48 protein-coding genes, 1 pseudogene and 1 riboswitch (2 of these 50 cut by a window edge) are annotated in these 57,671 nt (G+C 32.3%); of the genes and pseudogenes, 36 read left to right on the forward strand and 13 right to left on the reverse strand.

Annotated features, from left to right (window positions below):
* Positions 1–444: the 3' portion of a peptidoglycan release complex glucosaminidase SagB gene (gene sagB, locus KA926_RS09760; RefSeq protein WP_210144209.1), read on the forward strand. It extends 411 nt beyond the left edge of the window; only the last 444 of its 855 coding nucleotides appear in the window; the start codon falls outside the window, past its left edge; its stop codon occupies positions 442–444.
* A gap of 346 nt (positions 445–790) precedes the next feature.
* Here the strand turns inward: sagB and KA926_RS09765 are convergent, their stop codons facing one another.
* The gene (locus tag KA926_RS09765) at positions 791–1,720 is read right to left on the reverse strand and encodes an osmoprotectant ABC transporter substrate-binding protein (protein WP_183077046.1); all 930 of its coding nucleotides are present in this window, start codon (positions 1,718–1,720) and stop codon (positions 791–793) included.
* 161 nt (positions 1,721–1,881) lie between these two features.
* Between KA926_RS09765 and KA926_RS09770 the strand changes: the two genes are divergently transcribed.
* The 5 genes from KA926_RS09770 (at position 1,882) to ribH (ending at position 7,389) form a co-directional block, all read left to right on the forward strand.
* Positions 1,882–3,357 carry an FAD/NAD(P)-binding protein gene (locus tag KA926_RS09770; protein ID WP_107384750.1) on the forward strand — a complete coding sequence of 492 codons (1,476 nt, stop codon included), beginning with the start codon at positions 1,882–1,884 and terminating at the stop codon, positions 3,355–3,357.
* Between the two features lie 398 nt (positions 3,358–3,755).
* Positions 3,756–3,890, forward strand: a riboswitch (FMN riboswitch).
* 157 nt (positions 3,891–4,047) lie between these two features.
* Entirely contained in the window at positions 4,048–5,091 is a 1,044-nt protein-coding gene (gene ribD, locus KA926_RS09775) for a bifunctional diaminohydroxyphosphoribosylaminopyrimidine deaminase/5-amino-6-(5-phosphoribosylamino)uracil reductase RibD (RefSeq protein WP_210144210.1), read from the forward strand.
* Between the two features lie 6 nt (positions 5,092–5,097).
* Positions 5,098–5,730, forward strand: coding sequence for a riboflavin synthase (ribE, locus tag KA926_RS09780; RefSeq protein WP_107384748.1), 633 nt, complete (start codon positions 5,098–5,100; stop codon positions 5,728–5,730).
* 10 nt (positions 5,731–5,740) lie between these two features.
* Positions 5,741–6,919, forward strand: coding sequence for a 3,4-dihydroxy-2-butanone-4-phosphate synthase (gene ribB, locus KA926_RS09785; RefSeq protein WP_107384747.1), 1,179 nt, complete (start codon positions 5,741–5,743; stop codon positions 6,917–6,919).
* Positions 6,920–6,930: 11 nt separating this feature from the next.
* The gene (gene ribH, locus KA926_RS09790) at positions 6,931–7,389 is read left to right on the forward strand and encodes a 6,7-dimethyl-8-ribityllumazine synthase (protein ID WP_107384746.1); all 459 of its coding nucleotides are present in this window, start codon (positions 6,931–6,933) and stop codon (positions 7,387–7,389) included.
* Between the two features lie 279 nt (positions 7,390–7,668).
* Here ribH and KA926_RS09795 read toward each other — a convergent pair whose 3' ends face one another.
* Positions 7,669–8,670, reverse strand: a complete 1,002-nt coding sequence (locus KA926_RS09795) for a proline dehydrogenase family protein (protein WP_210144211.1) — start codon at positions 8,668–8,670, stop codon at positions 7,669–7,671.
* 267 nt (positions 8,671–8,937) lie between these two features.
* Between KA926_RS09795 and KA926_RS09800 the strand changes: the two genes are divergently transcribed.
* The 3 genes from KA926_RS09800 to KA926_RS09810 all read left to right on the forward strand — a co-directional run bounded on the left by KA926_RS09800 (position 8,938) and on the right by KA926_RS09810 (position 11,545).
* Positions 8,938–9,762: an alpha/beta fold hydrolase gene (locus KA926_RS09800; RefSeq protein ID WP_107505253.1), complete on the forward strand. Its 825-nt coding sequence runs from the start codon at positions 8,938–8,940 to the stop codon at positions 9,760–9,762.
* A 276-nt stretch (positions 9,763–10,038) separates the two neighbouring features.
* On the forward strand, positions 10,039–10,995 hold the full coding sequence (locus tag KA926_RS09805; protein WP_107384743.1) for an L-lactate dehydrogenase: 957 nt from the start codon (positions 10,039–10,041) through the stop codon (positions 10,993–10,995).
* A 148-nt stretch (positions 10,996–11,143) separates the two neighbouring features.
* Complete coding sequence (locus KA926_RS09810) at positions 11,144–11,545, forward strand: transcriptional regulator, SarA/Rot family (RefSeq protein WP_019467834.1); 402 nt, start codon at positions 11,144–11,146, stop codon at positions 11,543–11,545.
* 118 nt (positions 11,546–11,663) lie between these two features.
* Here the strand turns inward: KA926_RS09810 and mnmM are convergent, their stop codons facing one another.
* Together mnmM and mnmL are read right to left on the reverse strand one after the other, a co-directional pair.
* A complete protein-coding gene (gene mnmM / locus KA926_RS09815; RefSeq protein WP_210144212.1) occupies positions 11,664–12,224 on the reverse strand; it encodes a tRNA 5-(aminomethyl)-2-thiouridylate-methyltransferase MnmM in 561 nt (186 codons plus the stop codon).
* Positions 12,221–13,174 carry a tRNA modification radical SAM protein MnmL/YtqA gene (gene mnmL, locus KA926_RS09820; protein WP_210144213.1) on the reverse strand — a complete coding sequence of 318 codons (954 nt, stop codon included), beginning with the start codon at positions 13,172–13,174 and terminating at the stop codon, positions 12,221–12,223. The genes mnmM and mnmL overlap by 4 nt, the downstream gene beginning before the upstream one ends.
* 109 nt (positions 13,175–13,283) lie before the next feature.
* On the opposite strand from mnmL, the gene KA926_RS09825 reads away from it, so the two are divergent.
* The 3 genes from KA926_RS09825 to KA926_RS09835 all read left to right on the forward strand — a co-directional run bounded on the left by KA926_RS09825 (position 13,284) and on the right by KA926_RS09835 (position 17,663).
* Positions 13,284–14,453, forward strand: a complete 1,170-nt coding sequence (locus KA926_RS09825; protein WP_107505196.1) for an MDR family MFS transporter — start codon at positions 13,284–13,286, stop codon at positions 14,451–14,453.
* Positions 14,454–14,915: 462 nt separating this feature from the next.
* Positions 14,916–17,330 (forward strand): leucine--tRNA ligase, encoded by a 2,415-nt coding sequence (gene leuS / locus KA926_RS09830; protein WP_210144214.1) that lies wholly within the window; start codon positions 14,916–14,918, stop codon positions 17,328–17,330.
* 21 nt (positions 17,331–17,351) lie between these two features.
* The gene (locus KA926_RS09835) at positions 17,352–17,663 is read left to right on the forward strand and encodes a rhodanese-like domain-containing protein (RefSeq protein ID WP_019467829.1); all 312 of its coding nucleotides are present in this window, start codon (positions 17,352–17,354) and stop codon (positions 17,661–17,663) included.
* Between the two features lie 156 nt (positions 17,664–17,819).
* On the opposite strand, the gene KA926_RS09840 is transcribed toward KA926_RS09835, so the two are convergent.
* Both KA926_RS09840 and KA926_RS09845 read right to left on the reverse strand, forming a co-directional pair.
* Entirely contained in the window at positions 17,820–17,915 is a 96-nt protein-coding gene (locus KA926_RS09840; RefSeq protein ID WP_107385129.1) for a type I toxin-antitoxin system Fst family toxin, read from the reverse strand.
* Positions 17,916–18,090: 175 nt separating this feature from the next.
* A complete protein-coding gene (locus KA926_RS09845; RefSeq protein ID WP_210144215.1) occupies positions 18,091–19,350 on the reverse strand; it encodes a BaiN/RdsA family NAD(P)/FAD-dependent oxidoreductase in 1,260 nt (419 codons plus the stop codon).
* A gap of 129 nt (positions 19,351–19,479) precedes the next feature.
* Between KA926_RS09845 and KA926_RS09850 the strand changes: the two genes are divergently transcribed.
* The 8 genes from KA926_RS09850 to KA926_RS09885 all read left to right on the forward strand — a co-directional run bounded on the left by KA926_RS09850 (position 19,480) and on the right by KA926_RS09885 (position 28,000).
* Positions 19,480–21,117: a putative polysaccharide biosynthesis protein gene (locus KA926_RS09850; protein ID WP_210144216.1), complete on the forward strand. Its 1,638-nt coding sequence runs from the start codon at positions 19,480–19,482 to the stop codon at positions 21,115–21,117.
* Positions 21,114–21,812, forward strand: a complete 699-nt coding sequence (locus KA926_RS09855) for a pseudouridine synthase (RefSeq protein WP_210144217.1) — start codon at positions 21,114–21,116, stop codon at positions 21,810–21,812. The genes KA926_RS09850 and KA926_RS09855 overlap by 4 nt, the downstream gene beginning before the upstream one ends.
* 15 nt (positions 21,813–21,827) lie before the next feature.
* The gene (locus KA926_RS09860; RefSeq protein ID WP_107385125.1) at positions 21,828–22,226 is read left to right on the forward strand and encodes a YtxH domain-containing protein; all 399 of its coding nucleotides are present in this window, start codon (positions 21,828–21,830) and stop codon (positions 22,224–22,226) included.
* Positions 22,227–22,448: 222 nt separating this feature from the next.
* Entirely contained in the window at positions 22,449–23,858 is a 1,410-nt protein-coding gene (pepV, locus tag KA926_RS09865) for a dipeptidase PepV (RefSeq protein WP_107385166.1), read from the forward strand.
* 2 nt (positions 23,859–23,860) lie between these two features.
* Entirely contained in the window at positions 23,861–24,706 is an 846-nt protein-coding gene (dat, locus tag KA926_RS09870) for a D-amino-acid transaminase (protein ID WP_210144218.1), read from the forward strand.
* Between the two features lie 452 nt (positions 24,707–25,158).
* Positions 25,159–25,950 carry a phosphotransferase family protein gene (locus KA926_RS09875; RefSeq protein WP_064208823.1) on the forward strand — a complete coding sequence of 264 codons (792 nt, stop codon included), beginning with the start codon at positions 25,159–25,161 and terminating at the stop codon, positions 25,948–25,950.
* 15 nt (positions 25,951–25,965) lie between these two features.
* Positions 25,966–26,607, forward strand: coding sequence for a tRNA (guanosine(46)-N7)-methyltransferase TrmB (gene trmB / locus KA926_RS09880; RefSeq protein WP_210144219.1), 642 nt, complete (start codon positions 25,966–25,968; stop codon positions 26,605–26,607).
* Between the two features lie 565 nt (positions 26,608–27,172).
* On the forward strand, positions 27,173–28,000 hold the full coding sequence (locus KA926_RS09885; protein ID WP_210144220.1) for a YtnP family quorum-quenching lactonase: 828 nt from the start codon (positions 27,173–27,175) through the stop codon (positions 27,998–28,000).
* A gap of 163 nt (positions 28,001–28,163) precedes the next feature.
* On the opposite strand, the gene KA926_RS09890 is transcribed toward KA926_RS09885, so the two are convergent.
* A complete protein-coding gene (locus tag KA926_RS09890) occupies positions 28,164–28,481 on the reverse strand; it encodes a hypothetical protein (RefSeq protein WP_210144221.1) in 318 nt (105 codons plus the stop codon).
* A 115-nt stretch (positions 28,482–28,596) separates the two neighbouring features.
* On the opposite strand from KA926_RS09890, the gene KA926_RS09895 reads away from it, so the two are divergent.
* The 10 genes from KA926_RS09895 (at position 28,597) to ccpA (ending at position 41,619) form a co-directional block, all read left to right on the forward strand.
* Entirely contained in the window at positions 28,597–29,640 is a 1,044-nt protein-coding gene (locus KA926_RS09895; protein WP_419109907.1) for a M42 family metallopeptidase, read from the forward strand.
* A gap of 17 nt (positions 29,641–29,657) precedes the next feature.
* Positions 29,658–29,966 carry a thioredoxin family protein gene (locus KA926_RS09900; protein ID WP_210144223.1) on the forward strand — a complete coding sequence of 103 codons (309 nt, stop codon included), beginning with the start codon at positions 29,658–29,660 and terminating at the stop codon, positions 29,964–29,966.
* 128 nt (positions 29,967–30,094) lie between these two features.
* Positions 30,095–30,958, forward strand: coding sequence for a DUF1444 domain-containing protein (locus KA926_RS09905; protein WP_107384407.1), 864 nt, complete (start codon positions 30,095–30,097; stop codon positions 30,956–30,958).
* A 12-nt stretch (positions 30,959–30,970) separates the two neighbouring features.
* Entirely contained in the window at positions 30,971–31,570 is a 600-nt protein-coding gene (ytpR, locus tag KA926_RS09910; protein WP_210144224.1) for a YtpR family tRNA-binding protein, read from the forward strand.
* 17 nt (positions 31,571–31,587) lie between these two features.
* The gene (locus KA926_RS09915) at positions 31,588–35,256 is read left to right on the forward strand and encodes a DNA translocase FtsK (protein ID WP_210144225.1); all 3,669 of its coding nucleotides are present in this window, start codon (positions 31,588–31,590) and stop codon (positions 35,254–35,256) included.
* A gap of 23 nt (positions 35,257–35,279) precedes the next feature.
* Positions 35,280–36,593, forward strand: coding sequence for a UDP-N-acetylmuramate--L-alanine ligase (murC, locus tag KA926_RS09920; protein WP_210144226.1), 1,314 nt, complete (start codon positions 35,280–35,282; stop codon positions 36,591–36,593).
* 71 nt (positions 36,594–36,664) lie between these two features.
* On the forward strand, positions 36,665–37,156 hold the full coding sequence (locus KA926_RS09925) for a DUF948 domain-containing protein (RefSeq protein WP_107384403.1): 492 nt from the start codon (positions 36,665–36,667) through the stop codon (positions 37,154–37,156).
* A gap of 82 nt (positions 37,157–37,238) precedes the next feature.
* Positions 37,239–38,462 carry a hypothetical protein gene (locus tag KA926_RS09930; RefSeq protein WP_210144227.1) on the forward strand — a complete coding sequence of 408 codons (1,224 nt, stop codon included), beginning with the start codon at positions 37,239–37,241 and terminating at the stop codon, positions 38,460–38,462.
* 774 nt (positions 38,463–39,236) lie between these two features.
* On the forward strand, positions 39,237–40,328 hold the full coding sequence (locus tag KA926_RS09935; RefSeq protein ID WP_210144228.1) for a bifunctional 3-deoxy-7-phosphoheptulonate synthase/chorismate mutase: 1,092 nt from the start codon (positions 39,237–39,239) through the stop codon (positions 40,326–40,328).
* 301 nt (positions 40,329–40,629) lie between these two features.
* Positions 40,630–41,619: a catabolite control protein A gene (gene ccpA / locus KA926_RS09940; RefSeq protein ID WP_019467758.1), complete on the forward strand. Its 990-nt coding sequence runs from the start codon at positions 40,630–40,632 to the stop codon at positions 41,617–41,619.
* A gap of 197 nt (positions 41,620–41,816) precedes the next feature.
* Here ccpA and KA926_RS09945 read toward each other — a convergent pair whose 3' ends face one another.
* Positions 41,817–42,971: an acetoin utilization protein AcuC gene (locus KA926_RS09945; protein WP_210144229.1), complete on the reverse strand. Its 1,155-nt coding sequence runs from the start codon at positions 42,969–42,971 to the stop codon at positions 41,817–41,819.
* 17 nt (positions 42,972–42,988) lie between these two features.
* Positions 42,989–43,621, reverse strand: a complete 633-nt coding sequence (locus tag KA926_RS09950; RefSeq protein ID WP_210144230.1) for an N-acetyltransferase — start codon at positions 43,619–43,621, stop codon at positions 42,989–42,991.
* A gap of 181 nt (positions 43,622–43,802) precedes the next feature.
* Here KA926_RS09950 and acsA point away from each other — a divergent pair, with 181 nt between their 5' ends.
* Together acsA and KA926_RS09960 are read left to right on the forward strand one after the other, a co-directional pair.
* The gene (gene acsA / locus KA926_RS09955) at positions 43,803–45,512 is read left to right on the forward strand and encodes an acetate--CoA ligase (RefSeq protein ID WP_210144231.1); all 1,710 of its coding nucleotides are present in this window, start codon (positions 43,803–43,805) and stop codon (positions 45,510–45,512) included.
* A gap of 303 nt (positions 45,513–45,815) precedes the next feature.
* Entirely contained in the window at positions 45,816–47,483 is a 1,668-nt protein-coding gene (locus KA926_RS09960) for a formate--tetrahydrofolate ligase (RefSeq protein WP_210144232.1), read from the forward strand.
* A gap of 208 nt (positions 47,484–47,691) precedes the next feature.
* Here KA926_RS09960 and KA926_RS09965 read toward each other — a convergent pair whose 3' ends face one another.
* A complete protein-coding gene (locus tag KA926_RS09965) occupies positions 47,692–48,603 on the reverse strand; it encodes a biosynthetic peptidoglycan transglycosylase (RefSeq protein WP_210144233.1) in 912 nt (303 codons plus the stop codon).
* 398 nt (positions 48,604–49,001) lie between these two features.
* On the opposite strand from KA926_RS09965, the gene tyrS reads away from it, so the two are divergent.
* A complete protein-coding gene (tyrS, locus tag KA926_RS09970) occupies positions 49,002–50,264 on the forward strand; it encodes a tyrosine--tRNA ligase (protein WP_210144234.1) in 1,263 nt (420 codons plus the stop codon).
* Between the two features lie 276 nt (positions 50,265–50,540).
* Here tyrS and KA926_RS09975 read toward each other — a convergent pair whose 3' ends face one another.
* Positions 50,541–51,827: a S1C family serine protease gene (locus KA926_RS09975; protein WP_210144235.1), complete on the reverse strand. Its 1,287-nt coding sequence runs from the start codon at positions 51,825–51,827 to the stop codon at positions 50,541–50,543.
* Between the two features lie 166 nt (positions 51,828–51,993).
* On the opposite strand from KA926_RS09975, the gene KA926_RS09980 reads away from it, so the two are divergent.
* The 3 genes from KA926_RS09980 (at position 51,994) to KA926_RS09990 (ending at position 55,635) form a co-directional block, all read left to right on the forward strand.
* On the forward strand, positions 51,994–52,614 hold the full coding sequence (locus tag KA926_RS09980) for a lysophospholipid acyltransferase family protein (protein WP_210144236.1): 621 nt from the start codon (positions 51,994–51,996) through the stop codon (positions 52,612–52,614).
* Positions 52,615–52,778: 164 nt separating this feature from the next.
* A complete protein-coding gene (gene nagE / locus KA926_RS09985; protein WP_210144237.1) occupies positions 52,779–54,275 on the forward strand; it encodes an N-acetylglucosamine-specific PTS transporter subunit IIBC in 1,497 nt (498 codons plus the stop codon).
* Positions 54,276–54,513: 238 nt separating this feature from the next.
* Positions 54,514–55,635 (forward strand): HAD family hydrolase, encoded by a 1,122-nt coding sequence (locus tag KA926_RS09990; RefSeq protein ID WP_210144238.1) that lies wholly within the window; start codon positions 54,514–54,516, stop codon positions 55,633–55,635.
* A gap of 113 nt (positions 55,636–55,748) precedes the next feature.
* Here KA926_RS09990 and KA926_RS09995 read toward each other — a convergent pair.
* Positions 55,749–55,919, reverse strand: a pseudogene (locus KA926_RS09995) (IS5/IS1182 family transposase); the annotation flags it as partial.
* Positions 55,920–56,536: 617 nt separating this feature from the next.
* A protein-coding gene (serA, locus tag KA926_RS10000; RefSeq protein WP_210144239.1) for a phosphoglycerate dehydrogenase crosses the window boundary here: on the reverse strand, positions 56,537–57,671 show its 3' portion. Its footprint extends 482 nt past the window's final position; only the last 1,135 of its 1,617 coding nucleotides appear in the window; its start codon lies beyond the right edge, outside the window — the gene reads right to left on this strand; its stop codon occupies positions 56,537–56,539.

A 57,671-nucleotide genomic window follows, 5' to 3' on the forward strand; every position in this document is an offset into this window, starting at 1 on the left:
GCGAAAGAAAAGCATGTAAACGAAGTATACTTAATATCACATGCATTACTTGAAACAGGCTCAGCTAAAAGTGAGTTATCTAGTGGTGTTGAAATTGATGGTAAGAAATATTATAACTTTTTTGGAGTTGGCGCACTAGATGAAGATCCAGTGAAAACCGGTGCCGAATATGCTAAAAAACACGGTTGGGATACGCCAGAAAAAGCAATTACTGGTGGCGCTAATTTTATACATGAACATTTTTTATCAAATAAAGATCAGAACACATTGTATAGCATGCGCTGGAATCCTAAAAATCCTGGTGAACATCAATATGCTACAGATATTAAATGGGCTGAAAGTAACGCAAGTCTAATGTCAAACTTTTATAAAGATATGAAAACAGAAGGTAAATATTATAAATATTTTGTATATAAAGATGACAATAAACATAAAAATCAATAATTAAAGATTAATTTTGTTATTCAAACAAATGAAGGACTAATCCGTTGAAAAATGGATTAGTCCTTTTTGAATGCTTTAATTATTGATTTAGATATTGAATTAATAGCGTAGTATATTTTAAAAATATATAAGTATACTTACGCACAATGTGAATGCATTATTCATTGAGGACATAGACCACTAGAGTGCTTAACATTATTTTGCTTTGTTTTTCTGTCCAAATAATATAAAAAGTAAGATCGTCGATAATATGACTTTTAAAATGAATTTCATTTAATCACTTCCTTAACTATGTAACTATAGTAACATTAATTGATTAATATCACATAAAAAGCAATGTTTAAATTTAGTCTTCATCTTCGAAATAATTATGTTTTTCTAAAAATCTTTTGGCTACAATTGCTGGTTCTTTACCTTCTCCATCTGCTTCATAGTTGAGCTTTTGCATTTGTTCAGTACTAATTTTACCATTTAACTTAGCAATGGATTTTTTAATTTGTGGATTTTTTTGTAGTAATTCATTTGGTGCAACGGCGCTAGCATCATATGGTGGGAAAAAGTTTTTATCATCTTTAAGTACAACTAAATCATATGCTGCAATTCTTCCATCTGTTGTGTAACCAAGTGCAACATCAAGTTTGTTATTTTTTAATGCGTCATAAACAAGTCCAATTTGCATAGGTTTTAAATCATTAAATCCAAACCCATAATGTTCACGGAATGGTGCATAACCATCGCCGCCTCGCTTAATCCATGTAGTATCCGTACCAACTCTAACTTTGTCTTTTACTTTTTTTAAATCTGAAACAGTATGTAAATCATATTTTTTTGCGGTTTCTTTAGTAACCATAAAAGCAAAAGTATTTTCAAATCCATAAGAGTCGAAAAACGTTTGGTTAAATTTTTGGTTAAATAATTTTTGAGTAACAGACATTGCTTTTTTAGTATCTGTAATGGGTTGTTGTTCTAAAGCTCCAACCAAATCAGTGCCAGTATAGCGAGTGCTTGATATATCAGCATCTCCACGGAGCAATGCATTATGCTGAATTGTAGCTGAACCTAAATTGTTAATAATGGAGCCAGTAGTTTTCCCTTTTGTATCATGTTCAATTAAATCTTTGAGCATATAAGCCATGATTTGAGATTCACTCGTAGCTAAAGCAGAAATTTTAACTGAGTTTTTAGATTGACCGCCACCTAAACCAGGTAAATCACAACTTGCTAATAAAAGTGAACTTGCAATCAATAAATAGATTATTCTTTTAAAAAATTTCATATTTTAACCCCTTATATGTTTTAGAAATATTTTTTGATACAACATTTTTATATTAACATATTTATTAATTTTGTATAATGGTGGCATAATCCATTAATATGTAATATTAATTCGATACTTGATATACTAAGTATAAATTAATTAAAGTAAGGATGAGTGAAATGCGTTTAGCTATCATTGGTATGGGCACTGCAGGTGTTAGTTTGTTGAAAGAATTGGTAAAATATAAGGAATTCAAACAAATGGAAGTAGACGTTTATGATAATCCTAAAAATATGGGACAAGGCGTGCCGTTTCAAAATGACAGCGACCAATTATTAATCAATTTGCCCGCAAGTCAAATGTCCTTAAATTTGAATAATGAACGGGAATTTTATGAATGGTATCAAGAACAATCCATATTTAAATTTTCTAACCCAGAGTATCTACCTAGATTTATTTTTGGACATTATATGAAAGACTATTTGGAAACTTATCATAATCGCTATAATAATATTCATATGATCAAAGAAGAGGTTTTGGAAGTGTTTATAGAATCTAATATTGGTGATACGCATGTTAAATATGTTGTTTGTACTTCTGAAAATCTAGAGAAACGCCGACGTTATGATATCGTATTTTTAACGATTGGTACGATGTCTTATCATGACCCATATCATTTAAAAGGAACACCAGGTTACATAAAAACACCTTACCCAACATATGACACATTAAATGAGGTTGATAGTACTGATAGAATTGCTATCATTGGAACAGGACTAGCAAGTTTAGATGTAATTCGATTTGTAACGGCACATCATCCAAATTTACCTATTACTGTGACGAGTCGTAAAGGTCATTTACCTAGTGTTAGGGGAGATATGCCAGAAATTCAATTTAAATATCTTACACCAGAAAATTTTAATGAAATCAAAAAAGAATATTTTGGGAATGTACCTTTGGAGGAAGCATTAGCATTATTTAAAAAGGACTGTGAATATTATGATATTCCAGTAGAGAAATTAGTCCACAGAAGACAAGGTGATCCAATTTTAGATTTAACATATGATTTACAACATGCCGATGAGCTAGGGAAATTTCAAAGTATTTTAGAATTAACAAAAGAAAATCTTAATTGGATTTGGAATAGTTTCAGTAGACAGGATCAGAAGATATTTTTAGAAAAATACCAATCTATATTAAAAGAAAATTCAAATCCAATGCCCCCACGTACAGCAAAACTAATTATCGACCATATTGAAAATGGGCAAATTGAAATCAAAAAAGGGTTGGAAGATGTAAAACATGACGGACAGCAGTTTTGTTTTAAATATGAGGATGATTTTAAAGCGATCGATAAATTTGATATTGTTATTAATGCTACTGGTTCAAAATCACATTTATCAGATTTAGATCAAGATGATCAACTAATTCTAAATTTAGAAAATAGACAAGTTGTCCAAGCGCACCCACTTGGTGGTATTCAAATCATTCCAGAAACAAATCAAATTATAAGTCCGCGTTACGGTACTTTACAGAACATGTTTGCTTTAGGCCAAGTTACAAATGGGATTAACCAATCACGTAACGGCGTTATGATGATAGTAAAACAAGCCGTTAGTGTAGTAGAAAAATTATTAAACACTAAGCATGATTAATTTTGTAGTGTAGCATTCAAACGAACATTGCTTACATAATTAAGCCGTAAGTGAAATATGTTTTTAAGTGAATATAAATATGCATACATTATGAAGTAAGACTATCGATTTTATATAGCTGGATAAGCGGTTATTTTTATAATTCAAACTAAAAACGAAATCATTTAAATTGTTTTAACGGTTAATTATTTAGGAAATCATTTGGAAAAATATATTTTAAAAATGGTTTTGTAAAAATTGCTTATAAGCATTGCTAATCAAAGGATATAAGAAAGTGGTTGTTTATAAATAAAGCCGACTTAGATAATATGAATTGTTTTTTGTATAAATATATAGTACGATAACGATGTAACTTTCATAAAGTTACTTTGACTCAATCATCAATTACAATTTCATAAATATTCTTTCGGGGCAGGGTGAAATTCCCAACCGGCAGTAAATTAAGCCTGCGACCTGCATTTGTTTTTGACAAGTGTGGCTGATCTAGTGAAATTCTAGAGCCGACAGTATAGTCTGGATGGGAGAAAGAATGAAGTATAACAAAAAAGCACTTTTTTAGTGTTTATTTAACATACATTTTTCTGGAAATTGGAGAAGTGTATTCAAATTTAAGTAATTTATGTTATATCTAAATACATCCCACACCTGAAATCAATTTCAGGTGTTTTTTTATTATTAAGAGGTGATTATATGAGTCAATATTTAAACTATGCAATCCAATTGGCACAAATGGTTGATGGCCAGACAGGTGTAAATCCGCCAGTAGGTGCAGTTGTAGTAAATCAAGGTAGAATCGTTGGCATCGGTGCACATTTACGAAAAGGTGATAAACATGCTGAAGTGCAAGCTTTAGATATGGCTAAAGAAGCTGCAAATGGAGCAACAATTTATATATCTTTAGAACCTTGCTCACATTACGGTTCAACACCACCATGTGTAAACAAAATTATTGAATTTGGTATTTCAAAAGTTGTTTATGCTGTTAAAGATACGACATTATCGACTAAAGGTGACAATATTTTGCACAATGCTGGAATAAAAGTTGAGTTTCATCATAAGCCAGAGGCTGAAGCATTGTATAAAGACTTTTTTATTACTAAACGACAAGGCGTCCCTGAAGTTACTGTAAAAGTTTCTTGTAGTTTAGATGGTAAACAAGCTACTGATCATGGTGAAAGTAAATGGATTACTAACAAAACTGTTAAACAAGATGTATTTATGCTCAGACATAAACATGATGCAGTTATCACTGGTACTGGTACTTTAAATGCAGACAATCCGCAATATACTACAAGGATTGAAGAAGGTAAGCAACCGATACGTGTGATACTTTCAAAATCTGGCCAGGTAGATTTTACCTTAGACATATTTAAACAACCGGTGACACCAATATGGATTTTTACAGAAAATAAAAATTTAAAAAGTGAAGATACAAATATAGAAATTATATATTATTCTAATTGCACGATTGAAAATATTTTAAAACAGTTATATCAATATGGGATTGGAAGTGCTTTGGTTGAAGCAGGCCCTACGATTACTTCAGAATTTCTTCAATCTAACTATACGAATGAACTCATCTTATATTATGCCCCGAAAATAATAGGTGGTTCTGGTGATTATCAATTTTTCAAAACAGAAAATGTCTTTAATTTATCAGACGTACCTCAATTTGAAATTGTAAATTCCAAAATGCTTGAGCAAAATATTAAATTAGAATTGCGAAAGAAGTGAATAACTATGTTTACTGGTATTGTCGAAGAAATAGGCACTATAAAAAAAGTTGCAACACAACAATCCGTTGTTAATTTAACAATTGATTGTAAGACAATTTTATCTGACATGCATATTGGTGATTCTATTAGTGTAAACGGTGTATGTTTAACTGTAATACAATTTGATAATCAGTCATTTTCAGTCCAAGTAATTAAAGGCACTGAGAATAAAACCTATCTGAATCAATTAAATCAAGCTACTGAGGTAAATTTAGAACGAGCAATGAGTGGTACGGGAAGATTTGGTGGCCATTTTGTACTCGGCCACACAGATGAAGTAGCTAGAATCACTAAAATACAAAACTCAGATAATTCTAAAATTGTAACTATTAAACCATCTACTTCTATTATAAATCAAATGGTACAACAAGGTTCAATTACTGTAGATGGCGTAAGTTTGACAGTGTTTCAATTAAGAGATACAGAATTTGATATTCATCTTATACCAGAAACAAGAAGATCAACTATTTTAAATCAAAAACGTGTGGGTGATCCTGTACATATTGAGACAGACATGTTGTTTAAATATGTGGAAAAAATAGTTGGCAATAGCGAAAAAGGTTTAAGTTTAGAAAAACTAAGCGCTTTTGGATTCTAGGAGGGGTAAAATGCAATTAGATAGTATAGAATTAGCACTTGAATCACTTAAAGAAGGTAAAAGTATCATTGTAGTAGATGATGAAAATAGAGAAAATGAAGGCGATTTAGTAGCAGTTACAGAATGGATGTATGATAATACAGTTAATTTTATGGCTAAATATGGTAGAGGGTTAATTTGTGCGCCTATTAGTAAAAAAATAGCTGAAGATTTAGAACTTCATTCAATGGTTAATCATAATTCAGATGTTTATGGTACTCAATTTACTGTAAGTATCGATCATGTTAAAACAACAACAGGTATCAGTGCTGATGAAAGAATGCTCACTGCGAAGGCGTTAATCGATGATAGTACAACAGCAGAAGATTTTAATAAGCCAGGCCATCTATTTCCATTAATAGCTCAAGATGATGGTGTGTTGGCTAGACGTGGTCATACTGAAGCCTCTGTCGACTTAGCTAATCTAACTGGCGCAAAACCTGCGGCACTCATTTGTGAAATAATGAATGATGATGGCACAATGGCAAAAGGTGACGATTTAGAAGCATTTAAAAGTAAACATAATTTGGTAATGATATCTATCGAAGATTTAGAAAAATATAGAAAGCAATCTGTTTCGTCTATTGAAGCTAAAGCGAAAATAAAGATGCCTACTGAATTTGGCGATTTTGACATGTATGGTTTTAGAACGAATGATAACGAGGAAATTGTAGCAATCGCGAATGGTGAAATTAATGAAACAGAGAATGTACGCATACATTCTGCTTGTTTAACTGGAGATATATTCCATAGTCAAAGATGTGATTGCGGTGAACAGCTTGCTGCATCTATGGAATATATTAATGAACATGGAGGCGTTATCCTTTATTTGCCACAAGAAGGCAGAGGAATCGGCTTAATTAATAAATTAAGAGCCTATGAATTGATAGAACAAGGTTATGATACTGTTACAGCAAATATTGCGCTCGGTTTTGATGAAGACTTAAGAGAGTATCGATATGCTGCAGAAATTTTAAAATATTTAGGTATCAAACGTGTAAATTTATTAAGTAATAATCCTAAAAAATTTGGAAGTTTAGAAAATTACGGTATTGATATCGCTAAAAGAATTGAATTAGTGATACCTACAAATCAATATAACCAAGCGTATATGCAAACAAAAAAAGAGAAAATGGGTCATTTAATATAGGAGGAAAAAACATGAATTTTGAAGGTAAATTAATAGGATCAGATTTAAAAGTAGCGATTGTAGTAAGTAGATTTAACGATTTCATTACGAATCGTTTGTTAGACGGTGCTAAAGATACCTTAGTTAGACATGAAGTACCAGCAGAAAATATTGATGTTGCATATGTTCCTGGTGCTTTTGAAATTCCATTAGTAGCTAAAAAATTAGCTCAAAAAAGTGATTATGATGCAGTAATTACTTTAGGATGTGTGATAAGAGGTTCAACGTCACATTATGATTATGTATGTAATGAAGTTGCAAAGGGTGTTTCAAAAGCGAATGATGTTTCGGATACACCAGTTATTTTTGGAATTTTAACTACTGAGAATATCGAGCAAGCTGTAGAACGTGCAGGTACAAAAGCAGGCAACAAAGGTTCTGAAGCAGCGGTAAGTGCTATAGAAATGGCGAATTTATTGAAAGAAATTTAATGTTTGCAGTAGTTATAGAAATAGTACAATTTAAAATTTTAAAAATATGACGTAGTATGAAATATAATTATTTATGCTCAAAATAAGAGAGCTTACCTCTACGGGTGAGCTCTCTTTTAGCTTAATATTTTATGTTTTTGTTCTTATATGCATTTCTGTGGATAAGATTTACTTAGTACGTGTTTGTAATCTTTCATTCACAGTCTTGGTGTTACATTTCATTAATCTAAAATAATGTTTAAAACGATTTTAATTACATACTTTTAATTTGAAAGTTTGCTATTTTTTTAATTTTTTGTATAACAATGCACTAATTGCTCCAATAGTTGATAATGCTCCAACTACTACCCCAGCTTTTTTCAACACTTCAGGTTTCATAATTTCTAAAAACATCAGATTTAAATTTTGGGGACGCTCTGCTAATCTTCTCATAAAATAACTAAACCAATCATCACCGTATGGCACATAGATACAGAAATGATTCCCTTCTCGCGCTAGTGATTCTGCTAATTCTGAGCGGAAACCATATAACATTTGAAATTCATAGCTATCCTTTTCAATATTGTTGTCTTTAATGAATTGTTTAATATGTGTGATGATAGTATCATCATGTGTAGCAATAGAAGTGACATTTTTCGCATTTAACAGTCGCTTTTTAATTAAGCGTATGTAATTATCGTCAATTTCTTCTTTAGTTTGATAAGCGATGTTTTCATTTTCTTTGTATGCACCTTTAACCATACGTAATCGTAATTCTGGATATTTATCAACGAGTGCATCTGCTTTATATAAATATCCTTGTATAACAGTTCCCACATTTTTAAATTCGCCTTTTAATCGGTCTAAAACTTGAGTAATATCAAATAAGCTATCATATTTTTCAGTGTCTATATTAATATGCATATTACCAAATTCGTTAGCTTTAAGTAATATTTCACGTAAATTGCGATAAGCAAGATCAAGGTCAAATTCAGAACCTAATTGGCTGATTTTAATAGACATGTGACCATCTAAATTATGATTGTAGATAGCATACATCACTTCTAATATTTGATCTTTTGATTGTATTGCTTCACCTTCATTTGAAACAAATTCACCGAGACAATCTACTGTGACAGTAATTCCTTTGTTATTTAAACGTTCAATTGTGTCAACTAATTCTGGAATAGTATTCCCTGCGACTACTTTTCTAGCGCCGAACATAGGTCCTATTTCCTTAGCTGTTTTATTTAAAAAAGGATTGTTAGATAATCCTATAAAAAAATTTTTCACAATTGGCATATTAATTCCTCCCATTCTGCTAATAGCTGTTCTTTCAATAATAGTGTAGCATGAATCGAATAGTAATGAAATCGTTTACAATAAAATTTATTACACTAAATATTATATACTACACGATAACATTGACTCACGCTTTAGATACGACATTTAATGATAAAGTTGAAGTAACATATAACGGTAAGATTTATACGTTAAAAATGGAAAAAGTACATCATATTTTGATACAATGTAGTTATTGAAATTATTGTAGAAGGGGAAGTATGGAATATGTGGAAATGGGAAACAGAAAATGAAGCAAAGGGCGTCATTGTAATTGCCCATAACATGCTCGAACATACAGGTAGGTATGCATATGTTATAACAATGCTACGTAGAAATGGTTATCATGTAATCATGGGTGATTTGCCTGGTCAAGGTCAAACGACGCGTGCGAATAAAGGACAAATATCAAACTTTGAGGTATATCATGAGCATGTCCTTGAGTGGATTAGAATAGCTAATGAGTATAAACTGCCGACTTATGTTTTAGGTGTGGGCCTTGGTGGGCTTATCATTTTAAATTTACTTGAAAAAGTGGATGTGCCTATTGAAGGAATAATGTTGATTTCTCCATTGTTAGAATTTAAGAAAAGTAATAAAACTAGAAAAGATAAAATTGTATCGAATGTCGGGAAATTAACAAAAGATACAAGGTTTAAAATAGGTATTACGATTGAAGATTTAACACGAAATGAAGAAGTTATTGAAGAAGCAAAAGAGGATCAACTGATGCTGCAGAAAGTTACTTATCATTGGTATAAACAAGTCATAGAAATCATGAAAGAGACCGTTACACATTTAAAAGATATTAAACCACTTCCTTTATTATTAATGTATGGACTTGAAGATAAAGTTTCAGATGTTTCTACGATGTATTTAATTAAAGAAAAAATTGCAACAGAAGAACTGTATTTTAAAGCCTGGAAAGGATTAAATCATGAAATACATAATGAACCTGAAAGAGATGAAGTAATGCGCTATATTCTAGCATTTCTTAATAATAGTGCCAGTAACATTGGTTTTATTGTACATGATGAAAATGAACCGTCATAATTCGTTTAATAAATGATGAATATCATTTTATGGAAACAAGTAAGTTAACTTAAATCTAATTTATTCAAATTATGACTAAATAATTGCTTATAAAAAGAGTGTATAAATGTGATCTAACGTTGATTTTATTCACACTCTTTTTATTATTAAGAAATAATGTGAAAAAAATCACAATAAACATTGATTTTTAAAATAATAATTGTTATATTTATATTGTGAAAAAAATCACATTAAATTTTAGAAATATTTACTTTGAAATAAAAGGAGCGATTTAACATGAAATTTGAAAAAGGGAATAAAGTAGTTTTAATAGGTGATGGAGCAGTTGGATCAAGTTATGCATTTGCATTAGTTGCACAAGGCTTAGCTGATGAATTAGTAATTATTGATTTAGATGAAGCGAAAGTTAAAGGCGATGTTGCAGATTTAAATCATAGTGCACCATATGGTGATTCACCTGTTAAAGTAAAAGCTGGTAATTATGAAGATTGTGGTAATGCTGATTTAATTGTTATTACTGCAGGAGCTGCGCAAAAGCCAGGTGAAACTAGATTAGATTTAGTAGAAAAAAACACAAAAATATTTAAAGACATTGTCACAAAAATTATGAACACAGGATTTAATGGTATTTTTCTTATAGCAACTAATCCAGTAGATGTATTATCATATGTAACACAAAAAGTTTCAGGCTTACCGAAATCACAAGTTATTGGATCTGGTACGATACTAGATACTGCACGATTTAAATTTGAACTAGCACAAGAATTTGGTGTGTCACCTTGGAGTGTGGACGCACAAATTATTGGTGAACATGGCGATTCTGAATTAGCAGTATGGTCACAAGCTAATATTGCTGGTCAACCAATATACCATGCATTGAAAGATAACCCTGATAAACAACATAGAATAGATGAAATATTTACTAACACAAGAGATGCTGCATATGATATTATCCAATCAAAAGGTGCAACGTATTATGGTATAGCAATGGGCTTAGTTCGTATAACACAAGCTATTTTAAAAAACCAAAATGTAGTATTACCTGTTTCAAGTTACTTAGAAGGTGAGTATAATCAAAATGATATTTATATTGGAGTTCCAACATTAATTAATAGAAATGGCGCAATTAAAGTATATGAAACGCAATTAAATAGTGAAGAAAGTGAAAAGTTTGAAAATTCTGCCATAATTTTGAAAGATATGCAAAATAAAATCAAACAACTAATTGCATAATTCATAATTTAATTTTAAACTGTATATAAGATTAATTTTATTGAAAATATCAAAATTTATTCTGATATGAATAAATTTTGCTTTGAATGATTTTTTGGTAAATTAATTTTACATGTTTAACTTTATATTATGATTGGGGGATATTTCTATGGGGAAGACAATTGCTGATATGGTAGATAGTGTCCTTAGATTGGAACATGTACTTAAAGATATTGAAGATATCTTTGGAAAAGTACAGAAACAATATAAAATGTCAAAAGAAGAAATATTAATTCTTTTAACACTTTGGGAAGAAGGATCAATGACGCTTAAAGAAATGGATAATTATGTGAAAATTAAATCATATAAACGTACAAGAACATATAACGATTTAGTTGAGAAAGCATGGATTATTAAAGAAAGACCCGTTAATGACGAACGTACAGTAATTATACATTTCAATGAGGATTTAAAAGATCAAAGGGAAGAACTTTTAAATTGTTTTAAAGCGGAAATAAACGAAAAATCATCTACTATACAATCTAGTCTTAAATCTATCTTAAAATTATAGGGAATAATTATAGTTACAAAATGACAAGTTAGACTCAAAATAGTAATAGGTAGTTAATATCTATACTAAAATAAAAATGCATCTCCGCTTAAAAGGAGATGCATTTTTATTATATATATTATCTTTTTTCAATTGCACAGATAAATGGTGCATTGTTTTTTTGGTTAATAAATTGATATTGTAATATGTGCGCTTTGTTTTGGTCAAAATGTTGTAGATAATTTAATAATGCATCACGTTCGATTTTACCTTCATCATGCCCATGATATATAACTAGTACTATAATACCTTCTGTCGCTAATATATCAAATATTTCGTCTATCGCTGCTAATGTACTACTAGAGTTTGTTACAATTGATTTGTCACCCTTAGGCAAATACCCTAAATTAAAAATGGCTGCATCAATTTGTCCAATTTCGTTACTTTGTATATATTGCTTTACTTTAGCATGACTATCTTGAATTAAGCGTACATTTTTAAATACGTCTGTCTTTTTGCTTGTATTTTGAATTGCAATTTCTTGAATATCAAAAGCGTAGACTTTACCATTTGGTACTTGTTGTGCTAGAAATTCGGTATCATTACCATTACCACATGTGGCATCAATAACAATACTATCCTTGTTGATGTGTTGCTGTAGTAGCGTTTTGGAAAATGGTAAAATACGTTCTAGTTTCATGATTTAACCGTCGTTTCATAGTATTTTCCTTGATAAGAATTTCTTCGTGCTAATTCCTCATCAATTTCGTTAAGCACTTCCCATTTGTTGACACTCCACATTGGTCCAACCATCAAGTCAATCGGACCATCACCAGTAATTCGATGAACGATCATTTCTTTTGGTATAATTTCTAGCTGATCACAAACTAAATTTGTATAATCATCTTGTGACATGAATTCTAGCATACCTTTTTCGTATTGTTTTACCATTGGTGTGCCTTTAAGGAGATGCAATAAGTGTATTTTAATACCTTGGACGTCCATTTGTGCTACTTCTTTAGCTGTTTCCATCATCATGTCATAATCTTCTTCAGGAAGCCCATTAATAATATGTGTACATACATTTATATTATGTTTTCGTAGCTTGGCCACTCCTTCATAATACGTTTTCATGTCATGTGCACGATTGATCAAATCTGAAGTTTTTTGGTGTACTGTCTGTAGACCTAATTCAACCCATAAATAAGTACGTTCATTTAATTCAGCTAAATATTCTACAACATCATCCGGTAAGCAATCAGGCCGCGTTCCAATAGATAATCCGACAACGCCGGGTTCTTTTAATGCAGTTTCGTATTTTTCTCTTAATACTTCTACTGGTGCATGTGTATTAGTAAATGCTTGGAAATAAGCAATATACTGACCTTCATGCCATTTTTCATGCATTCTATCTTTGATTTGTTGAAATTGAACATCTATCGGATCTACACGATTTCCTGCAAAATCTCCACTTCCTGCTGCAGAACAAAATGTACAGCCACCATGTGCAACCGTGCCATCTCTATTTGGACAATCAAATCCTCCGTCAATTGCAACTTTAAAGATTTTTTGTCCAAATTTATTTTTTAAATGATAATTCCAAGTATGATATCGTTTATTCTCGAATGCGTAAGGGAAGAATTGTCCCATATAACATTTTCCTTTCTAAATTCATTCTAGTTAAAGATTTTAACATATTTTAATGATATAGTGTTTAGAGTAAAAACAGAAATTTAAAAAAAGAAGGGAGCTTATGGTTATGAATATGCCAAAATCAGTGTGGTGGTTGGTTATTGGTATGGCATTAAATATCACAGGCTCAAGTTTTTTATGGCCATTAAATACAATATATATGAATGAAGAATTAGATAAAAGTTTAACTATGGCCGGGTTAGTTTTGATGATTAATTCATTTGGCATGGTCATAGGGAATTTACTAGGTGGTAATCTATTTGATAAATTGGGTGGCTATCGAACAATTATGATTGGTACAGTGATCTGCTTAAGTAGTACTACCTTGTTAAATTTTTTTCACGGATGGCCATGGTATGCAGTTTGGTTGGTTTGTCTTGGCTTTGGTGGTGGCATGATTGTACCAGCAATTTACGCACTAGCCGGTGCAATTTGGCCGCAAGGTGGTAGACAAACTTTTAATGCGATATATTTAGCTCAAAATCTAGGGGTGGCGATTGGCGCAGCTTCTGGCGGTTTTGTGGCGGAATTAAGTTTTAATTATATATTTATTGCTAATTTGCTCATGTATATTGCATTTGGCATAGTTGCAATTAGTCAATTTAATATTAAATTGGACGTTAAAGTAAAATCAAATGATGCCATGAGTTTATTAGATAAAGCGTATAGACCTCAATTCATTGCATTAACATTGTTATGCGTGATGTTTAGTATTTGCTGGATTGCTTATATTCAATGGGAAAGTACAATAGCTTCATTTACACAAGAGCTAAATATCTCTATGAGCCAATACAGTTTATTATGGACTGTCAATGGTATCATGATATTAGTAGCACAACCATTAATCATTCCGATAATCAGATTATTAAAAGGTAATCTGAAACATCAAATGTATGTTGGAATAGGTATTTTTATCATATCTTTTTTTGTCACAAGTTTTGCTGAACAATTTTCTGTATTTATGGTAGGTATGATTATATTAACATTGGGAGAAATGTTTGTTTGGCCAGCTGTTCCAACTATCGCAAATCAACTTGCGCCTAATGGGAAAGAAGGTTCATTTCAAGGTTATGTAAATTCTGCAGCGACAGTAGGTAAAGCATTCGGACCACTTATTGGTGGCGTAGTTGTTGATATGTTTAACATGCAAATTATGTTTTTAAGCATGATTTCATTGTTAGTTTTATCACTCGTATTTTTAACATTCTATGATCACAAATTACCAAAAGATATTTAGCATAAAATTGTGGCAATATTGTAGTCAACAATAGTAGATTTAGTTAACTTTTAAACCCAGATAATTGTTGTTATATGATAAAAAGGACAAGTATTGTTAATTCAGCAAGTGATGCTTATTGAATTAACAATATTTTTACGTATTATTTTAATAAATTTATATATGCATTAAGATGAAGCTTGAAAATCAACTTTATACTTGAAATAAAGGGCTTTTTCAAATATCATAAGAAGAGTATAGGAGTAGTAACTTGAAAGCTTTTCCACAGAGAGCTAAGGTTGGTGGAACTTAGCGTGAAGCATCTAGTGAACTTACCAGGACTTAAAATGAATGAATGACATCTCTTACTATTAATTAAAATGAGTGCACATTAAGTGAAACAGGGTGGTACCGCGGTGAAAAATCGTCCCTATTATATAATAGTTTGAGGTGTCTTTTTATTATTGAACAGGAGGAAATGAAGTGAATTACAATCATAATGAAGTTGAAAAAAAATGGCAGGATTATTGGGAAGACTATAAAACATTTAAAACTGAAGATAATTTAGGCCAAAAAAAATTTTATGCACTTGATATGTTCCCTTACCCATCTGGAGCAGGATTGCATGTAGGACATCCTGAAGGTTATACAGCTACTGATATTATTTCAAGATACAAACGTATGCAAGGATATAATGTATTACATCCTATGGGGTGGGACGCATTTGGTTTACCAGCTGAACAATATGCGCTAGATACCGGGAATGATCCCCGTGAATTCACTAAACAAAATATCCAAACGTTTAAACGTCAAATTAAAGAGTTAGGATTTAGTTATGATTGGGATCGAGAAGTTAATACAACAGACCCAGAATATTATAAATGGACACAATGGATATTTATCCAATTATATAATAAAGGGCTTGCTTATATAGATGAAGTAGCAGTGAACTGGTGTCCTGCCTTAGGCACTGTATTGTCAAATGAAGAAGTTGTCGACGGTGTTTCTGAACGTGGCGGACACCCTGTTTATAGAAGACCGATGAAACAATGGGTACTTAGAATTACTGAATACGCTGACAGATTACTTGAAGATTTAGATGACTTAGATTGGCCTGAATCCTTAAAAGATATGCAACGAAATTGGATTGGACGTTCAGAAGGTGCATCTATAACATTTAATGTAGAAGATATTAATGATCAAATAGAAGTGTTTACAACCCGTCCTGATACTATTTATGGTGCTACATTCCTAGTGTTGAGCCCTGAACATGAACTCGTTAACAAAATTACTACCTCAGAACATCAAGAAAGTGTTGAGAAATACCAACAAGAAGCGGCGATGAAATCAGATTTAGAACGTACTGGACTAGCTAAAGAAAAATCTGGAGTTTTTACTGGAGCGTATGCAATTAATCCTTTATCTGGTGAGAAAACGCCAATTTGGATAGCAGATTATGTCTTATCTTCTTATGGTACAGGAGCAGTTATGGCTGTCCCTAGTGGAGACCAAAGAGACTATGAATTTGCAAAAACTTTTGATTTACCAATTATAGAAATCATTGAAGGTGGAGACATATCTGAAGCAGCTTATGACGGCGATGGACCTCATATTAATTCAGGAGAGTTAAATGGTCTATATAATAATGAAGCGATTGAAAAAGCAATTACATTATTAGAACAAAACAATTCTGGAACTAGAAAAGTTAATTATAAACTGAGAGATTGGTTATTTAGTCGTCAACGTTATTGGGGTGAACCTATTCCTGTAATTCATTGGGAAGATGGGACTATGACGACTGTTCCCGAAGATGAATTGCCATTACTCCTACCGGAAACTGACGAAATTAAGCCTTCAGGTACAGGTGAATCACCATTAGCTAATATAGATGCATTTGTTAATGTCGTGGATAAAGAAACTGGAATGAAAGGTCGTCGTGAAACAAATACAATGCCACAATGGGCAGGCAGTTGTTGGTATTATTTACGCTTTATTGATCCAGATAATGAACAGATGTTAGCTGACCCAGAAAAGTTAAAACATTGGTTGCCTGTAGATTTATATATTGGTGGCGTTGAACATGCAGTGTTACACTTGTTATATGCTAGATTTTGGCACAAAGTCTTGTATGATTTAGGTGTAGTACCTACCAAAGAACCATTCCAAAAATTATTTAACCAAGGTATGATTTTAGGCGAAGGTAATGAAAAAATGAGTAAATCTAAAGGTAATGTTATCAATCCAGATGATATTATCAAATCGCATGGTGCTGACACGTTAAGACTATATGAAATGTTCATGGGTCCTCTAGATGCTGCAATTGCTTGGAGTGATAAAGGATTAGATGGTTCAAGACGTTTCTTAGATAGAATTTGGAGACTTTTAATTACAGAAGACGGTTTAATCACAGAAAAAGTAGTCAATACTAATAATAAAGCTTTAGATAAAAGTTACCATCAAACTGTGAAAAAAGTTTCGGAAGACTTTGAAACATTAAACTTCAATACGGCAATTAGTCAATTGATGGTCTTCATTAATGATTGCTATAAAGTTGATGAGATTTATAAACCATATATTGAAGGGTTTATTAAAATGTTAGCACCGATTGCACCACATATAGGTGAAGAATTATGGGCGCGCTTAGGACATGAAGAAACAATTACTTATCAACCTTGGCCATCATATGATGAAACATTATTAGTCGATGATGAAGTAGAAATTGTCGTTCAAGTAAATGGCAAAGTTCGTACTAAGATCAATGTTTCTAAAGATATTTCAAAAGATGAAATGGAAACAGCAGCATTAGGTAACGAAAATATTAAAGCTGAAATAGAAGGCAAAGATATTAAAAAAGTGATTGCAGTACCTCAAAAACTTGTTAATATTGTTGCCAAATAACACAAAAGGGGCGTTTATATTATGGAAACTATTACTATAGATGAATTGAAATCAAAAATTTTAAATTCTAATCCTATTCATATCGTAGATGTGAGAACCGATGAAGAAACAGCAATGGGCGTAATACCAGAAGCGGAAACGATACCTATGGATAAAATTCCTGATAATTTAAATCACTTCAACTCAGAAGATACGTATTATATTATTTGTAAAGTTGGTGGCAGAAGTGCACAAGTCGTTCAGTATTTAGAACGTAATGGCGTTCATGCAGTCAATGTTGAAGGTGGCATGGATGCATGGGGAGATGAAGGTTTAGAAATTAAAAGTATTTAATTTTTAGACAGAGTGAAAATAAGCCGATGATTTTGCATTTTATGCAAATATAGTGTTATAATACGTTTAACAAAGATATCAATACAGATACACCAAACCCCCTCACTATTGCGAGTAGTGAGGGGGTTTTTTGGTGTTAGCTAAGTGTCGCCTATTTTACTTGTCATTACGATTGCGCAGCCAGTACGCAAATAACGTAACGATACAACCACTGATGACAGTAGTCATAATATGAACAAAGATATCAATCACAAAATACACCTCCTCCCTACGTCTATTGACGCCTGAGAGTAGGCGACTTAAGTATTATAACATTACGTGTGTCACTCGCATAGAAAGTATCAATCATTAAAATTGATAAATAGTGAATTTGTTTTAAACGTAAGTCGTGGAGCTAATAGGTGACAAATTATATAAATTGATATGTTTAACGTTGAAATTTACTTGCATTTGTTCCTGATATATGACCTGTAACTAAAGCACTGGTAATATTATAGCCACCAGTATAACCATGGATATCTAGCAGTTCGCCACACATAAATAATCCCGGAGTTAATTTTGACATCATCGTTTTGGGTTCGATTTCTTTAAGAGAAACGCCTCCTCCAGTTACGAAAGCTTTTTCAATTGATAAAGTTCCATTAACTGTAAACGTAAAGCCTTTAAATAAAGTAATCAATTTATTAAATTGTTCATTAGACATATGATGTGCTGTTAATGTTTCTGAAATATTTGCTAATTCTAACATATATAATAAATAACGTTCTTCGATTAAACCATGTAAGCTATTTTTTACATATTTATCTGGTGTATTCTTTAATAATTCACTTACTTTATCTTCTAATTGTGCAAAGCTTAGTTCTGGAAAAGCGTCTAATTGCATATCAATATCTTGGCGTTTTTGATTTTTTTGTTCCTTATATACAAATTGGCTACATCTTAAAGCGGCAGGGCCACTGATTCCGAAATGAGTGAATATCATATCCATTTGATGTGTCACACGTTTTTTACCATTTTTCTTTAATACAGATAGTGCAACATTTTTTAAGCTCAATCCTTTTAACCTTTTATTATTTATAAAAGGTTCGGATGACGTAATTGGTACTTCAGTCGGGAAAAGTTCTGTAATTGTATGTCCCAAGTGTTCAGCAAATTTGTAACCATCACCAGTTGATCCAGTCTTTGGCACACTCGTACCACCTGTAGCGATAATCAAACTATGACCTTCAACAGTTTGTTGATTATCTAAAAATACTTTGAAAGTCTGTTGTGGTGTATGTTCAATAGCATGCACTGAAGTTTCTTGTTTTACAGTTACATTATTCTCATCAATTGTACGAATTAATGCATCTACAACATCCTGTGCTTTATTAGAAACAGGGAACATACGTCCATGGTCTTCTTCTTTAAGTGCAACACCACGTGATTCAAAAAAGCGAATAATAGATTCATTATCAAATACGGAAAAAGGACTATATAAAAATTTTCCATTTCCTGGTATATTTTTAATTATCTCTTCATATGGTAAACGGTTAGTGACGTTGCAACGCCCACCACCAGAGATTTTTAATTTGCGACCGAGTCCTTTTTTCTTTTCTATGAGAAGGACTTTATCGCTATGTTGACTTGCGGCAGCAGCCGCCATTAAACCGCTAGGGCCACCGCCAATAATAATTGTTTGGTACATTTGATTGCCTCACTTTACTAAATAGTGTTATTTTATAGTTTATAGTAATATAGTTTTGAAAAAAAGTGTTTATAACGTTATGATTAAAGTTATGATTGTAAAAATTTAATTTGAGATAGGAAGATCTGAATGAGTGAAAGTAAAGAATTAGTTAGGGGTACCTTTTTAATCACCCTTAGTATATTGATTACTAAAGTCTTGGGTGTTTTATATATTATTCCTTTTTACTCCATTATTGGTGGAGAAGAAAAATTGGCACCTTTTAACTATGCATATACGCCGTATAATATTGCCATTGCAGTCGCAACTGCTGGGGTGCCATTAGCGGCGTCTAAATATGTGTCTAAATATAACGCTTTAGGTGCTTATAAAGTAAGTGAAAAGTTATATAAATCTAGCTTTATAGTTATGACTATAACAGGATTTATTGGATTTTTCATTTTATATTTATTAGCACCAAGTATCGCCACAATTACTTTAGCACATGAATCTGGTACTAAAGGTGGTTGGTCAGTAGCTGATATTACATGGATTATTAGAATAATCAGTATGGTGGTCATATTTATACCATTACTTGCTACGTGGCGTGGTGTGTTCCAAGGTTATAAATCAATGGGACCAACTGCGGTCTCAGAAGTCATAGAACAAATCGCACGTATATTATTTATTTTAGTAGGAAGTTATTTAGTACTTAATGTCTTTGGTGGAAGTGTGCTACAAGCCAACGGTATAGCAACATTTGCTGCTGCAATAGGTGCGATAGCAGGGATATTTACATTATGGTATTACTGGAGAAAGAGAAAACCTAACATTGAAAAAATGGTAGCAACGGATACTTCAGATATCACAGTTTCCTATGGAAAAATGTATAAAGAAATTATTTCTTATAGTATCCCATTTGTAATTGTTAGTTTGAATTTCCCACTGTTTAATCTAGTAGATCAGTTTACACATAACGGTGCCTTAGATTTGGCTGGTGTACCAAGCCGTTTACATGACTATTTCTTTACCATTTTAAACATGACGACAAATAAAATAGTGATGATTCCAACGTCTTTATCTGCTGGTTTTGCAGTGAGTTTAATCCCATTTATCACTAAGACGTATGAATCGGGTGAATTAAAAGAAATGCACAGACAAATCAGAACATCTTTAGGGGTTCTAATGTATATTACAGTCCCAGCAAGTCTGGGTATTATGGCCTTAGCTTTACCATTATATACTGTCTTTTATAGTTACAATGTCGATGGTAGTCAATTGTTATTTTATTATGCACCTGTGGCAATTTTAATAGGATTATTGAGTGTGACAGCATCTATGCTACAAGGCATTGATAAACAAAAATTAACAGTGTTTGTAATTTTAGCGGCAGTAGTATTAAAAGTAATACTAAACACGCCATTGATTATGGCTTTCCATACTGCCGGAGCAATTTTAAGTACGGCAATAGCATTGCTATTTGCTGTTATCTGTAATTTTTATATACTTAAAAAATATGCTAATTTTGATTTCTCAGAAACATGGCTACATTTTGGTAAAATTTTCTTATACGGCTTCTTAATGATGGTCGTAGTTGAATTATCATCATTTTTATTACAAATGGTTATTTCACCACAAACTAAATTTGGCGCTTTAGCAATTTTAATTATTAGTGTCATTATAGGTATGATTGTTTACGGTGGAATTACGATGAAGACAAAACTGGCCGATCAATTTTTAGGAGATATTCCAAATAAACTTAGACGTAAATTAGGTCTTATAAAATGAGATTAGATAAATTTTTAGCTAATATGGGTGTCGGAACGCGTACAGAAGTTAAACAGTTATTGAAAAAAGGTACGATTACAGTTAACAATAAAATAGAAAAATCTCCTAAAAAGCAAATAGACCCAGAAAATGATGTAGTTCAAAAAAACAATGAAACGATTCATTATATAGATAAAGTCTATCTAATGTTAAATAAGCCTAAAGGCTATGTATCTGCAACAGAGGATGACCAACATCAAACAGTTGTAGACTTGGTTGAACCATATCGGTTTTTAGAAGTTTTTCCAGTGGGGCGATTAGATAAAGACACTGAGGGTTTGTTATTAATTACGAATGATGGAACTTTTAATCATGAACTAATGAGTCCTGCTAAGCATGTTTCTAAAACATATGAGGTAATTTCTAAAAAAAATATTACAAATAATGATATAAAATCATTTAAAATGGGTATTGAATTGAATGAGGGTTTGGCGAAACCTGCAACTTTAGTAAAAAGTGATGAGGCATATAAATCATTTGTCACAATTTATGAAGGAAGATATCATCAAGTTAAGCGTATGTTTCATGCTATAGATAATGAAGTTCTGAAATTGAAACGTATTAGCATTGGTGAACTAAAACTGGATGAATCTTTAGAACCGGGTGAATATCGCCACTTAACTCAAATAGATTTTAAACAATTAGGATTAAAATAATAAAGAGGTGTTATTATGTCAAAATTATTAAAAGCAATTATAGGTGTTGGAGGCGCAGCTGCTGCAGTTGTTCTTTCTAAAAAAGAGAATAGAGATAAATTAAAGGATGAATATAGTAAATATAAATCAAATCCTGAGTCCTATAAGCAAAACGCAAAAGACATCGCTAGTCAAATCAGTTCAAAAGCCAATGAAACTTATAATGAAGTAAAACAAGACCCTAAAGGTTATGCTTCAAAAGTAAAACAAGATCCTAAAGGTTTCATTAACGAACAAAAAGATCGTTTTAAAGGCGAATCTGAAGAAGAAGAACATGTTGAAGAAGCGAGATTTACTGATGAAGGTGCAGCTGATCCTTCAAATAATCTTCGCGTCGTTACCGAAGAAGAACTCAAAAACAATAAAAACAAATAAGCAATGATTAATTTAGTTTTTTAACCTAGTTCATAGTTTTGAACTAGGTTTTTTTATATTAATACAGATTTTGAAAGACATGTATGTGAAAGGCTTCAATCTGTTTTTTAATTAATTATACAGTGAATTTTTTTAAAATAATAATCACATCTCACTGTAGTTTCTGTACTACTTCATGTAAAATATTAAATATATAAGTATTAAAAAGGAAGTTGATGCTAAATGTGGAAAGATAAAGTGAAAGAATACGAAACAGATATTATAAACGATTTAAATGGCTTATTATCTATTGAAAGTGTGAGAGACGATAATAAAATTTCTTCAGAAAATCCGGTTGGACCTGGACCACGTAAGGCATTAGATTATATGTATGGTATTGCTGAACGTGATGGATTTAACACGCATGATGTTGAACATATTGCAGGGCGTATTGAAGCTGGTGAAGGCGAAGATGTTATGGGAATTTTATGTCATGTTGATGTAGTGCCGGCTGGCGATGGTTGGGATTCTAATCCTTTCGATCCTGTTGTAACTGAAGATAAGATTATTGCAAGAGGGACCCTTGATGATAAAGGGCCAACAATAGCAGCATATTATGCAGTGAAAATATTGAACGATATGAAGGTCAATTGGAAAAAACGTATACATATCATTATAGGCACTGATGAAGAGTCAGATTGGCAATGTACAGAGCGTTATTTTAAAACTGAAGAAATGCCAACTTTAGGCTTTGCACCTGATGCTGAATTCCCAGCAATACATGGTGAAAAAGGTATAAGTACATTTGATGTGGTTCAAAATGACAAAGCAGAGGATAAAGATGAGCCAGAATACGAACTTATTTCTTTTGCATCCGGTCAGCGCTATAACATGGTGCCTGATGAAGCAATTGCTAAACTTGCAGTTAAAGAAAACATGACTGACGTCATTCAAAAATTTGAACAGTTTTTATCTGATAATAATATTGATGGTGAAAGTATCGTTGATAGCGGTGTATTAGTACTTAAAGTTTATGGTAAAGCTGTACATGGTATGGATCCATCTATTGGTGTGAATGCAGGGTTATACTTATTGAATTTCTTAGCCAAATTAAATTTAGATAAAACTGCTGAAAATTTCACTCAATTTAGTGAACAGTATTTATTCAACTCTCATTTCGGTGAAAAAATGGGGATGAAATTCCATACAGATGTCATGGGAGATGTAACTACAAATATTGGTATCATTTCATACGATAATCAAAATGGTGGTCGATTTGGTATTAACTTAAGATATCCACAAGGTTTTGAATTTGAAGAAGCCATGACTCGTTTTAAAGGTGAGATTCAACAACTTGGATTTTCTATTGAATTAGGTAAAAACCAAACACCTCACTATGTGGATAAAAATGATCCTTTCGTGCAAACGTTAGTGACAGCATATCGTAATCAAACTGGTGACCAAACCGAACCTTACACAATAGGTGGTGGAACTTACGCACGTAATTTAGATAAAGGTGTTGCCTTTGGAGCTATGTTTAATGACTCCGAAGATTTAATGCATCAAAAAAATGAGTATATTACGAAAAAGCAATTATTTAATGCAACTAGTATTTATTTAGAAGCTTTATATGCACTATGCGTGGAGGAATGATGATGACAAAAGTACTTATTAATGAACATTTAGTAGATGAACAAGATGCAAAAGTACCATACAATGATCGAGGTTACGTATTTGGTGACGGGATATATGAATATATTAGAACATATAATAATAATATTTTTACTGCTAAACCTCATTTTGAAAGGCTTATAAGAAGTGCTAAAGAAATAGGTTTAGAATTGAAATACAATGTGGATGAACTTACTGAATTAATTCAAGAATTATTAGCAGCGAATGGCGTTGTTAATGGCGGTGTTTATATTCAAGTTACGCGTGGAGCAGCACCTCGTGACCATGCTTTTCCAACACCATCAGTAGAAGCTAATGTGATGGCATTTACCAAAACTTATGAACGTCCATACAAGTTATTAGAAGAAGGTATTAATGCGATAACAACTGAGGATATTCGTTGGTTAAGATGTGATATTAAAAGCTTGAATTTACTTGGAAATGTGTTGGCTAAAGAGCGTGCGGTAAAATATAATGCACAAGAAGCTATTCAACACAGAGGTGACATTGTTACTGAGGGATCATCAAGCAATGTATATGCTATTAAAGCAGGCGAAATCTATACACATCCAGTAAACAATTATATATTGAATGGTATTACGCGAATGGTTATAAAAGATATTGCCGAAGAAAAAGGTATACCATTTAATGAAGGTACATTTACTGTAGACTTTTTAAGAAACGCGGATGAAATTATTGTGTCTAGTACTTCTATTGAAGTGATGCCAGTCGTTAAATTAGATGGTGAACAAGTAGGAGACGGAGAAGTCGGTCCAATAACGAAATCATTACAAGAAGGATTTAATAGTTACATTGACACAGATAGTTAATATTTTCCATAAAAGGAAATAAAATGTAACATCTATAAAAGCTAAATTATGTTATAATGCTAACTGAGCCGATTTAAAAAATTACAGAAAAATACTGTAGTAAAATGTGACTTTTTGTTTCTCATTATTGGTTGAAATAAATCTCTAAACATTATAAAATCTTCTATGAGACTTGAAATTGAGACTTGAAATTTCATAAAAAACTAAAGGAATTTTTCAAAAAAATACTGTTACGAGATCATGTATGATATGATGTTAAAGTTATTATTAATCTCGATACAGTATTTCATATTTAAATATGAAAACTTGATTCTATGGGACAAAATGATAGTCATAATTAAATGACTATGATATAGAGTTTAAAGTTTATAAGTGTATTAGAAAATGATTATATTTGGCTCTCGAAATCTGTTTTCTTGAGCCATTTTCTAATTGAAAGTGAGGTGAACGTGTTGGAGCAGTTTTATCAATTAGGATGGACACTTGATTCAGCAGGTGGTGCATCTGGAGAAGCATATATGGCTGAACAAGATGGGCAGAAATTGTTTTTAAAACGAAATTCAAACCCATTTATTGCAGCCTTGTCTGCTGAAGGTATTGTACCTAAGCTTGTATGGACGAAACGAATAGAGACTGGGGAAGTCGTAACAGCGCAACATTGGAAAAATGGCAGAGAGCTAACTTTCGATGAGATGTATGAACAACGAGTGGCTAATTTATTGAAAAAAATACATAGTTCAAAAACACTTTTGAATATGTTGAAACGTATGGAAATGTATCCTATTACGCCTGATATTTTGTTAAATAAAATAAATGCCTCATTATCTAGAGAAGTGTTAACGCATCATGTAGTGCGAAAAGCATTAACTTATTTAGAAGATCATATGCCAAGTCTTGACCCTAGATTTTTTACAGTTGTCCATGGAGATGTCAATCACAATAATTGGTTGTTGTCTGACCACGATGAATTATTTTTAGTGGATTGGGAAGGTGCAATGATTGCGGATCCAGCAATTGATTTAGGCATGCTGCTATACAATTACGTTCCTGAAAATAAATGGCCTCAGTGGTTAAATGATTACGGTACGAAAGATTCTATAGACTTGCAAAAGAGGATGAAGTGGTATACTGCTGTCCAGTCTATTGGAATGGTACAGTGGTATGAAGAACAAAAACGCTATAAAGATATGAATATGTGGCTGAAGTTCTTAAATGAAGTAATGAATAACAATGCATTTATATAAGGAGTTATCAAGAAAATGAGAATGCGTTACAAGCCATGGGCTGAAGATTATTTAAAATCGCATCCTGAGATTGTAGACACGGATGGCAGTCATGCAGGACATATTAGTGAGTGGTTTGATAAAGATCAACCAATTTATATTGAAATTGGTTCTGGCATGGGACAATTTATAACAACACTTGCTGCACAAAGACCTGAAATTAATTTTATATCTATGGAACGTGAAAAAAATGTTATGGTCAAAGTGTTAGATAAAGTGAGAGAGCAAAATCTAACAAATATTAAATTGATATGTAATGATGCGATAGAACTCAATGAATACTTTAAAGATGGAGAAATTTCACGTATTTATTTAAATTTTTCTGACCCTTGGCCGAAAAAAAGACATACTAAGCGTAGATTAACGTATCACACGTTTTTATCCTTGTATAAACAAGTGTTAAAAACAGATGGAGAAATTCATTTTAAAACAGATAATAGAGGATTATTTGCTTATAGCTTAGAAAGTATGTCCCAATTTGGTATGTATTTTACAAAAATAAATTTAAATTTACATCAAGAAGAAAAAGAGAATAATATTGAAACAGAATATGAGCGAAAGTTTTCTGACAGAGGTTCAAGAATCTATAGAATGGAAGCCAAATTCCATAATAATTAAATATTTGTTATGACTCAGTTATAACGCTCATGTTCAAAATAAAGGGCTAATCCGTAAGAAAGACGGATTAGTCCTTTTTGTATAATAACTTGTGATTTTGATCGTACATGCTTGCCTGGGGATATGGCTCGAGCCTGTAGTCTCTCGCTCATATCATTTTCCCGGGCGTCAGTACGATGCAAAATTTTTATAAGTTGTATGTTCTTGTAGAAAAAGAAAATTATATTCATACCTGTATGTATCATAAAATTAAGGAAATCTTATTTATAAAAATTATTATATGATTAAAACTGCATTTCTAATTTCACTAAATAATATAAATTTAAATAAAACATTAGTCCTTTTTGTATAATAACTTGTGATTTTGATCGTACAAGCTTGCCTGGGAATATGGCTCGAGCCTGTAGTCTTTCACACATACGAATGCATGAACGTCAATATGTTACAAAATCGCAATGAAATGACTATAGCAGGAAGACTAACAAATTTCGTTATTTTACGTGTAACAAGTATTATATTACTATATTAAGTGATTAGTAATTAAATTAAGAAATGGGGATTGGTTATGAAATTAGGAAATTTCAAGATACATTACCTTAATGGTGGTATTACGAACATTGATGGGGGAGCGATGTTTGGTGTAGTACCCAAAGTTTTATGGACAAAAAAGTATGAACTGAGTGAGGACAATCGAATTCCATTACCCACACATCCAATATTAATACAAACGGAAGAATTTAACTTCATTATTGATACTGGTATAGGTAATCAAAAGCTTACGGAAAAAGAGCGTAAAATATTTGGTGTGCATTATGAAAGTAACATAGAAGAAGAGTTAAAATTATTTAATTTGACGACGAATGATATTGATTATGTATTAATGTCACATCTACATTTTGACCATGCGTCAGGATTAACTGATAGTGAAGGACGTGCGGTTTTTAAAAATGCGATTCATATTATTCAACAAGATGAATGGCATGAGTTTATTAGTCCTAATATACGTAGTAAATCAACGTATTGGCAGAAAAATAATGGTGATTTCTCCAATAAATTATTGTTATTTGAAAATGAAATTGAAATAGTCAAGGGGATTAATATGTACCATACTGGAGGTCATAGTTACGGTCATTCAATTATTACAATTGAAAGTGAAGGAGAAAAAGCAGTGCATATGGGAGATATTTTTCCCACAGTCGCTCACAAAAATCCGCTATGGGTTACTGCCTACGATGATTATCCAATGCAGTCTATAAGAGAAAAAGAACGCATGATACCTAGATTTATTTTAGAAAATTACTGGTTCTTATATTATCACGATGTGAATTACTTTGCTGTAAAATTTAACCAAAAAGAACCCTCTGAAATCGAACATTATATTACAAGAGAATAAAGTAAAAGGTTAAAGTTTTGAACATTTGAAATAGCACTATATCTTTAACAAGAAATACAATCTATGTCTTCTTGGCTTGAGCAGTGATATAGTTTATTTCTTTTAATGTAGTCGATAATCGTTGACTACATGATACAAAAATGTTCATAACTTTAACCATTTATCATTTGCATTCAACGATGTTTATCACTTCACTGGTTTTAGCATTAGCATAAAAATCATAATAAGTGCGTTTGCCATTATGAAGGGTAGTGATACCACCTTGAAAGACTTCTAATTGATCGCCAGCATTTTGATACATTATCGTTTCGTTTAATATGTAAGAACCTACAACATTCATAAAATAAGTTTTTACATCTGAAATAATAGTTTCAGGATTACGATTTTGTAGTTGCTTTTGGCGAGTATAAAAATAAATTGATCCAACAATAGTTGTTATTAAGATTAAGCCGATGAAGAACCAACTTTTTTTATTCAACATATTACAATCTACCCCCAATAAATTCATATTTATAGTTTACCATAATGAAGATGATATAATAAATATTAAGGAGTGAAAGACATTGAGTATAGATAAAAGTAAAACATTATCAAGAATGAAAATATTAACAGAATTACATGGCGCACCAGGATTTGAAGATGACGTTAAAGCATATTTGAAAGAAGAGATGTCACCATATGTAGATGACTTTGTTTATAATCGTATGGGTGGTTTTTATGGGGTTAAACGATCTAAATCTAAAGATCCTAAAAGAATAATGGTTGCCGCTCATATGGATGAAGTAGGTTTTTTAATAACGAACATCACAGATAATGGGCTTTTACAATTCACTAATTTAGGTGGAGTAGCAACAGATATTTGGCAAGGCCAAAGGTTAAAGGTAAAATCAAGAAACAACGAAGAAATTGTCGGGGTCGTTGCAAATATACCGAAACATTTTAGAACAGGTAACGAAGGCGCACCAAAAATTGAAGACTTATTATTAGATATAGGTTGTGAAAACGAACAAGATGTCATAAATCGAGGCATTCAAATAGGTGATACTATAGTTCCAGACACACCATTCACACAATTATCAGAGCATAGGTTTGCTAGTAAAGCGTGGGATAATCGCTATGGTTGTTTAATAGGCATAGAATTATTAGAATTATTAAAAGATGTAGAGTTAGGTTTTGATTTATATGTCGGAGCAAATGTCCAAGAAGAGGTTGGTTTAAGAGGTGCAAAAGCCTCTGCTGAATTAATTGATCCAGATGTTGCTTTTATAGTAGATTGTTCACCAGCAAATGATATGAAAGGAAAGCAAAATCTTTCCGGTGAACTGGGAAAAGGGACTTTAATTCGTATAAAAGATGGAACAATGATACTAAAACCAACATTTAGAGATTTTCTGTTAGATTTAGCAAACAAATTTAAAATTCCACATCAATATTATATGTCTCCAGGTGGTACAGATGGAGGAGAAATTCACAAAGCCAACATAGGTATACCAACCGCGGTTATAGGTGTTTGTGCACGCTATATTCACAGTACAAATGCAGTATTTGATTTTCGCGATTATGATGCTGCAAGAAGTTTAATATTACAATCAGTTAAAAATTTAGATAACGAAGTAATAAATACTTTACAGTATAAATAACGTTTTGGAGTGATTAGATGGAACAATTAGAAAATGAACAACAATTTTTAGAATTAAAAAAAGGACACACAGTATTTTTATTTACTGCTGATTGGTGTCCGGATTGTAAAGTAATTGAACCAGACCTACCACAACTTGAAGCGAAGTATACAAATTATAAATTCATATCAGTGGATAGAGATAAATTTATAGATCTTTGTATTGAACATGGTATTATGGGCATTCCTAGTTTTTTAGTATTTAGTAATGGACAACAAATTGGAAGTTATATTGGCAAAGAACGTAAATCCATTGAACAGATAGATGAATTTTTAGCTTCTTTATAAAAATAAAGTGAATCAAATGTATATTAATGTGTACGCTAAAAATATACCCTTAGAACTTACTTTTTTTCTGTTCCTAAGGGTATATTTATTGTAAACTGTATTAAGACACGTAAATAGGAGTGTTAACGATGAATGTCTTTCAAATGAGAGATAAATTAAAAGATAGATTGAAACATTTAGATGTTAAATTTAGTTTTAATCGTGATGAAGAAACGCTACGTGTATCTAGAAATGATAATGGCAAAGGTGTTACTGTTAAAATTTCTACAATCGTAGCGAAATATAAAGAACAAAAAGAAAACATTGTAGATGAAATTGTATATTATGTTGAAGAAGCGATTGAACAAATGAAAGGGGAGGCTTTATCTGAAGCAGAGAACATTGAGATAATGCCTGTACTGAGATCGCCTAGTTTTGATAAAAAAGACAAAGAAGGTAATTCATTTGTTATAGATAAACATACTGCAGAAACAAATATTTATTATGCAGTAGATTTAGGAAAATCTTATCGATTAATAGATGAACAAATGTTAGAAAAATTAAATCTTACTAAACAACAAGTGAAAGAAATGGCATTATTTAATGTCAGAAAACTTGAAAACAAATATAAAACTGATGAAGTTAAAGGTAATATTTTCTATTTTGTAAATTCAAATGATGGCTACGATGCAAGTAGAATTTTAAATAATACCTTTTTGAATGACATACAAGCTCAATGTGAAGGTGAAATGTTGGTAGCAGTACCACATCAAGATGTGTTAATTATTGCCGATATACGAAATAAAACAGGTTATGATGTCATGGCACATTTAACGATGGAATTCTTCACGAAAGGTTTAGTTCCAATCACGTCATTATCATTAGCTTATGATAATGGACATTTTGAACCAATATTTATATTAGGTAAAAATAATAAGCAAAAAAGAAACCCAAATGTCATCCAAAGATTAGAAGCAACTAGAAAACAATATGAAAATAAAGATAAGAAATAAGGAGTTAAAAAAATGAATTTATTTTACAATAAAGAAGCTGTAGGAGATGTAGCTTTTTTACAAATTGAACCCACAACAGGTGAATTTACTTATGAAACAAAGAATGATGTAGTGGAAATTCGTCAAGATAATAAGGTTGTAGGTTTTAATATATTCAATGCATCAAAGGTCTCTAATATTACTGGAAAAGGTCATATAAAATTGGATGAAAATTTGCTTCATGACTTGCAGCAAGCAATTAATAATGCTGGTTTCACATTTGAATTGAACGCAGATTTATCACCAAAATTTGTTGTCGGCTATGTAGAAACTAAAGAAAAACACCCAGATGCAGATAAATTAAGTGTTTTAAATGTAGATGTAGAAACAGAAAAGCTACAAATCGTTTGTGGAGCGCCGAATGTTGAAGCAGGACAAAAGGTCGTTGTAGCAAAAGTAGGAGCTGTGATGCCAAGTGGCATGGTTATTAAAGATGCAGCATTACGTGGTGTAGATTCAAGTGGAATGATTTGTTCTATGAAAGAATTAAATTTACCAAATGCTCCACAGGAAAAAGGTATTATGGTATTGTCTGATGAATACAAAGTTGGACAGGCATTTTTTGAAGAATAGAAGGAGGTAATGTCCGAATGAGCTGGTTCGACAAATTATTTGGAGAAGAAAATGATCCTAATAAAGATTATCTAAATAAAAGAAACCAACGACGCCAAAAGAATATGCAACAAGAACATCAAGACACATTACTTCCTCAAAATAACGATGTTTATGAGAGACCCAAAGGGAAATTTAGATTTCCAATGCGTGTTTTAGAAGAAAATAGTGACGCTGAGGACGCTAATAAAGAATCCTCAGAAAATGAATTTAAAAATTCCAATCATAAGTCATCTAATCATCATACTGAGAATCACCACTATAGAAGACGGAGACAAATGGCTGATGAAACAACTACAGATAAATTTGATCAACCATCTACAGAATCTTATCCATCATCACGTAGTAAAACAAATGCGTCATTAGATAATGAAGTTCGTAAAGAAAAGAAACAACACAAAGGAAAAAGAACAAGAATTCAAACAGATGTTTTAGGCGGTACTGGACACGGAAGTGGACATAGTACAAAAAAACATGAGCCTACTACACCTCAATATCACAAAAGTGAATTTAAAGCGAGCGAAGTTCCTTCAGCTATTTTTGGAACTAAAAAACCACATCCTTTAGAAAATGGTGTGATAAAACCTAATAATCGTTTTACAGAAGATAATGAGAGTGAAATGCAAGAAGGACAAAAATTAAATTCTAACATTGACCAAAGCGTCACTGATGAACCAACGTCTGATCAAACTTCTCAAGTTGATAGCGAACAACCATCGTCTAAAAAGAGCAAAGAACAAACGCAAAATAAATCTATGCAACAAGATCATGTATCACAATCTACAACTACACCTAAAAAGAACAATACAATCAATATAGAAAATATCTATGCGTCTCAAATTGTTGAAGAAATTCGTAGAGAACGTGAGCGTAAAGTGCTTCAAAAACGTCAGTTTAAGAAAGCATTGCAACAGAAGCGACAAGAAAATCAACAAAATGACGAAGATACAATTCAAAAAGCAATTGATGAAATGTATGCACAACAAGCAAAACAATATATTGGAGAAAGTTCATTAGACGGGTCAGAAAATAATAATAGTGATACAGACTACGCAAAAAAATTGTCAGATAAAGATACAAATGAACAAAATGATGCTGATGATCAAAGTGATACGTCACAATACAAGTATCAAGAAATTAATTTAGATCATATAAGTGATGTACATAACATTGACAATAACCAATCAGATGTTGAGTCAGATGAAAGTGAGAATCAAACTGTCAATGTAGAAAATGAACCAAGTATTACAGAAACATCAACGAGTCAATCTAATGACGAGTCAAATCTTTTTCAAGATAGTAACCATGTAGAAATAGATAATGTTCTGCAACACGACGATGAAAACTCAACAGAATCTACCGATAATACTGAAATTTCGGATGCAACTTATAGAGAAATTTCAGATGTTCAAAAGGATATGTCACAAAATACGCTTGATTCGACTCAACAAGCGCACAATAATGAAGTAAAAACATCAAAAAATGAAAATGATTATTCTGTGGATGATACATCAATGTATACAAACCATCATTTTGAAAAAGAAGATGAGCAAAATGTAGGTGACACTGATGATTTAAATCAAAATACTTCACGATATCCAAATGATTCATCGGTGAATACTGAAGCGGATAGAACTGGTGAAAGTACGTTTGTTAACGACGCACAGATTTCAGAGAATAAAGCTGATGAAACACAACAAGTTCATGATAAGCCAGCAGCTAAAGTTAATAGGGATGAACAAAGGAATCAACAACATAAAAATACAACTAGATCGAAAGGGAGCAAACCTTTCAATGTAGTGATGACACCATCTGACAAAAAACGAATGCTTGATGCTAAAAAAAATCTTAACAACACGAATACTTCTGTCAACTCAAATGAGGTTAAATTACAACAATCAGATGAAAATATAGATAAATCAACACAAACGAAAAAAGATGAAACAACTGCCTCTTATCATCAACAAATGCATACCGAAAATAACGTGGAAGTAAATGCTTCTGACGATAATAAGTCAAAAATTACGGATATGCATGCGCAATCTGAAACATTGACTGAGGATGTACAGTCCAGTAAAGGTCTGAAAGATGAAGATATAGATAACGAGCATGGTGAAAAAACACAAAATCTTGAATCCACACATTTAGACAATCAATCAGTTGATGATATGATGTTTCAGAATTCAAATTCTGTGGGTCAGCCAAGCCAAAATACACAAACACCCCAAGAGAGTAAAACGACAATAAGAAAAGGTCCGAATATTAAACTTCCAAGTATTGATTTACTTGATGAACCTAAAATGCATGAAATAGATAATCAATGGATTGAAGAAAAGAAACAAGAATTAAATGAAGCGTTCTATTATTTCAATGTACCTGCGGAAGTGCAAACTGTTACGGAAGGACCAAGTGTGACTCGTTTTGAATTGTCTGTTGAAAAAGGTGTGAAAGTATCTAGAATTACTAACTTACAAGATGATATTAAAATGGCATTGGCAGCAAAAGATATACGTATTGAAGCACCTATTCCAGGTACGAGTTTAGTAGGTATTGAAGTGCCAAATCAGTCTTCAACACCTGTTAATTTACGTTCTATTATAGAAGATAATACATTTAAAAATGCTGAATCTAAATTAACAGTTGCTATGGGGCTTAGAATTAACAATGAGCCGTTGGTAATGGATATAGCAAAAACACCTCATGCATTAATTGCTGGTGCAACAGGCTCAGGTAAATCTGTATCTATTAACAGCATTTTAATGTCATTATTGTATAAAAATCATCCTGAAGAACTAAGGTTATTACTTATCGATCCTAAGATGGTTGAGTTGGCACCATATAATGGCTTGCCACATTTAGTGTCTCCTGTTATTACTGATGTTAAAGCTGCTACACAAAGTTTAAAATGGGCAGTTGAAGAAATGGAACGTCGATATAAAGTATTTGCCAAATATCACGTTAGAAATATAACTGCTTTTAATAAAAAGGCAAATTATGAAGATAGAATGCCAAAAATTGTTATAGTAATAGATGAATTAGCTGATTTAATGATGATGGCACCACAAGAGGTTGAACAATCAATTGCACGAATTGCACAAAAAGCACGCGCATGTGGGATTCATATGTTAGTTGCAACACAAAGACCATCCGTAAACGTAATTACAGGATTAATCAAAGCGAATATACCAACACGTATTGCCTTTATGGTATCTTCAAGTGTAGATTCGCGTACGATTTTAGATAGTGGTGGAGCAGAGCGCTTATTAGGTTATGGGGATATGCTCTACCTAGGAAGTGGAATGAACAAACCAATACGTGTACAAGGAACATTCGTTTCTGATGAAGAAATTGATGATGTAGTTGATTTTATTAAACAACAACGTGAACCTGATTATCTTTTTGAAGAAAAAGAATTGTTGAAAAAAGTAGAAAGTCATCCACAAGATGATTTATTCGACGACGTATGTCGATTTATGGTACAAGAAGGACATATTTCTACTTCACTGATACAAAGACATTTCCAAATCGGTTATAATCGCGCTGCGAGAATTGTAGACCAACTAGAACAGTTAGGTTATGTTTCGGAAGCAAACGGTTCTAAACCTAGAGATGTGTATATCACAGAGTCTGATTTGAATGATAATTAATATAGAGATAAAGGAGTGTTACAATGACACATTACCATTTTGTCGGCATTAAAGGTGCCGGTATGAGTTCATTAGCACAAATCATGCATGATCTTGGAAATGAAGTACAAGGATCAGATATAAAGAATTATGTTTTCACAGAAGTAGCATTAAAAAATAAAGGTATAAAAATCCTACCTTTTGGTGCAGATAATATAAAGGAAGATATGGTCATTGTTCAAGGTAATGCCTTTCCTGATACGCATGAAGAAGTAGTGCGCGCACACGATTTAAATTTAGAAGTAATTCGCTATCATGACTTTTTAGGACATGTTATTAACCAATACACTTCTGTTGCTGTAACAGGTGCACATGGTAAAACATCTACAACTGGCTTACTATCACATGTTATGAACGGAGATAAAAAGACGTCTTTCTTAATTGGAGACGGTACAGGTTTAGGTATTCCGGCTAGTGATTACTTTGCTTTTGAAGCATGTGAATACCGTAGACATTTTTTAAGTTATCATCCGGATTATACAATTATGACAAATATTGATTTTGATCATCCAGATTATTTTAAAGATGTACATGACGTTTTTAATGCTTTTCAAGAAATGGCACATAATGTAAAAAAAGCAATTATAGCTTGGGGAGACGATCCATATCTTCGTGATTTAAAAGCAGATGTACCTATTTATTACTATGGATTTTCTAAAAATGATGATATATATGCAGATAATATTCAAATTAGTGAAAAAGGCACACAATTTGATGTTTATATTAATAATAAATTTTATGATACTTTCTTATCTCCACAATTTGGAGATCATAATATTTTAAATGGACTTGCTGTAATAGCAATAAGTTATTTAGAAGGATTAAACGTTGATAATATTAAAGAAGCGTTAGAAACATTTGGTGGTGTAAAACGTAGATTTAATGAAACTAAGGCGGGTAAACAAATATTAGTGGATGATTATGCTCACCATCCGAGAGAAATTAGTGCTACAATTGAGACAGCACGAAAAAAATATCCTAATAAAGAAGTTATAGCTGTTTTCCAACCACATACTTTCAGTAGAACACAGGCTTTTTTAGAAGAATTTGCTGAATGTTTGAATCTTGCTGATAAAACATTTTTATGTGAAATTTTTGGATCAATAAGAGAAAATAATGGTGAACTAACCATTCAAGATCTTATTAAAAGAGTGGATGGTTCCACGCTTATTGATGAGCAAAGTGTAAATACGTTAGAACAGTATAAAGATGCAGTAATCTTATTTATGGGTGCAGGCGATATACAAAAAATCCAACGTGCATATATGGAAAATATCGGTGTAACTACCTCATTTTAATATGTTTATGTTAAAATGATGTGGGTATTTATATTAAATAACAACATATGTTTTTTTAGGAGGCGTTTTAAATGGAATGGATTTTACCTATAGCTGGAATAATTGCAGCGATTGCTTTTTTAGTATTATGTATAGGAATCGTTGTTGTATTACTTTCAGTTAAGAAAAATTTAGATCACGTTGCTAAAACTCTTGATGGAGTTGAAGGACAAATTCAAGGGATTACACGTGAATCTACTGACTTACTTCATAAAGCGAATCGCTTAACTGAAGATATTCAAGATAAATCAGAACGTTTAAACTCTGTCGTTGATGCTGTGAAAGGTATCGGTGATTCAGTTCAAACATTAAATGGTTCTGTTGATCGAGTAACAAACTCAATCACGCACAATATTTCTCAAAATGAAGATAAAATTTCTCAAGTTGTACAATGGTCAAACGTTGCAATGGAAGTTGCTGACAAATGGCAAAACAGAAGAAATCGTAGAGAAAGTGCAAATTATAAAACAAGTAGCGTAGCAGATGATGCAAATCATAGCTATACTACACGTGTTGACCATTAATCATTTATATACTTAAAAAACAAATGCACTTAAATGAGGTATAAACTTATTTAAGTGCATTTGTTATAGGAGGCATTCAATTATGAAGTACTATAATCGAGATGATTTCGAAAGAAATTTAGAAAGTTATGAAGTTCCAGAATATTTTACATCTGGCGCTAGAAATGTGTTTGTTTATGGATTTATAGTGGGTGCAGTGATAGGTTCGGCTGTAGGGTTGGTTTCTATTAGTAAATCACGTCAAAGTGATAAATCCGTTCCTAAAAATAATAAAGCATTCAAATCAAATGTAGTTAAAGAAACTGAAAATGATAAAGCAGAAGCAGAACGTCAAGTTGCGCACATAAAAGAAAAAGCAATTACAAACAATGAATTAGATGCACAAAAAGTTGCTATTCAACAAGAGACGGCTACACACAACTTATCTAATACGTCACTTCAAGCACAAGAAACATTAATTGAACAACAATCAAGTGCAGCATCAGATGATGGTTTAAGCAATATTGATGTACAAGCACAACCAACTGAAAGTGAAAAAAATGCTCAAAAAAATGCAATTAAGCAAGAGTCAGAAACACATCATTTATCTGATTCTACAGTTGCATCATCTTCTGACAAATCATCAAAAAATGGTACAGTATCGGCTACAAAATTAGCGAATGCTGCTGAAGAGAAAAATAAAGCTTTAAAAAATGACGCGACAGTTAAGGAAAACACAAATGCACTTGTAGCTGAAGAAAATGTAAAATCTAATTCTAAAAAGTCAGTTCCTAATTTAGTTACTAAAAGTACCGAAGCTGAATCAACAAATAGTTTAAAATCAGCAACAGTTGCAGGTAGTATTACTGCTGCAGGATTAGCATTAGCAGCGAGTCAAAAACGTGATGCAATGTCCAAAGATCCTAAAGTAGCTGAAAAGACAGTTGATTTATTAAAACCTGAAACGCTAACAGCCAAAGGTAATCAAAAGGTACCTAATTTAGTTACAAAGAAATTAGATAATGCAGTAGAAAATAATAATAAAGTAGAAAATTCTGCAGATAAACATGGTCAAGCTTCAAATAATAATGCACCTCAAGCTGCAGAGCAACGTGTTAAGCAAACACATAAAAGTGTGTCTTTTAAAGATGGTATGATTGTTCATGATAATGCTGAACAAGGTATAAGTAAGCCATCTTCTAGTGATAACAATACTGTTTCAGCTAATTCTGACCAAGAAGTGCCAACATATACAAAAAACAGATTACAAAACAAGAAGTCTGAAAAAGCGAAAAGTAAAATAGATAAAAGAACATTTAACGACTAAAAGTTGTTATCTGAATTTGGAATAAATTCTATAATCAAATGGAGTTTGTGGCATAAATCTTCATTCTCAAAGTAAGAGGGCCAATCCTTAATATGGATTGGTCCTCTTTATATTTAAAATGTTACGATTTTGATCGTACATGCTTGCCTGGGGATATGGCTCGAGCCTGTAGTCTCTCGCTCATATCATTTCCCCGGGCGTCAGCACGATGCAAAATCTCTATGAGTGATGTATTTTAATACAATAGAAAAAAGCTTCGAATTATTTAACTTATACAACTAATAGCAAGTCATATTTTTAATTAATCAAAAGATATAACTTAATATGAATTCACATGATGGATGAGTCCATTTTATATAAAATCTTACGATTTTAATCGTGCATGCTTGCCTGGGGATATGGTTCGAGCCTGTAGTCTCTCACTCATATCATTTCCCCGAGCGTCAGCACATTACAAAATCGTACAATTTATATTTTGTTATTCAAAAAATAAGCTATTTTGCATAATTTAATAAATAGCACTAAACTAAATCTACTTGCATGCAATGTAACGAGTCGTTGAAATTAAATCATATTTTATGTAATAGTGTAAAAATACGACTAGCAAATAACAGAAAATTCAGTTATCATTAAACGTATTCACTTTAAAAGTGATTTTTTACGTTTGAGACTTGAACTTATATGTAGTTATTGTTAGAATTACGTTTAACAAATATTTTATCGCTTTAAAGCAGAATAAAATATCGCTGTAAAATTTTCATAGAGGTGAATAAAATGACAGACAAATTACAAGAATACAGAGATGAAATTGTTGGAATTAATGAACAAATATTAGACCTTTTATCTAAAAGAGGGAAGATCGCACAAAAAATAGGTGAAGAAAAACGCAAGCAGGGTACAATGGTTTATGACCCTCAACGTGAAAAAGAAATGATTAACCAACTTTTAGATAAAAATGAAGGTCCGTTTAATGATAATGTGATTAAACAACTATTTAAAGAAATTTTTAAAGCCTCTACTGACTTGCAAAAATCAGAGAATGAAAAACACTTATATGTATCTAGAAAATTGAAACCAGAAGATACGATTGTTCAATTTGATAATGGAGGCATTATTGGTGATGGTAATAAATCATTTGTTTTTGGTCCATGTTCAGTTGAGTCACAAGAACAAGTAGATGCAGTTGCTGCAAATTTACAAGCTAAAGGTGAAAAATTCATTAGAGGTGGTGCATTTAAACCTCGTACATCACCTTATGATTTCCAAGGCTTAGGTGAAGAAGGACTAAAAATACTTAAAAATACAAAAGACAAATATGGTTTAAATGTTGTAAGTGAAATTGTAAATCCAGCAGATTTTGAAATTGCTGATCAATATTTAGATGTCTTCCAAATTGGTGCACGTAATATGCAAAATTTCGAATTATTAAAAGAAGCAGGGCGTTCTAATAAACCAGTATTATTAAAACGTGGATTGGCCGCTACAATTGAAGAATTTATTTTTGCAGCTGAATATATTGCGTCGCAAGGTAATGAAAATATAATTTTATGTGAACGTGGTATACGTACATATGAAAAAGCTACTAGAAATACATTAGACATTTCCGCAGTGCCGATTTTAAAACAGGGTACACATTTACCAGTTTTAGTAGATGTTACACATAGTACTGGACGTAAAGATATCATGTTACCGACTGCAAAAGCAGGTTTGGCTGTTGGTGCTGATGGCTTCATGGCAGAAGTTCACCCGGATCCATCCGTTGCATTAAGTGATAGTGGTCAACAAATGGATTTAAATGAATTTGAAAAATTCTACAATGAATTAAAACCATTAGCTGATATGTATAACAACAAACAATTAAAATAATGTATATGATATTATGATTTTATAACCTCTATTTTGCATCTTAATTATTTAGGTGCTTATAGGGGTTTTTTATATTTCTTTATAATAACTATTTATACGAATAATAAATAGTGCTTTTAAAATTTATTGTTAATGAAATAAAAAATATACTCAAATAAGATTTGATAAATTATTATGAAATTGACATAATTATGACATTCAAAACAAAATGATTTTACATTTACGAAAAATATGGTAAACTTTGAAAATGTTATGAAAACAGAGTATAATGATAAAGAAATCGCTTTCAAGGAGGAAGTTTATGACTGTAACAATTTATGATGTAGCTAGAGAAGCTAGAGTATCTATGGCTACTGTTTCGCGTGTCGTAAATGGTAACCAAAATGTAAAACCAGAAACCCGAGACAAAGTGAACGAAGTAATAAAAAAATTGAGTTATCGTCCTAACGCAGTAGCAAGAGGATTAGCGAGTAAACGTACGACGACTGTTGGGGTAATTATCCCAGATATTTCAAATGTGTATTATTCACAACTCGCACGTGGTTTAGAAGACATTGCTACGATGTATAAGTATCACTCAATCATCTCTAATTCTGATAATGATCCAAGCAAAGAGAAAGAAATTTTTAATAATTTATTAAGCAAACAAGTAGATGGCATTATCTTTTTAGGTGGTACCATATCAGAAGAAATTAAAGAATTGATTAATAAATCATCTGTACCAGTAGTTGTGTCAGGTACGAATGGTAAAGATGAAGGGATTTCATCTGTTAATATTGATTTCCAAACTGCTGCAAAAGAAATAACTGCACACCTAATCGAAAAAGGGGCAAAACGTTTTGCTTTTGTAGGTGGAGATTATTCCAAGAAGGCACAAGATGATGTGTTAGAAGGATTAAAAGAAGTTCTATCAGAAAATCAATTAACTTTAGACGAACAATTAATCTTCAATGGTAATGAAACATATAAAGATGGTTTACGTGCATTTGGTGCATTAAAATCTACTAAACCAGATGCTATTTTATCAATTAGTGATGAACAAGCAATTGGTTTAGTTCATGCAGCACAAGATGAGGGTGTAACTGTTCCGGATGATTTACAAATCGTTAGTTTTAATAACACTCGATTAGTAGAAATGGTTAGACCACAATTATCAAGTGTAATTCAGCCATTGTATGATATTGGTGCAGTGGGAATGAGATTATTAACCAAATATATGAACGAAGAAGAAATTGATGAACCTAATGTGATTTTACCGCATAGAATTGAATACAGAGGTACAACAAAATAAATTTAATAAAACACAGATGTTATGACCAAAATCCATGTTTAAAATGATTTTGCTGTACTAGTTTAGCAAGAATACACTGGTTTTAAGTTTTACCTGAGCTGAAATTCATGCATAAGCCCCACTAATCTCAATGAGCTGAGTAGTGGGGCTTTATCACGCTTTGTGTTTTTTATGTAGTAAAACTATAAAAATTAGGGTTATTCAAACCAGCTTAATACTTGAGTTGCATGCTTCATGTTGATCTCTGTAATTTCTTTACGTCTGGGTATCAATTGATAATCTAATTTTTGGTCTTTCCAAGTCTTTGGTAATTCACAAGTAGCATAAGGTGTCCACTTAGCAACCCATTTTTCAGGTAATTCACCTTGTTGTTGTTGTTCACCAATTAATGCTAAAAAAACATGCGACCATGCACGAGGTACAACTTTCCAAATATTGTAACCACCGCCACCAAACATAATCACTTTTCCATCAGTATATTTATCTGCTAAAGCTTTAATTTTATAGGGGATTTCATAAAGTGCATTTAGTGTACAACTCATATGTGTGAGTGGATCTAAATAATGAATATCTACACCATGCACACTCACAATGATATCAGGTTTGAAAGAGGCAACAACAGGTTCTAATGTTTCATTTAAGACCTCGAGATAAGACTCATCTTCTGTGTACGGTTCAAGTGGTATATTGACGGTATAACCGAAGCCTTGTTCATTGCCGCGTTCAGTATAGTTTCCCGACCCAGGGAATAAAAATTTACCTGTTTCATGTATAGAATAAATTAATGCATCGTTGTTAGTATAAAAACTCCATTGTGTTCCATCACCATGATGTGCATCTGTATCTATACACATTACTCGTAAACCATAATGCTTGATAAGGTAAGCAATGGTAATTGCCACATCATTGTATATGCAGAACCCATTGGCACGACCTGGCAAACTATGATGTAATCCACCACCTAAATGGCAACCATTGGTGAATGTACCGTCCATAATTTTATCAGCCAAATTAAGGGCACCACCCACAATGCGTGCACTGTGTTTATGCATCATTCTAAATTGCAGTGTATCGCTTCCATCTAAGCCATATTTCTTGGCTTCATTGTCATTTAAAATGCCATGTGATGCACGTCTAATAGATTGTATATAATCATAGCTATGAATCAAATTTAATTCGTCATCTGTTGCAATCCTTGGTTTAACAATGTTTTCAGGTTTTAAATAACCTAAATCATTTAATAGTTCAGTTGTCAGTTTCAATCTCATTTGATTGAAAGGATGTTGATTACTAAAACGATATTGTAAGATTTCGTTTGAATAAACAAAACCGGTTTTTTGGGTATTGCTCATATTGATTTAACTCCCCTTTAAAAGAAAAAGCGATTCTTGTATCTTAAATCATCGAATGACTGTAACTGATCAATGGAAATGCGTGCACCTATTCTTGCCATTAAACAATTAGCTGGATGGCTAGTAATTTCAGGATCATCTGTAGCAAAAATTTCTAGGCCCCCATAACCCATTAATTTTTGCATTAGTTTTTTATACGCGTAAACATCCAGACCTGCATTTTTTAAATCCCAATGCCAATAATACTCAGTGGTTAATACGATATAATCTTCATATTCATCAGCAGTCAAACTTAAACGAATGAGTTTACTGCCTAAATGTAAATGTCGATAAGGTAAACTGATTTCTATGGCACCCAGTTCTATTAAGTACTCAAGGTTACCATCCGACCAACGTTCTAATGGATCAGGATAATGATAGGTGACATAACCAATAATATGTTTATGATCTCGTATCACAAAAATTCTACCTTCTGCTAATTCACTAATTTCTTTTATAGCTATAAATTGATCGTCGGGTTGTCGAAAAGCAGAAAGTCCATCATCAAAAGTCATAAGTTCAAGATTTTCTCTAGAAACAGGACCTTCTATAATAAATGAACCTTCGTCCAAATGAAATGTTTGAAATTGATACGTTTTTACATGTTCCATTTTTTCACTCCAAACGACTGTATATGAATATCATATTCATCCTTTAATACTTTTAGTATAAGGGATTTTAGAGAAAATTAACACGATAATGTATCCGTTTACACAAATTATTTTGAAAATTGCGAATTTGTTAGTTATAATATGCATTAAGCATTCGATTTCATTAAGAGGGGGATTTAGAATGAAAGTAGAAGTATATAAAGGGGAAGAAGGAAATTTTAACCTTCAAAATTATGAGAAACAATACAACAACTTTGATTGGAAAGAGGTCGAAAAAGCATTTTCATGGTATGACACTGGTAAAGTGAATATGGCGCATGAATGTATCGATCGTCATGTGGATGAAGGTAAAGGAGAAAAAGTTGCACTTCATTATAAAGATGATCAGCGACAAGAAAGTTATACTTTCAGTGAAATGAAATCAAAATCGAATAAAGCTGCAAATGTTTTAAAGGATAAGGCAAATGTTGAAAAAGGTGATCGTGTATTTATTTTCATGCCACGAACACCTGAACTTTATTTTGCATTATTTGGTATTTTGAAAATAGGTGCAATTGTCGGTCCATTATTTGAAGCATTTATGGAAAAAGCTGTTGGAGATAGACTAGAAAATAGTGAGGCAAAAGTAATTGTTACTACTAATAGCTTATTGCCAAGAATACCTGTAGATAAGTTACCAAATTTAGAAACAATCATTGTAGTTGATAATGATGTAGATCATGCATATGTAGATTTCAATAGTGAATTTGAACAAGCAAGTGATCAATTTGATACGGAATGGTTAGATTTAGATGATGGTTTGATTTTACATTATACATCAGGATCAACTGGTCAACCTAAAGGTGTATTACATGCGCAAAAATCAATGTTGGTACATTATATTTCAGGTAAATATGTACTTGATTTTAAAGATGATGATGTGTATTGGTGTACAGCAGATCCAGGATGGGTCACTGGTACATCGTATGGTATATTTAGTCCTTGGTTAAATGGCATTACGAATTGTATTGCGGGAGGTAGATTTTCTCCTGAAGCATGGTATGGCATGATAGAAGAATTTAAAGTGACTATCTGGTATACAGCACCAACAGCGTTAAGAATGTTAATGAGTGCTGGTGACGATATCGTTGAAAAATATGACTTGTCATCATTGAAGAGCATTTTATCTGTCGGTGAACCTTTAAACCCAGAAGTCATTAAATGGGCAAAAGATGTATTTGGATTGCGTGTATTAGACACTTGGTGGATGACTGAAACAGGTGGTCATATGATTGTAAATTATCCTTCGATGGATGTGAAATTAGGCTCAATGGGTAAACCTTTACCAGGCATTGAGGCATCAATCGTAGATGACCAAGGTAATGAATTGCCCCCTAATCGCATGGGTAATTTAGCAATTAAAAAAGGTTGGCCATCCATGATGATTTCCATTTGGAATAATCCTGAAAAATATGAATCGTATTTTATCGGCGACTGGTATGTTTCTGGAGATTCTGCTTATAAAGATGAAGATGGATATTTCTGGTTCCAAGGTCGTGTTGATGATGTAATCATGACAGCAGGAGAACGCGTAGGTCCATTTGAAGTAGAATCAAAATTAGTGGAACATGAGGCAGTTGCTGAAGCAGGAGTTATTGGTAAACCTGATCCTGTACGTGGTGAAATTATCAAAGCATTTGTTGCCCTACGTCCTGAATTCGAAGAAAGTGATGAGTTGAAAGAAGAAATTCGTAAATTTGTTAAAGAAGGATTAGCTGCACATGCTGCACCACGCGAAATAGAATTTAAAGAAAAATTACCTAAAACACGTTCAGGTAAAATTATGCGTCGTGTATTAAAAGCATGGGAACTTGACTTGCCAGAAGGGGACTTAAGTACGATGGAAGATTAATTAAATACAAAGTATTTTACGATTATTCAGTAAGCAAAACTGGCTAAAAACACTCCTTTATTGATAAGTTTTAACACTGCTTAAAATTTTGAAATAAAGGAGTTTTTAGTGTAATAAAACAATATAAGTAGGAATATATATCATATCTTTACAAAAGACGCTTATTATTTTGAAAGCGTTATCTCTATTAATCGACAACACAACATTATTTAGTTATTATGAATGTGTAAGGAATTTTGACTCACTGATTGAAATTTGATTTTTAAAAGTGATTAAAATTTATATAAGAAGGGGCGAATTAATTTGGCACATTTATCAGACTTAGATATTGCTAATCAATCAACATTACAACCAATTGGAGATATTGCTGAAAAAGTGGGTATTCCTGCAGATGCTTTAGAACCATATGGACACTATAAGGCTAAGATAGATATCAACCAAGTTAAACAAAAAGAGAACAAAGGGAAAGTTGTGTTGGTAACAGCAATGAGCCCAACACCAGCTGGTGAAGGGAAATCAACAGTTACAGTGGGATTGTCAGACGCATTTAACCAATTGAAGCAAAGTGTCATGGTTGCTTTACGTGAACCTGCTTTAGGACCAACATTTGGTATTAAAGGTGGAGCGACAGGTGGTGGTTATGCTCAAGTGTTACCAATGGAAGATATTAACTTGCATTTTAATGGTGACTTTCATGCGATTACTACAGCGAACAATGCTTTATCAGCATTTATTGATAATCACATTCATCAAGGAAATGACTTAGGTATAGATCAAAGAAGAATTGAGTGGAAACGCGTTTTAGACATGAATGATCGTGCCCTAAGAAATGTGATTGTAGGATTAGGTGGCCCAACACAAGGTGTACCTCGCGAAGATGGCTTCAATATTACAGTGGCTTCAGAAATTATGGCGATTTTATGTTTAGCTAACGATATTCAAGATTTGAAATCTAAAATCAGTAAAATTACAGTAGGTTATACAAGAGAACGTAAACCAGTCACTGTTGCGGATTTAAAAGTTGAAGGTGCTTTAGCGATGATACTTAAAGACGCAATCAAACCGAATTTAGTACAAACGATAGAAGGAACACCTGCATTAGTACATGGTGGTCCATTTGCAAATATTGCACATGGTTGTAACTCAATTCTTGCTACACAAACTGCTAGAGAATTAGCTGATATTGTCGTAACAGAAGCAGGATTTGGCTCAGATTTAGGTGCTGAGAAATTTATTGATATCAAAGCGCGTGAAGCGGGATTTGAACCATCAGCAGTTGTAGTAGTAGCTACAATTCGGGCGATTAAAATGCATGGTGGCGTTGCAAAAGACAACCTTAAAGAAGAAAACGTTGATGCATTAAAAGCAGGAATTGTAAACTTAGAACGCCATGTAAATAATGTGAAAAAATATGGATTAGAACCAGTGATTGCATTAAATGCATTTATACATGATACAGATGCAGAAACTAAATTTGTTCAAGAATGGGCAAAAGAAAATGGTGTTCGACTAGCTTTAACAGAAGTTTGGGAAAAAGGCGGTAAAGGCGGTATCGATTTAGCTAACGAAGTGTTAGAAGTAATCGAACAACCACAAGATTTCAAACATTTATATGAACTAGAACAGCCATTAGAAGATAAAATTGAAACAATCGTAAAAGAAATTTACGGCGGTAGCAAAGTAACATTTAGTAGTAAAGCTCAAAAACAATTAAAACAATTTAAGGAAAATGGTTGGGACCATTACCCTGTATGTATGGCCAAAACACAATATTCATTTTCAGATGATGCTACATTGTTAGGTGCACCTGAAGGTTTTGAAATTACAATCCGTGAATTAGAAGCTAAAACAGGTGCTGGATTTATTGTAGCACTGACTGGTGCAATAATGACAATGCCTGGATTACCTAAACAACCCGCTGCATTAAAAATGGATGTTACAGATGATGGACATGCAGTAGGTTTATTCTAAATAATTGTACAAAAAAGGGTCTTTGATATAACCTCCTTTTTAATACAAACATAAATTTCTATCGAATCATATAAAAACTAATCTTAATTAGTGAGACTAAAATAAAAACACTTTCGTTGAGTTCATTTAAAATGAATAATACGAAAGTGTTTTTCTATGCATAGACTAGCTAACTAAATAAAATTTAAAAACATGTATATGATTAATTTTATTTAGTCATTAAATGAGCTTTAATATCATAATTTTCTGCACGTCTATAATCATAAAGGGTAATTTCATCTTCTACTAACATGCGTTTTAACACATAATGTTGTCTATTTAAACTGACTTGAATTTGATCTCTAGATTTAAGAGAGCCATCTTCATTATAGGGTGTGTAATAGTATGGGCTTTGTAATAACCCAACTAAATAAGCAGATTCAGCAATATTCAAATCCTCAGAAGGTTTGCCAAAAATACTATAAGCAGCTGAACCAATGCCAGAAATATTTGTGCCTTTATAATCACGACCAAAGGGAACAATATTTAAGTATGTATATAAAATTTCGTCTTTAGTCAGTATTTTTTCTGCGCGCATTGAGAGTACTAGTTCATTTGCTTTTCGGTTATATGTTTTTTTATTGGTTAAAACTTGGTTTTTAACAAGTTGTTGTGTAATTGTACTACCACCAGTAGCATCACTTGAATTAAATATATCCTGTCCAATTGCTCTTAAAACTGCTTTAGGTAATATACCATTATGACGAAAGAACAAACTGTCTTCTGAAGCTGTTAATGCTTTAATCACATTGCTATCAACATGTTTTGGACCAACAATAAGTGTATTAATAGAATTGTTATATTCTGATAAAATATTGTCACTTTTATAATCAATATCTTCATTACCAGACACAATTAATAATTTATGTTTTAATTCATTATCTGACATATGTGTTGCTTCTTTTGTTAAATTTTGAAAATAAAGCACAGTTATTGCTAGTAAAATAAGCAAAGTACAGCCAAATATGAAAAACAAACCTACGAAAAAGTGTTTGATTTTTTTATAAATAAATTCAAACTGTTCCAGTCTGGTAAGTTGTTTATTTTTACGAATGTCTGTATCAAACGTTTGTTTTTCCATTGTGGTCCTCCTTAGCTAAACAGTATTATAACATAAGATAGACTGTTGACTTTTAAAATAGAATTAAATATAATAAGTATCAATTCGATATCGTTTTTGGATAGAGGAGAAGTAATATATTGTATCATCTTCAGAGAGTTAGTGGTCGCTGTGAACTAACGTTGATCTTTATATGAATACACCTTTATAATACAATTATCCAAACGTTTTAGTTAATGAACGTATCATTAATAAAGTTGTTTGACTTAAAGTATGGTGGTACCGTGCACTTGCGCCCTTACATAAATATGTAAGGGCGCTTTTTTGCATTTTCTAATATTATTTTTCTTGAATGATGGAAGTGATGCAAATAAAGCCTATTCAAAACTTTATCAATATTTAATTAGGAGGTTGATATCATGACAAATGCATTAATTGAAGAATTAAAATGGAGAGGCTTAATTTATCAACAAACGGATGAAACAGGTATTGAAAATTTATTAAATAAAGAACAAGTTACGTTATACTGTGGTGCCGATCCAACTGCAGATAGTTTACACATTGGTCATTTATTACCATTCCTAACTTTACGTCGCTTTCAAGAACATGGTCATCGACCGCTTGTGTTAATTGGTGGCGGTACTGGAATGATAGGCGACCCATCTGGTAAATCAGAAGAAAGAAAGTTACAAACTGAAGAACAAGTTGAAATCAATGTACAAGGTATTAGTAAACAAATGCATAAAATTTTTGAGTTTGACACAAATAAAGGTGCAAAACTAGTTAATAATAAAGATTGGCTTGGACAAATATCATTAATTGAATTTTTACGAGATTATGGTAAACATGTCGGTGTAAATTACATGTTGGGCAAGGATTCTATTCAAACGCGTTTAGAACATGGCATTTCGTTTACTGAATTTACTTACACAATTTTACAAGCAATTGATTTTGGACACCTTAATCAATCATACAATTGTAAAATTCAAGTAGGCGGTTCAGACCAATGGGGCAATATCACTAGTGGTATTGAACTCATGCGTCGTATGTATGGGGAAAATGAAGCATTTGGTCTGACTATACCGTTAGTAGTTAAATCTGATGGTAAAAAATTTGGTAAAACAGAAGGTGGAGCAGTATGGTTAGATGCTGACAAAACAAGCCCTTATGAATTCTACCAATTTTGGATTAATTCAACGGATGAAGATGTTATTAAATTTTTAAAATACTTCACATTTTTAAGTAAAGCAGAAATAAATGATTTAGAAAAATCATTGCAAGAAGCACCACATTTACGAGAAGCACAAAAAGCATTAGCTGAAAATGTTACTAGATTTATTCATGGCCAAGATGCATTAGATGATGCAATTAGAATTTCACAAGCTTTATTTTCAGGTGATTTGAAATCACTTTCAGCTAAAGAATTAAAAGAAGGATTTAAAGATGTACCGCAAGTTGACTTAAACCACACGACTTCGAACCTTGTTGAAGCCATCATTGAAACTGGCATATCTTCATCTAAGAGACAAGCACGTGAAGATATAAATAATGGTGCGATTTATATAAATGGTGAAAGACAACAAGATGTAAATTATGAATTGTCAGACGATGATAAAATCGATAATGCATTTACAATTGTACGTAGAGGTAAGAAAAAATACTTTATGATAAATTATAAATAAGATTATACTTAATCGTAAGATTTGAAATATAAAAGGTGAGTGGAACTGAATTCTAATTTTATTAAAATGATTTCGTCGTCCCACTACTAGTAGCGAAGACTACAATTTAAAAAAGTAGAGCTAAAGCTCATGCATAAGTCCCACTACTCAATAAATTGAGTAGTGGGACTTTATCATCTACTGACAAAATAAAGGAGTCTGGGACANNTGTCCCAGACTCCTTTATTTTAAGATTAAGTTTTGTGTCCTGTTTTCTTAACATATTACCACATTTTATTAATTAAAAGGGACGGCTTCCTCTTTGGATGAGTCTGTGGTATTAGACTTTTGTTCTGTTAATTTTACATCAACACTTTGTGTTTTACCTTTTCTTTCAATTGTTAAATTAACATTATCTCCTGGTTTTTTATGTTCATATAAATAAGAGCGAAGTTCTGTATCTTCTTTGACTTTTTCATCATCAATTTTTGTAATAATATCGCCTTCTTTTAATCCACTGTCAGCATATACTTTTGCTACATATATACCTTGTTTTTTATCTGTATTTAATTGTTTTTTATACTCATCTGGTATTTCACTTAAATTTAGTAAACCAATACCGATAGAAGGGCGATCGATTTTTCCGTTTTTAACGAGTTCCTTAATTGTAACTTTCACTTCGTTACTAGGTATTGCGAAACCAATACCTTCAACTTGTTCATTCGCTATTTTCATAGAATTTATACCTACTAAATTCCCATTTAAATCTACTAACGCACCACCAGAGTTACCAGGGTTAATGGCTGCATCTGTTTGTAGTACATTTACTTTGTTCGCACCTGCTGATGTTTGTGTATCAATTGTACGTTCACTTGCTGAAATGATACCTGATGTTACAGAATTTGCGAATTCTAAACCAAGTGGGTTGCCCATTGCAAATACACTATCACCTGTTTTAACTTTAGAGGAGTTGGCAAAGTCTATCGCTTTTGTACCTTTGGTATCATCAATTTTTAATACAGCAATATCAGTAAGTGCATCTTTACCTATTAATTTGGCATCTACTTGTTTAGAATTATGTAATTGTACTTTAATTTCGCTTGCGCCATCAATTACGTGATTATTCGTAACAATATATGCTGATCCATTATTCTTTTGATAAATCACACCAGAACCCACGCCAGCTTCTTCAGATTTAGCAGATTTCCCTTTAAGCAAATCATCTAAATTTTGGGCTTTTTGCATATTGATGACACCGACAATTGCAGGTGATACATCTGTAATCATTTGATTGACAGAATCATATTTATCATTTTTACCATCTAATGAATTACCAGCATTACTATTATTATTCGCTTCTTTGACGGTTGAACCATTATCATTTAAAACAGTATTCTCCATCAATTTACCAATACCTAAGACAATGAGTGCACCTATGATACCAGCTATTAGTGCAACAAGAACAGTTTTAAACCAAGGGAATTTTGGTTTTGTTCGTTTACTAAATGTCGTCTGAGTGTTATTTGATGTTTGCGCGTCAGGTTGTTTATTATTTATATTTTGATCGTTGTTAAATTCTGACATATTATACCTCCGATTTATTCTATAAAACCTATTATGAAAGGTTTGTCCAACTTTTTCTAGTATATCACTATACAACTTTAGACTGAAATATAAATTATCTTGTTCATTAATGCACTAAATGATAGAATCAATAGGGTAATATAAGGTAAAAAAAGTAGGTGGAAAAATGTATAGAATTGTTAGCGGTATATTAAATTTTATTTTACGTAAAATATGTAAATCATTAGAAGTACAAGGAAAAGAAAACATCCCTCAATTACATAGATACGTCGTCACTTGTACCCACGAAAGTTATAATGAAGTCATTATGCTAGGTATGGCTATTTATCCAAACCAAATTCATTATATGGCCAAAAAAGAGTTGTTTAATAATAAATGGTTTGGTGGATTTTTAAGTTCACTTAATGCTTTTCCAGTTGATAGAGAAAACCCTGGACCAAGCACGTTGAAAAAGCCAATTAAATTATTAAAAGAAAATAAAACAGTCGGTATTTTTCCAACTGGACATCGTATGAAATATGATGAAGGCTCACCGATGAAACGTGGCGCAGTTACAATCGCTATGATGGCTCAAGCACCCATTTTACCAGCGGCATATATTGGTCCCAAAAAAATTCTAGGTTTAATCACAGGCAAAGCAATTATTAAATTTGGTGAACCCATCGAAACAAAAAACTTGCCTAAAGATATGAAACGAAATGAAAAATTAGAATATTTAACAAAAGAATTGGAAAAAAGAACAATTCAATTACAAAATGAATTAAATACGTATGCAGCACATAAATAGTTAATTTTACTCATTTTGAATCTTATTTTATATACGAAATTTATATAACTTGTGTTATTATGGAATTGTACAATGACAACAAGTATAACGCTTTCATTCACCACGTGGACATTTTGTACATGTGGTGATTTTTTTGGTAATTTATTGGGAAATGGGGAATGATTATGTATAGTTTCTTTCAACGTTTGGGAAGATCGCTCATGTTGCCAGTTGCAGTGTTACCAGCAGCTGCTATTATCGTTGGTATTGGTAATGCATTAAAAGCACTTGGTATATTGCCAACCATAGCTACGTTCTTTTCTACAGCAGGCTCAACGATTCTAGACCAACTAGGAATATTATTTGCAATTGGGGTCGCTTTAGGTATGGCGAAAAAAAATGACGGTGCAGTGGCGCTTGCTGCAGCTGTTGGTTTCTTCTTAACAACCGTCGTGCTTAGTCCTGAAAAATTAGCACCATTATTGGGTGTAAAAGAAACAGGAGTAAATGAAGCGTTCGAACAAATGAATAATCAAAACGTCTTAATCGGTTTGATTATTGGTTTAGTTGCTGCATATACGTATAACAGATTTAGTAAAACAGAGTTGCCAACAGCGTTATCGTTCTTTAGTGGTAAACGTTTGGTACCTATTTTAACTGCATTCTTTAGTATATTTATAGCAGTTATTATGTTATTTGTTTGGCCGGTTGTGTACTCAGCAATTGTTACATTTGGAACATGGATATTGGATTTAGGACCTGGTGGCGCATTTTTATATGGCTTTTTCAACCGTTTGTTAATACCTACCGGGTTGCACCATGCATTGAATACAGTGTTCTGGTTTGATTTAGCAGGTATTAATGATATCGCTAAATTCCAAACAGGTGATGGTGCCGTTAAAGGTATTACAGGACGCTATATGGCTGGTTTCTTCCCAGTAATGATGTTTGGAATTCCAGCAGCAGCACTAGCGATGTATCATACTGCTGAGACAAAACAGAAAAAAAGAGTTTATGGCTTAATGTTTGGTGGAGCTATTTCAGCATTTTTCGTTGGCGTTACTGAGCCAGTCGAATTTTCATTTATGTTTGTAGCACCAATACTATTTGTCATTCATGCACTACTAACTGGTTTATCTCTGTTTATTGCAGCGCTATTCCACTGGACAGCAGGGTTCTCATTTAGTGCAGGATTAATTGACTTTTTACTATCTCTGATTAATCCAGTAGCAAATCATCCACTGATGTTAATGGTCCAAGGTGTAGTGTTCTTTGTTATTTATTATGTTGTATTTAGATTAGCAATAAAATGGTTGAAACTTAATACACCTGGTCGTGGTGATAACTTACTACCTGATCCGACATCTGAAGAAGCTACAACAGGTGACACTGCAGATTCAGCTGAGTCTGAAGGAGAGTTACAGACAAATAAGTATTCAAAAACGGCTAGTCAAATTTTAGAAGGTCTTGGTGGCAAAGAGAATATTACTTCTTTAACAAACTGTGCTACACGTTTACGTATGGAACTCAATGATAATAGCATTATTGATGAAACTAAGATTAAAGGTGCTGGTGCAGTAGGTGTTACAACAAGTGGTAAGCACAACACCCAAGTTATCATTGGTACGCAAGTACAACAAGTAGCAGACGAAATGGAAGCACAATTAGAAGATCATAATTAGCTAGCATCCTTTGAAAGATTTATTATAAAGATATAGCAATTCATAAAATCACGTTTGGAAATAATCGATAAGTACATGCTATCGTTTCATTTTCAAGCGTGATTTTATTTTCAAATTAATTCTATGAAATTAATAATATTTTTCTATATATATCTTTTGGAAATACATTGCTCTTTTCACATGTAAATAGTACGATATACTAGTATCAGAATTTTCTGATTAAAGGAGAGGAACTAAGATGAAGTCGGTATTATTTGATGTTGATGGTGTGTTTTTAAGTGAAGAAAGGTGCTTTGATGTATCTGCATTAACTGTTTATGAACTGTTAATGAGTAAAGATTATATTGGTATTGACCCGTCTATAGATTTTCATGAACTGGATGATGAGCAAATTTCTGAAATAAGAGATATTGTCTTCTTTCATGATGAAATTTTAACAAATTTAAAATCTTTAGGTTTGAATTCAAACTGGGATATGTTATTTATCGTTATTGCATTACATTACATTGATTTATGCAAATCACTTTCTCAAGAGGAATTATCTATTGCATTGAATAGTGAAAGCTTTAGTGAACAAACACTACAATTTCTCGGTGATCATATTTCAAATATTGAGCTTAATTTTGACTTACCACTTTCATTTTTAGATGGTTTAAGTTCTGGTAAAGAAAATATATATCAAGCGTTAATTGAACATGCAAAAGTACAGTTAAATACAGAAGGTGCTGAATTATTTGAGTTGAAAAGTCCATTCTGGACGCTAGCACAAGAAATTTATCAGGAATGGTATTTAGGTTACCAATTGTATAATGAAGTAGAACAGAAACAACAACGCACTGACTTTAAAAAGGGTTATATATATCAAGAGGTAGTGCTTAGACCTGTTAGTGAAATCAAGCAATTGTTAGAAGATTTGAAAGAGGCTGGTTACCAAATTGCTATTGCAACAGGTCGACCACGAACTGAGACAATTGTTCCATTTGAGACATTAGGCATTAAATCTTTGTTTGATGATTTACATATTGTAACAGCTAGTGACGTATTGAATGCAGAAGAGCATTTTCCTGAATTAAAGCCGCTAGGGAAACCAAACCCGTTTAGTTATTTAGCAACGCTTGATGGTAATATTTTGGAACATTATAAAAAATATGCAACAAATCAAGAAAATCGTGTAAATTCAGATGAAGTATTTATTGTTGGTGATTCATTAGCTGATTTATTAAGTGCGAAAAAGATAGGCGCAACTTTTATCGGTCCTTTAACAGGTTTGAAAGGCCAAAATGCACGTGAGGAATTAGAAAGTTATGATGCTGAATATATCGTTAATCATGTAGGTGAAATTCGAGATATTTTATTATAATACAAACGTTGACGATTGAGGAGTATAAGAAATATTAATGTATATAAGCACGTCTTGATAAAGATGATTACGATTAATGAGTTACAGGATTTACTTGTACTAAAGCGCATATATAAACATTTTGGATGATATGAGTAGCACCACGATGATGTTTGAATGTATCGATTACAATTTCAGAGATTGTTTCAACGATTTCATTCACATGTCGTGACATATCATTTGAGGGAATAAGAACTGAAGTTTCCATTGGTAGAGTGTTGAGTCATGTTGTAATCTTTATACATAAGGCACTTCGTTAATTTAGTTTAGTGGGATTTATTAAATTATACGAAAGGCCTTATTTTTTTGAATAACAAAATATAAATTGTACTGATTTTGTAATGTGCTGACGCCCGGGGAAATGATATGAGCGAGAGACTACAATCTCGAGCCATATTCCTAGGCAAGCATGCACAGTCAAAATCGTAATATTTTAAATATAAGAGGACCAATCCATCATGTGTATTCATATTAAGTTATATCTTTTGGTTAATTAAAAATATGACTTTCTATTAGTTGTATAAGTTAAATAATACGAAGCTTTTTCTATTGTATTAAAGCACATCACTTATAGAAATTTTGCATCGTGCTGACGCCTGGGGAAATGATATGAGCGAGAGACTATAGGCTCGAGCCATATCCCTAGGCAAGCATGCACGATCAAAATCGTAATATTTTAAATATAAATAGGACCAATCCATATTAAGGATTGGTCCTATTATTTTGAGAATGGGTATTTATGTCCTAGACTCTTAAATAATATTTAACATGAATAGGGCTGTTAATAATAGTTTGAAATAAAAGTATTTTGATTAAAAAACTGAAAGGACAATCATTTTGTTGTCCTTTCAGCTTATTATTGTTAAATATTATAATTTTCATTTACTGCAACATCTAATTCTACACTTCTTATTAGATTAAATCCTTCAATTTCATATAAAGCATCGATGACATCTTGTGTTACAGGATGATCAATCGATAAAATCATCAACGCATTACCACCTTGGTTTGTGCGCCCTAAATGCATAGAAGCGATGTTGATATTGTATTCACCTAATATTTGACCTGTACGTCCTACAATACCTGGTCTATCGTTATGATTGATAACCAATTGATGTTTTTCAGGTTTGAAATCAACAGGGTATTCATTAATACGTACGATTCTTGGGCCATAGCCATTTAGTACAGTTGCACCAATTTTAATTTGTGTGTCTTTATTAATTAAAGTTAATTCAATATAATTACTAAATCCACGATGTTTGGTATCTTTTTCTATATTATATGATACACCTTGCTCATTTAGTAACACTAAGGCATTTATTAAATTGACACGTTCCGCTAAATCTTGGCGTAATACACCTGATACAAGAGTTCTAGTAAGTAAACTTGTATCATCCAGTGCGATATCCCCTTTATATTTAATTTGTAACTCACGAGGGGCTTTTTCCAATAATTGAATACCTACTTCACCAGTTAATTTACTTAATTCAATATATGGCTTTAATTCATCATTAATTTCATTGAAGGACATTTTTGGTGCGTTAATCGCATTAACGACATTACCGTGTTCAAATATATCTATGATTTCATTGGCAACAGAGACTGCAACTTTTTCTTGTGCTTCAACAGTAGATGCACCTAAGTGTGGTGTGACGATTATTTTATCATGCGCAACAAGTGGTGATTCAGTTGCAGGTTCGCTTTCAAATACATCAATTGCAGCACCTTGAATTTGATTTGTATCTAATGCTTCGACAAGTGCATCTTCATCAATGATACCTCCGCGCGCAACATTGATAATTTGAAGGGTCGGTTTTGCTTTTTCAAAAAATGCTTTATCTACAATACCTCTTGTTTTTGGTGTTAATGGGGTATGCACTGTTACAAAATCTGCTTGTTCAGCAATTTCATCAACTGTAGCACGTGTCACATTAAGTTCTTTAGCTTTGTCTTCTGATAGATAAGGATCAAAAGCAAGTATATTCATACCAAAGCTT

Source organism: Staphylococcus sp. GDY8P94P, from assembly GCF_017892255.1.
GTDB classification, from domain to species: Bacteria; Bacillota; Bacilli; order Staphylococcales; family Staphylococcaceae; genus Staphylococcus; species Staphylococcus cohnii.

Excerpts from the sequence above, each read along its gene's own strand:
- KA926_RS09845 (WP_210144215.1), bottom strand. The coding sequence starts at position 19,350 with ATGTACCAAACAATTATTATTGGCGGTGGCCCTAGCGGTTTAATGGCG.
- KA926_RS09965 (WP_210144233.1), bottom strand. The coding sequence starts at position 48,603 with ATGGAAAAACAAACGTTTGATACAGACATTCGTAAAAATAAACAACTT.
- KA926_RS09925 (WP_107384403.1), top strand. The coding sequence starts at position 36,665 with ATGGAATGGATTTTACCTATAGCTGGAATAATTGCAGCGATTGCTTTT.
- acsA (WP_210144231.1), top strand. The coding sequence starts at position 43,803 with ATGAAAGTAGAAGTATATAAAGGGGAAGAAGGAAATTTTAACCTTCAA.
- KA926_RS09915 (WP_210144225.1), top strand. The coding sequence starts at position 31,588 with ATGAGCTGGTTCGACAAATTATTTGGAGAAGAAAATGATCCTAATAAA.
- tyrS (WP_210144234.1), top strand. The coding sequence starts at position 49,002 with ATGACAAATGCATTAATTGAAGAATTAAAATGGAGAGGCTTAATTTAT.
- KA926_RS09950 (WP_210144230.1), bottom strand. The coding sequence starts at position 43,621 with ATGGAACATGTAAAAACGTATCAATTTCAAACATTTCATTTGGACGAA.
- mnmM (WP_210144212.1), bottom strand. The coding sequence starts at position 12,224 with ATGAAACTAGAACGTATTTTACCATTTTCCAAAACGCTACTACAGCAA.
- KA926_RS09810 (WP_019467834.1), top strand. The coding sequence starts at position 11,144 with ATGGGGAAGACAATTGCTGATATGGTAGATAGTGTCCTTAGATTGGAA.
- KA926_RS09850 (WP_210144216.1), top strand. The coding sequence starts at position 19,480 with ATGAGTGAAAGTAAAGAATTAGTTAGGGGTACCTTTTTAATCACCCTT.
- ribE (WP_107384748.1), top strand. The coding sequence starts at position 5,098 with ATGTTTACTGGTATTGTCGAAGAAATAGGCACTATAAAAAAAGTTGCA.
- murC (WP_210144226.1), top strand. The coding sequence starts at position 35,280 with ATGACACATTACCATTTTGTCGGCATTAAAGGTGCCGGTATGAGTTCA.
- KA926_RS09885 (WP_210144220.1), top strand. The coding sequence starts at position 27,173 with ATGAAATTAGGAAATTTCAAGATACATTACCTTAATGGTGGTATTACG.
- KA926_RS09945 (WP_210144229.1), bottom strand. The coding sequence starts at position 42,971 with ATGAGCAATACCCAAAAAACCGGTTTTGTTTATTCAAACGAAATCTTA.
- KA926_RS09765 (WP_183077046.1), bottom strand. The coding sequence starts at position 1,720 with ATGAAATTTTTTAAAAGAATAATCTATTTATTGATTGCAAGTTCACTT.
- KA926_RS09835 (WP_019467829.1), top strand. The coding sequence starts at position 17,352 with ATGGAAACTATTACTATAGATGAATTGAAATCAAAAATTTTAAATTCT.
- KA926_RS09800 (WP_107505253.1), top strand. The coding sequence starts at position 8,938 with ATGTGGAAATGGGAAACAGAAAATGAAGCAAAGGGCGTCATTGTAATT.
- pepV (WP_107385166.1), top strand. The coding sequence starts at position 22,449 with ATGTGGAAAGATAAAGTGAAAGAATACGAAACAGATATTATAAACGAT.
- KA926_RS09770 (WP_107384750.1), top strand. The coding sequence starts at position 1,882 with ATGCGTTTAGCTATCATTGGTATGGGCACTGCAGGTGTTAGTTTGTTG.
- ccpA (WP_019467758.1), top strand. The coding sequence starts at position 40,630 with ATGACTGTAACAATTTATGATGTAGCTAGAGAAGCTAGAGTATCTATG.
- KA926_RS09930 (WP_210144227.1), top strand. The coding sequence starts at position 37,239 with ATGAAGTACTATAATCGAGATGATTTCGAAAGAAATTTAGAAAGTTAT.
- dat (WP_210144218.1), top strand. The coding sequence starts at position 23,861 with ATGACAAAAGTACTTATTAATGAACATTTAGTAGATGAACAAGATGCA.
- ribB (WP_107384747.1), top strand. The coding sequence starts at position 5,741 with ATGCAATTAGATAGTATAGAATTAGCACTTGAATCACTTAAAGAAGGT.
- ribH (WP_107384746.1), top strand. The coding sequence starts at position 6,931 with ATGAATTTTGAAGGTAAATTAATAGGATCAGATTTAAAAGTAGCGATT.
- KA926_RS09890 (WP_210144221.1), bottom strand. The coding sequence starts at position 28,481 with ATGTTGAATAAAAAAAGTTGGTTCTTCATCGGCTTAATCTTAATAACA.
- KA926_RS09980 (WP_210144236.1), top strand. The coding sequence starts at position 51,994 with ATGTATAGAATTGTTAGCGGTATATTAAATTTTATTTTACGTAAAATA.
- KA926_RS09975 (WP_210144235.1), bottom strand. The coding sequence starts at position 51,827 with ATGTCAGAATTTAACAACGATCAAAATATAAATAATAAACAACCTGAC.
- KA926_RS09795 (WP_210144211.1), bottom strand. The coding sequence starts at position 8,670 with ATGCCAATTGTGAAAAATTTTTTTATAGGATTATCTAACAATCCTTTT.
- KA926_RS09855 (WP_210144217.1), top strand. The coding sequence starts at position 21,114 with ATGAGATTAGATAAATTTTTAGCTAATATGGGTGTCGGAACGCGTACA.
- trmB (WP_210144219.1), top strand. The coding sequence starts at position 25,966 with ATGAGAATGCGTTACAAGCCATGGGCTGAAGATTATTTAAAATCGCAT.
- KA926_RS09825 (WP_107505196.1), top strand. The coding sequence starts at position 13,284 with ATGAATATGCCAAAATCAGTGTGGTGGTTGGTTATTGGTATGGCATTA.
- KA926_RS09935 (WP_210144228.1), top strand. The coding sequence starts at position 39,237 with ATGACAGACAAATTACAAGAATACAGAGATGAAATTGTTGGAATTAAT.
- KA926_RS09860 (WP_107385125.1), top strand. The coding sequence starts at position 21,828 with ATGTCAAAATTATTAAAAGCAATTATAGGTGTTGGAGGCGCAGCTGCT.
- nagE (WP_210144237.1), top strand. The coding sequence starts at position 52,779 with ATGTATAGTTTCTTTCAACGTTTGGGAAGATCGCTCATGTTGCCAGTT.
- KA926_RS09905 (WP_107384407.1), top strand. The coding sequence starts at position 30,095 with ATGAATGTCTTTCAAATGAGAGATAAATTAAAAGATAGATTGAAACAT.
- ytpR (WP_210144224.1), top strand. The coding sequence starts at position 30,971 with ATGAATTTATTTTACAATAAAGAAGCTGTAGGAGATGTAGCTTTTTTA.
- ribD (WP_210144210.1), top strand. The coding sequence starts at position 4,048 with ATGAGTCAATATTTAAACTATGCAATCCAATTGGCACAAATGGTTGAT.
- KA926_RS09805 (WP_107384743.1), top strand. The coding sequence starts at position 10,039 with ATGAAATTTGAAAAAGGGAATAAAGTAGTTTTAATAGGTGATGGAGCA.
- KA926_RS09990 (WP_210144238.1), top strand. The coding sequence starts at position 54,514 with ATGAAGTCGGTATTATTTGATGTTGATGGTGTGTTTTTAAGTGAAGAA.
- mnmL (WP_210144213.1), bottom strand. The coding sequence starts at position 13,174 with ATGGGACAATTCTTCCCTTACGCATTCGAGAATAAACGATATCATACT.
- KA926_RS09900 (WP_210144223.1), top strand. The coding sequence starts at position 29,658 with ATGGAACAATTAGAAAATGAACAACAATTTTTAGAATTAAAAAAAGGA.
- KA926_RS09895 (WP_419109907.1), top strand. The coding sequence starts at position 28,597 with ATGAAAATATTAACAGAATTACATGGCGCACCAGGATTTGAAGATGAC.